Origin of the sequence: Enterobacter sp. BIDMC93 (assembly GCF_001037805.1) — a bacterium.
GTDB classification, from domain to species: Bacteria; Pseudomonadota; Gammaproteobacteria; order Enterobacterales; family Enterobacteriaceae; genus Enterobacter; species Enterobacter hormaechei_C.
In genome coordinates, this window is record NZ_KQ089962.1 from 4330156 (window position 1) to 4387826 (window position 57671).

Sequence of the window (57671 nt, forward strand, 5' to 3'; positions counted from 1 at the left end):
GCAAACTTTGGCATTTTCATAAACGCGCAGTTTGGCCGCACGGTACTGCTGCAAGCCGAACGGGTATCTGTCCATATGATCTTCGGTGACGTTTAGGATCGTCGCCGCCGCCGCATGCAGGCTTGAAGTGGTTTCCAGCTGGAAGCTGGAAAGCTCAAGGACGAACAGCTCACACCCTTTATCAAGCAGCATCAGAGCGGGCAGACCAATGTTACCGCCCACGCCGACATTTTTGCCCGCCGCCTTCGCCATTTCCCCCACCAGCGTGGTGACGGTGCTTTTACCGTTTGAACCGGTAATGGCGACGATCGGGGCCTGCGCCTCCCGGCAGAACAGTTCGATATCGCCGACAATCTCAACGCCTGCATCCGCGGCGGCGCTCAGGGAAGGATGCGCCAGTGCCATACCGGGACTGGCAACAATCAGATCGGCGGCCAGCAGCCACTCATCATTCAGACCACCCAGGTGGCGTTCTACCTGCTCCGGCAGCTTGTCCAGACCCGGCGGAGAGACGCGCGTATCCATCACGCGCGGCGTCACGCCACGTGCAAGGAAAAAGTCCACGCAGGAGAGGCCGGTGAGGCCTAACCCGATGATAACGACTTTTTTGCCCTGGTAATCTGCCATGATTAACGTACCTTCAGCGTTGCCAGGCCAATCAGCACCAGCATCAGCGAAATAATCCAGAAGCGCACAATGACGCGCGGCTCCGGCCAGCCTTTCAGTTCATAGTGGTGGTGAATCGGTGCCATACGGAAGATGCGCTGACCGCGCAGCTTGAAGGAACCGACCTGCAAAATCACCGACAGCGTCTCAACCACAAACACACCGCCCATGATTACCAGCAGGAACTCCTGACGCAGCAGCACGGCGATAATGCCCAGCGCACCGCCCAGCGCCAGTGAACCGACGTCGCCCATAAAGACCTGCGCCGGATAGGTGTTAAACCACAGGAAGCCCAGCCCCGCCCCGACAATCGCCGTACAGACGATCACCAGCTCACCCGCATGTCGCAGGTACGGGATGTGCAGGTAGTTTGCAAAGTTCATGTTACCGGTCGCCCACGCCACCAGCGCGAAACCGCCCGCAACAAACACGGTTGGCATGATGGCCAGGCCGTCCAGACCATCGGTCAGGTTGACGGCATTGCCGGTGCCGACGATCACAAAGTAAGCCAGCAGAATGTAGAACAGCCCCAGCTGCGGCATCACGTCTTTGAAGAACGGCACCACCAGCTCGGTGGCCGGGGTGTCTTTTCCTGCCAGGTAAAGCGCGAAGGCCACGCCCAGCGCAATCACCGACATCCAGAAATACTTCCAACGGGCGATCAACCCTTTAGTGTCTTTGCGCACGACTTTGCGGTAGTCATCAACAAAACCGATGATCCCGTAGCCAACCAGCACGGTCAGCACGCACCAGACATAGGGGTTAGACGGATAGGCCCACAGCAGAACGGACACCACAATCGCGGTTAGGATCATGATCCCGCCCATGGTCGGCGTACCGCGCTTGCTGAAGTGCGATTCCGGACCATCGTTGCGTACAACCTGGCCGAAAGAGAGTTTTTGCAGACGGGCAATCATGCGCGGGCCCATCCACAGCGAGATGAACAGCGCAGTCAGCAGGCTGACGATGGCGCGAAACGTCAGATAGGAAAAGACGTTAAAGCCTGAGTAATATTTGACCAAATGTTCGGCCAGCCAAACTAACATGTCCCGTTCTCCTGTAATGCGTGCACAACCTCTTCCATGGCGGCACTACGTGAACCTTTAACTAAAACAGTCACAATCTGTTTTTCTGTAATCAATGCCTTCAGGCGTTCGATCAGTGCAGATTTATCGGCAAAATGTTCGCCAACTTCACTGGCATCGGAAATGGCCTTGCTCAGCGTGCCTGCGCTCAATACGCGGTCAAGCCCGGCGGCTTTCGCCGCTTCACCCACCTGAACATGGCAGGCTTCGCTTTCATCACCCAGCTCGGCCATATCGCCCACAACCATCACGCGATAGCCCGGCATCTCAGACAAGACCTGCACGGCCGCCGTCATGGAGCCGACGTTAGCGTTGTAGGAGTCATCCAGCAGAAGTTTGTTTTCAGCCAGCTGGATCGGGAAAAGACGCCCCGGCACGGCTTTTAAATTTGCCAGACCTGCTTTGATCGCCGCGTGTGAGGCACCTACCGCCATTGAGAGCGCTGCCGCAGCAAGCGCATTGGCGATGTTATGACGACCGGGCAGGGGCAGCAGCACCTCGATGTCGCCCGTTGGGGTCGTGAGGGTGAACTCGGTGCCGTGTGACGTCACATGAATGTTGGTCGCCGAAAAATTACTGTTTGCCGCATTCGGTGAGAAGCGCCAGGTTTTGCGTGAACCAATGATGCTCTGCCAGTTCAGCCAGTCGTTGTTATCGGCGTTCATAATGGCGATGCCGTCATCCGGCAGTCCGGTATAAATTTCACCTTTCGCTTTCGCCACACCGGCCAGCGAACCAAAACCTTCAAGATGTGCCGCCGCCAGGTTATTCACCAGCGCCGCTTCCGGACGCGTCAGGCTCACGGTCCAGGCGATTTCGCCCTGATGGTTAGCCCCTAACTCAATCACCGCATATTCATGCTCGTGGGTCAGGCGCAGCAGCGTCATCGGTACACCGATGTCATTATTAAGGTTGCCCGCCGTATAAAGCGTGTTACCGCACTGGCTAAGGATCGCCGCCGTCATCTCTTTAACGGAGGTTTTACCCGACGAGCCCGTCAGCGCCACGACGCGTGTTGGCACCTGCTGGCGAACCCATGCCGCCAGCTCGCCAAACGCCAGGCGCGTATCTTTCACCACAATCTGCGGCAAATCGATATCGAGCTTACGGCTGACCAGCAGCGCGCCCGCGCCGTTATCTTTAGCCTGTTGCGCAAAATCGTGGGCGTCAAAACGCTCGCCCTTCAGCGCCACAAACAGGCAGCCCGCCGTCACCTTACGGGTGTCGGTGGTCACAGCCTCAATGGTTAGATCCTGACCATGCAGCATCCCCTGCAATACCGCAGCGGCCTGGCTTAACGTAATGCTAATCATGCCACCACTCCCAGCAGACGCGCTGCCGTCACGCGGTCGGAGTAATCCAGACGACGATTGCCGACGATCTGATAATCTTCATGACCTTTACCGGCCAGCAGAACCACATCGTTCTCCTGCGCCTGCATAATGGCGTTGGTCACGGCCTCCGCACGGCCTTCCACCACGCGCGCACGACCCGCATCCAGCATGCCCGCCAGAATGTCATTGATAATGACCCGCGGCTCTTCGGTACGCGGGTTGTCATCGGTTACCACGGGAATATCCGCGAACTGCTCAGCTATGGCGCCCATCAGCGGACGTTTGCCCTTGTCGCGATCGCCACCGCAGCCAAACACGCACCAGAGCTTGCCTGCGCAGTGCAGACGCGCCGCTTCCAGCGCTTTTTCCAGCGCATCCGGCGTGTGTGCGTAATCCACGACCACCGTCGGCTTGCCCGGCGCGCTGAACACTTCCATGCGGCCACAGACCGGTTGCAAACGCTCAGACGTTTTCAGCAGATCCGCCATCGGGTAGCCCAGCGCCAGCAACGTCGCCAGCGCCAGCAGCAGGTTACTGACGTTAAAGGCCCCCATCAGGCGGCTTTCAATTTCACCTTCGCCCCAGGTGGAAGCGAAGCGGATCGTCGCCCCACTATCGTGGTAGTTCACCTCGACCGCCTTCAGCCAGCGGCCGCGGCAGTTCGGATTAATGCGATCTTCCATCGACACCGCCACCGCATCCGGCAGTTTTTCCAGCCAGCGGCGACCGACTTCGTCGTCGGCGTTAATGATCGCCTGCCCGTGGTGGTGAGTGGAATAAAGCAGCCATTTCGCCGCTTCGTAGTGCTCCATATCACCATGATAATCAAGGTGATCGCGGCTCAGGTTAGTAAAGACAGAGGCAGCAAATTTCAGGGCCGCCACGCGATGTTGTACCAGACCATGGGAAGAGACTTCCATCGCAGCGAAGGTCGCCCCCTGCTCAGCGAGGCCCGCCAGCACACGCTGCACGTCAACCGCCGAGCCTGTAGTGTTTTCCGTCGGGCTTACTTTGCCCAGAAGACCGTTCCCCACCGTGCCCATGACGGCACCGGTTTCGCCCAGCAGCTGCGCCCACTGCGCCATCAGCTGAGTGGTGGTGGTTTTTCCGTTGGTTCCTGTCACGCCAACCAGCTTTAACTGGTCGGAAGGTTCGTTGTAAAAACGTCCTGCCAGCGCGGAGAGACGCTCATTCAGCTGGCTGAGATAGATGACCGGCACGCCGTGCATTTCACGGATCTCACCGTCTGTTGCCTCATCTTTGGCCTCAGCAATAATGGCAGCAACACCTTGCGCAATCGCCTGCGGGATATAACGACGCCCGTCCGCCTGATGACCCACTACTGCCACAAAAAGATCGCCAGAAGCCGCTACGCGGCTGTCCAGTACCATCTCTCGCAGTGCTCGCGCAGGTAGCATAGGCACCCACGGAGCAAGAAGGTCGCGCAAATTACGATCTGCCACCTGTTCCCTCGCCTTGATTAATTACAAATTCACTTTTTTCGCCCGTCGCCAGCGCATCCGGTTCAATGTTCATGGTGCGCAACACGCCGCCCATAATAGCCCCGAACACAGGCGCGGAGACGGCGCCGCCGTAGTATTTACCCGCCTGCGGATCGTTGATGACGACCACCAGCGCAAAACGCGGATTGCTTGCAGGCGCTACGCCTGCGGTATAGGCAATGTATTTGTTGATATAGCGGCCGTCCGGCCCCACTTTTTTCGCTGTACCGGTTTTAATGGCGATACGATAGCCCTTAATTGCGGCCTTCACGCCGCCACCGCCAGGTAACGCGACGCTTTCCATCATATGCACGACGGTACGAACGATAGATTCCGGGAAAACACGTTCCCCCGGAACCGGTGGATCAACTTTGGTGATCGACAGCGGACGATAAATGCCATAGCTGCCAATCGTTGCGTAGACTCGCGCTAACTGTAAGGGAGTTACCATTAGCCCGTAGCCGAAAGAGAAGGTGGCCCTCTCTATGTCAGACCACCGTTGTTTTTGAGGATATAAGCCACTGCGTTCTCCGACCAACCCCAAATTGGTCGCCTTTCCCAGCCCAAAACGTGAGTAAGTATCTACTAACGCTGAGGACGGCATCGCTAACGCCAGTTTTGACACACCGACGTTACTCGACTTCTGTAAGACCCCGGTGAGGGTCAGTTCGCTGTAACGTGCCACGTCTTTGATTTCGTGACCGTTAATTCGATAAGGAATCGTATTCAGAACGGTATTTTCGTTGACGATGCCTCGCTGTAGAGCCGTCATCACCACCATAGGTTTTACGGTCGAACCGGGTTCAAACACATCGGTGATGGAGCGGTTACGCATTGCATCTTTTGCTGTACCGGCAAAATTATTCGGGTTGTATGAGGGGCTACTGGCCATCGCCAGCACTTCACCTGTCGCCACATCCACCAGCACGGCGCTGCCCGATTCCGCCTTGTTAAACGCGACGGCGTTGTTCAGCTCACGATAGACCAGCGCCTGCAAGCGTTCATCAATACTCAGGGCCAGGTTGTGCGCGGCCTGGCTGTCTGTCGAGGAAATGTCTTCAATGACGCGACCATAGCGGTCTTTACGCACGATTCGCTCGCCAGGCTGGCCGGTAAGCCACTTGTCGAAGCTTTTTTCAACGCCCTCAATCCCCTGGCTATCCACGTTGGTAAAGCCAATCAGGTGCGCGGTGACTTCGCCCGAAGGATAGTAACGGCGGGATTCTTCCCGCAGATGAATGCCCGGCAGCTTCAGTTTCTTAATGTAGTCAGCCATGTCAGGGTTCACCTGACGGGCAAGATAGATAAAGCGCCCTTTCGGGTTGGCGTTAACGCGCGACGCCAGCTGATCCAGCGGCATTTTCAACGCGTCTGACAGCGCCTTCCAGCGGTTATCAAGGGTGATCCCGCCTGCATCGTGTAACTCTTTCGGATCGGCCCAGATCGCCTTCACCGGCACGCTCACCGCCAGCGGACGGCCGGAACGATCGGTGATCATCCCACGAGAGGTAGAAACTTCCTGCACGCGCAGAGAACGCATATCACCCTGACGTACCAGCATGTCAGGCGCGATGATTTGTAGCCACGCCACGCGTCCCAGCAGGAAACCCAGCGCCAGTAAAATGCAGCCGCAAAGCAACGCAAAACGCCAACTGACAAAGTTGGCCTGTTCTTCCTGGCGTTTTGGTTTTAGCGTTTTTGCCGCTGCTTTCATGCGTCGCGTTTTCCCTTATTTTTGTACTACGATATTTTCCTGCGAAGGATCAACATGCTGTAATTGCAGTTTTTCCGTTGCGATCCGTTCAACCCGGCTGTGATCGCCGAGCGCGTTTTCTTCAAGGATCAGATTTCGCCATTCAATATCCAGCGCATCGCGTTCCAGTACCATCTGTTCGCGCTGCGCAGTTAATAAACGGGTATGGTGAGCGGTGGTGACCACCATGACTGCCGTCACAATGATGCAAATGAACAAGCAGAGTGGCAGCTTCCCAAACCGCAAAAGATCGTCGCCGATCACGCCAGGCAAGGCATGGCGCTCGTTGCTTCCTAACGATCCCTTAACTTTGCTTAGGGTCTCTGTCACTCTGCTGATCATGCGTTCGTCCTCTCTGCAATACGCAGCACTGAACTACGGGCACGTGGATTCTCTGCCACCTCTTCTTCGCCCGGCATCAACTTGCCTAATGCTCGCAACTGACGGCCTCCCAGCTTTCTGAGTTGTTCTTCCGTCATCGGCAACCCAGCTGGAACCTGCGGACCGCGGCTCTGTTCACGCATAAAGCGTTTTACGATGCGATCTTCCAGCGAATGGAAGCTGATGATGGATAACCGCCCACCCGGGGCCAGCACGTCGAGCGAGCTTTTTAGCGCCAGCTCTATTTCCTCCAGTTCACTGTTTACCCAAATACGAACCGCCTGGAAGGTACGGGTCGCAGGATGTTTGTGCTTATCCTTCACCGGCGTTGCCGCCGCGATGACTTCTGCCAGCTCTTTGGTGCGGGTCATTGGCTCAACGCGGTTGCGCTCCACGATGGCGCGGGCAATACGTTTGCCAAAGCGTTCTTCACCGAAGGTTTTGATTACCCAGGCGATATCCGCTTCGTCAGCAGTTTGTAACCATTCAGCGGCAGACTGGCCGCGAGTGGGATCCATACGCATATCCAGCGGCCCATCACGCATAAAGGAGAAGCCGCGTTCTGCATCATCAAGCTGTGGTGAAGAGACGCCAAGATCGAGGAGAATCCCGTCGATCTTGCCGGTCAGGCCGCGCTCAGCGACATAATCCGCAAGCGCAGAGAAAGGTCCATGCACGATGGAAAAGCGAGGATCATCGATGGTTTGCGCAACGGCAATCGCCTGCGGATCGCGGTCAATTGCCAGCAGGCGTCCTTCCGCTCCAAGCTGGGAGAGGATCAAACGCGAGTGACCACCGCGACCAAAAGTGCCATCAATATAGATGCCGTCTGGACGAATATTCAGGCCGTTAACGGCCTCATCCAGCAGCACCGTTGTATGTTTATAATTTTCCATCATATTTATAGAGACAAGTCCCGCAGCCGTTCCGATAATGTTGCGGAATCAGACTGCTCAGCGTCGATATCTTCCTTGACCTGTTGATACCAGGTCGTTTCGTCCCACAGTTCAAACTTGTTGAACTGCCCGACCAGCATCACTTCTTTAGTCAGACCGGCATGTTGCCGCAACACAGGCGCAATCAATAATCGCCCGGCGCTATCCATCTGACATTCACTGGCATGTCCCAATAACAACCGCTGCACGCGGCGTTCTTGCGGGTTCATGCTCGACAGTCGCGACAGCTTTTGCTCAATGATTTCCCATTCAGGCAAAGGGTAAAGCAGCAGGCAGGGGGAGTTGATGTCAATGGTGCAAACCAGTTGACCCGAAGCGTTCTCAATCAGCTGGTCGCGGTATCGGGTTGGTACCGATAAACGCCCTTTGCTGTCGAGATTGACTAACGTTGCTCCACGGAACATGCCAGCCTCACCCCTCCTCACCACTTTAACCCACAAATTCCCACCTGAAGGAGTTTACGGAGCGAGGGAAAAGCTTGTCAAGCCAGGACTCTCTCTATACCGGCGCGAAAGCACCGTATTTACAGAGCAAGAGTGACCTGGCTAATAACTACACAACTGGCGAGGCAAAATTAACGTTATGAATATTTGTAAGAAAAAAACCGAATATGCACACGAGCGTTAAGACTCACTCAATATCATCGCAGGGAAATATAAAGTGTCAGTTTGCGACGCGGGCAGCATTTTAAGGCATATCGCCGGGGGATAACAGCACCAGATTAAGCGCAAGGCAATATGGATTCGTTCGTGTACATTGAGGGCTGAAGGGGACAGTAAAAAATGGCTGAATATTCATCGGCTGGCGGCTGTTTGTAACAAAACAATACAAAAGAATGCCCGTTAAAAATTATAATTGCGCTTTTTAACGCCAAAACGGATTCAGAAAAATAGCCGGCTACGAATCTTAGAGATAAATCCTAATTTTTATCCGGGAATTATTTCCCGCAATAAATGCGCCGCAAAAGGGGCTGTTTTACCGCCCCTGTGGAAATATTAATGGCGGCTCAAAATCCCGCGCCGATAGAGATTACGTTTGATACGCGTAAGCCCGGGTTTCGGTTTGCGAGGTTCATCCAGGCTTGCCAGAACAATCTCAAGCACGCGCTCGGCGACGTCGCGGTGACGCTGAGCCACGGCCAGCACCGGACATTGCAGGAAGTCGAGCAGTTCGTTATCGCCGAAGGTCGCAATCGCCAGATCGGATGGCAGCTTGCCATCGCGACGTAACGTCACGTCCATCACCCCCTGCAACAGGGCAAACGAGGTGGTAAACAACGCCTGCGGCATCGGGTGCGTTTCCAGCCATTTCTCGAACAGCTGAGCAGCCGCTTCGCGCTCATAGCTGTTGGCATACAGATAATGAACGTCACGCGGATCGTCTTTCCACGCCGTACGGAACCCTTGTTCACGCAGGAAGCTCACGGATAGTTCAGGCAAAGCGCCAAGATAGAGCACCGTTTCCGCCGGGAAGGTACGCAGCTCGGCAGCCAGCATTTCTGCATCGTCCTGATCGGCGCCTACGACGCTGGTGAAATGTTCACGATCCAAAGCACGATCCAGCGCCACAATCGGGAATGGATCGTTCGCCCAGCGCTGATAGAAAGGATGCTCGGGTGGTAAAGAGGTCGACACGATGATGGCGTCAACCTGACGTTGCAGCAGATGCTCAATGCAGCGCATCTCGTTGTCGGGCTGATCCTCGGAGCAGGCAATCAACAGCTGATAGCCCCGCTGACGAGCCTGACGTTCAAGATAGTTGGCGATGCGGGTATAGCTGGTGTTTTCCAGATCCGGGATCACCAGGCCAATCGAGCGGGTGCGTCCGGCACGTAAACCTGCGGCGACAGCATTCGGATGGTAATTATGCTCACGAACGACTGCCATCACTTTCTCAACGGTCTTATCGCTGACACGATACTGCTTTGCTTTACCGTTAATCACATAGCTGGCCGTGGTTCTCGACACGCCGGCGAGCCGGGCGATTTCATCCAGTTTCACAATTGCCCCTCAAAAAAAGAAAAAAGTCCATGGCCCTGTCAAGGTTATGGTTAAATATTTTAACATCTAAACGCAGAATAGCTTTCACGGCAACCGCTTTTGTCCGCGTTGTCGGCGGATTACGCAAAAAAAAGCCCGGCTTTGGCTACCGGGCTGAAAGAGGCGAACCTTTTGCGCAACTAACGCATGATTTTATCGCCGCGCGAGAGGCCAACAACGCCAGAGCGCGCAACTTCAACAATTTTTGCCACATCCCTGACGGAGGCCAGGAACGCATCCAGCTTATCGCTCGTTCCGGCAAGCTGCACAGTATATATAGAAGGCGTGACGTCAATGATCTGCCCACGGAAAATATCCGTGTTACGCTTGACCTCTTCACGGCCATAACCGCTGGCCTGAATTTTCACCAGCATCACTTCACGTTCGACGTAAGCCCCCTGCCCCAGCTCGCTGACGCGCAACACGTCCACCAGCTTGTGCAATTGCTTTTCGATCTGCTCAAGCACTTTCGCATCGCCGACAGTCTGGATCGTCATGCGGGAGAGCGTTGGATCATCGGTCGGCGCAACGGTCAGGCTTTCAATGTTGTATCCGCGCTGCGCAAAAAGCCCAATGACGCGTGATAGTGCGCCCGACTCATTTTCCAGTAATACAGATAATATCCGGCGCATATCAGGTTCTCTCCGTTTTGCTTAACCACATTTCATCCATACCACCGCCACGGATATGCATCGGATAAACGTGCTCTGTGCCGTCGACGATGACGTCCATGAAGACGAGGCGATTGTTTTTAACGTGCTCAAGCGCTTCGCCGAGCTTCGCTTCCAGCTCTGACGGATCGGTTACCCGCATGCCAATATGACCATAGGCTTCAGCCAGACGGACAAAGTCCGGAAGTGACTTCATATAAGACTGAGAGTGACGGCCGGAATAAATCATATCCTGCCACTGCTTCACCATACCGAGGTAACCGTTATTCAGGTTAAGCACCAGCACTGGCAACTCATATTGCAGCGCAGTAGAAAGCTCCTGAATATTCATCTGTATACTGCCATCACCCGTTACGCAGATAACCGTTTCGTTCGGCAACGCCAGCTTCACCCCCAGCGCGGCGGGCAGACCAAAGCCCATCGTGCCAAGCCCGCCTGAGTTGATCCAGCGACGCGGTTTATCAAACGGGTAATACAACGCAGCGAACATCTGATGCTGGCCTACGTCAGAAGTGACATACGCCTCGCCTTTGGTCAGATGCCAGATCGTCTCGATCACCGCCTGCGGCTTGATGTTCTCACTCTGCGTGTCGTATTTAAGGCACTGACGGCCGCGCCATTGTTCGATTTGTTGCCACCAGTCACGGATCTCATCCAGCGGTTGAGAGGCGGTCTCCTGCGCCAGCAGTTCCAACATTTGATCCAGCACCTGTCGTGCGTCCCCCACGATGGGCACATCCGCCGGCACCGTTTTAGAGATAGAAGTAGGATCGATATCAATGTGTAGCACCGTCGCATTCGGACAGTATTTCGCCAGGTTATTGGTGGTGCGATCGTCAAAACGTACGCCGACGGCAAAAATCACATCAGAATGGTGCATCGTCATATTGGCTTCATAGGTGCCATGCATACCCAGCATGCCCAGCGCCTGACGGTGGGTAGCCGGGAATGCCCCCAGCCCCATCAGCGATGACGCGACAGGAAGGTTCAGCTTCTCAATCAGTTCGCGTAGTTGCGTTTCACAGGCTGCATTGACGGCGCCGCCCCCCACATAGACTACGGGCTTTTTCGCAGCCAGCAGCGTTTGCAGCGCACGCTTAATCTGGCCTTTGTGTCCTTGCGTCGTCGGATTATACGAACGCATGCTCACCGACTCAGGCCACAGGTAAGGCAGTTTATTCGCGGGATTGAGAATATCTTTTGGCAGATCGACAACCACTGGCCCAGGACGACCGCTGGCGGCCAGCCAGAAGGCTTTTTTCAGCACGCCCGGGATATCTTCCGTTTGCTTAACCAGAAAGCTGTGCTTCACCACGGGGCGTGAGATCCCCACCATGTCGCATTCCTGAAACGCATCATAGCCAATCAGTGACGTCGCCACCTGTCCGGAGAGAATGACCAGTGGAATAGAGTCCATATACGCAGTCGCAATGCCGGTGATGGCATTGGTCGCTCCCGGCCCCGAAGTGACCAGCACTACACCCACTTCGCCCGTGGCGCGGGCCAGGCCGTCAGCCATATGCACAGCAGCCTGTTCATGACGAACCAGAACATGATCAATACCGCCTACCGTGTGCAGCGCGTCATAAATATCGAGAACCGCGCCTCCGGGATAGCCGAACACTTGTTTCACGCCCTGATCGATAAGCGATCGGACGACCATTTCCGCGCCAGACAACATCTCCATGCTTTGCCTCCAGGCTTTTGTTATAGACGGTCAACAGAATTCATTTCCGCGCCGTCTTCTGACAGGATAAACCCATCTTATAATGTGCAGAGTGAGGGATACCTTAACCGCTCGTTATGAGGCAGGCAATTAGCAAACGGAATGCGGGAATGGGCAATAAAAGCAGAAAAAATAGCTGTCAGACACGAATATGGTGAATTCGTCTGGTATGAGGGGAGACGCTAATAATTCATCTCTTAAAAAGAGGATGGATCAGGAAATCATCTATTTTTAAGCCGCCCTGAGCGTCTGAAAAAATGCGCACAGAACAAAATATTGCCTGCATAAAAAATCACAGAATAAACCGCATGGCACCATGCGGTTTATTCACCCTGACTTATCGACGACAAATATTGATCAGCAACTCTTCCATCCACTGGTGCCCTTTATCCCGCCCCGCCGCTTCATGCCAGGAAAGATAACAGGTACGGCTATTCAGCTTGAGCGGCAGAGGTAAAATTTGCAGGCTCAGCGAATCGGAGAACTCTTCAGCAAGCCAGCGCGGTGCAATAGCGACTAGCTGCGTCTGAGAAACGACATTTAAAACGCTGACCATCGCCATCCCCTGATAGGCCACGCTGGCTTGTTTATCGGCAGTGTCATACCACGGCTGACTGAACGAAGCATATCTGTCCAGAGCAACAACGGCATGCTGCTCGCTGTAAACATCGCTTTCACGCAGCGGCGAATTCATGCGTGGATGTTTTTTGCTGGCGACTAACACCATTTCATCTTTAAACAACGGAACACAGGCAAACTCTGGACGGCGAAACTCTTCGTAGCCCAGAACGAACTCCGTTTCCTGATAACGAAGCTGGTGCTCAGTGTTTTGATTTAAAGATGATTTAAAAACAAGATGAATATTAGGAGCAATCTGTTCAACTTTATTATATATAACAGACGTCAAATAATTGTCTAACGGACTGCAAACACAGAGATGGAAAACCCGCTCACTGCTTAAAGGTTCAAACCCTGAGCCGGGAAGCTCATTTTGAACCAGCTGTAGCGCCTGACGAATCGAACCGAATAGCTGGAATGCACGCGCCGTGGGCTGGATACCTCTTCCATACCGGACGAATAACTCGTCGTTAAACATCACCTTAAGTCTGGCTACGGCATTACTCACGGCAGGTTGAGACATTCCCAGAGATTGCGCTGCTCGCGTAATATTCTGCTCCTGCATAACTGCATCAAATACAGTTAACAGGTTGAGATCCACTGTGCGTAACTGAGGCTTAACCCCATCATAAGGCTGTGGTTGGTTAATATTATTTTCTGGCATTTCTGACTCCACTGTCACGCTAAATTCCCTTTGCCAAAGTACAGTAATAACTTCGAAAAATATGATTTACCATGCATATACAACAAGCGAAAGGAAATTATTTAAAATTCAGAATATATAAAGAACCCTCATTCAAGAGATGGCATTAAGCATTCCCTGAATGAAGAGCTAAAAATCGTTCAAATGATATCTAAAACTTTAATGCAGGCATGAAACCATAAAGCTGGCAAATACACAATCACCGCCTTAGTTAATAATAACTTAAGTATTATTAAACTATGAAGAGCATACACCACGATTTCATTAACAAAATGATATCAATATTGATAACTTTCCCGCCCATGATTCATTCATAGAACTTATAACTCAATGAAATAAAACACATTCCATTTCACAGCACATCGGTAAAAATACTGTGTTCAATTGCTACCAATTATATTCAAATTATTCCAGAGATGAATCTCAAGTCCAATAATAGACAATTAAATCGGTTAACAGCGTAAAAACCAGCACAATTAGCTAATGTGTTTATCCTGCGCTGAGTGGCCGTTTTGCCTGAGAGGGGTTGACATGAGTCGGCGTATCCAGTACCACTAAAAGCATATCGCATTCATCTGGAGCACGATTCATGATTCGCACCCTTCGTTTCACCGGTCTACTACTACTAAACGCATCCACTGTGCGCGGTAGACTGGCGGGCGAAATTCAGCGTTGAATCGTCTTCAGTAAAACAAAAAACCCGCGCCACTGCGCGGGTTTTTTTATGCTCGTAGCAAGGCGCCCTAAGACTGACAAGGACCTAACCCATGAGCCAGCAAGTCGTTATTTTCGATACTACTTTACGTGACGGTGAACAGGCATTACAGGCGAGCCTGAGTGTTAAAGAAAAACTGCAAATTGCGCTGGCCCTCGAACGCATGGGTGTAGACGTAATGGAAGTCGGGTTTCCCGTCTCCTCGCCGGGTGATTTCGAGTCAGTACAGACCATCGCCCGCACCATCAAAAACAGCCGCGTGTGCGGTCTGGCTCGCTGCGTTGAGAAAGATATTGATGTGGCCGCGGAATCCCTGAAAGTTGCAGAAGCCTTCCGTATCCATACATTCATTGCCACCTCCCCCATGCACATTGCAACCAAGTTGCGCAGCACGCTGGATGAAGTGATCGAACGTGCGGTGTATATGGTTAAACGCGCGCGTAACTACACTGATGACGTCGAATTCTCCTGTGAAGATGCAGGCCGCACGCCGATTGACGATTTGGCCCGTGTAGTGGAAGCCGCGATTAATGCCGGAGCCAGAACCATCAACATCCCGGATACCGTCGGCTACACCATGCCGTTTGAGTTCTCTAACATCATCACCGGCCTGTACGACCGCGTACCTAATATTGATAAAGCCATCATCTCTGTTCACACCCACGATGATTTGGGTCTGGCTGTGGGCAATGCCATCGCTGCCGTCCACGCCGGCGCGCGTCAGGTAGAAGGGGCAATGAACGGCATTGGTGAACGCGCCGGCAACTGCTCGCTGGAAGAAGTGATCATGGCGATCAAGGTGCGCAAAGACATTATGAACGTACACACTCGCATCAATCACAACGAAATCTGGCGCACCAGCCAGACCGTGAGCCAGATTTGCAATATGCCGATCCCGGCGAACAAGGCGATTGTTGGTACTGGCGCGTTCGCTCACTCCTCCGGTATTCACCAGGATGGCGTGCTGAAGAACCGTGAAAACTACGAAATCATGACTCCGGAATCCATCGGTCTGAACCAGGTTCAGCTGAACCTGACCTCACGCTCTGGCCGCGCGGCGGTGAAACACCGTATGGAAGAGATGGGGTATCAGGACAGCGATTACAACATGGATCAGCTGTACGACGCATTCCTGAAACTGGCTGACAAGAAAGGCCAGGTCTTCGATTACGACCTGGAAGCGCTGGCATTCATCAACAAACAGCAGGAAGAGCCAGAACACTTCCGTCTGGACTACTTCACCGTTCAGTCAGGCTCAAGTGATATCGCTACCGCCTCCGTCAAGCTGGCCTGCGGCGATGAAATTAAAGCGGAAGCCGCCAACGGTAACGGCCCTGTGGATGCCATTTACCAGGCGATTAACCGCGTCACTGAGTACGACGTAGAGCTGGTGAAATACGACCTGACGGCAAAAGGGCACGGTAAAGACGCCCTGGGCCAGGTTGATATCGTCGTCAACTATAACGGTCGCCGCTTCCACGGTGTGGGTCTGGCGACAGATATCGTTGAATCCTCCGCGAAAGCGATGGTGCATGTCCTGAACAACATCTGGCGCGCAGCCGAAGTCGAAAAAGAGTTGCAACGCAAAGCTCAGAATAAAGAGAACAACAAGGAAACCGTGTGATGTCGAAGAATTACCATATTGCTGTGTTGCCGGGTGACGGTATTGGCCCGGAAGTGATGACACAGGCGCTGAAAGTACTGGAAGCCGTACGTTCGCGTTTTGCGATGAAAATTACCACCAGCCACTACGACGTGGGCGGTATTGCCATTGATAACCACGGTACTCCCCTGCCGAAAGGGACTGTAGAAGGCTGCGAGAATGCCGATGCCGTTCTGTTTGGCTCCGTGGGTGGCCCTAAGTGGGAACATTTGCCTCCAGCAGAGCAGCCAGAGCGCGGCGCGCTGCTGCCGCTGCGTAAACACTTCAAACTGTTCAGCAACCTGCGTCCGGCGAAGCTGTACCCGGGGCTGGAAGAGTTTTGCCCGCTGCGCGCGGATATTGCGGCCAACGGTTTCGACATCCTGTGCGTGCGTGAGCTGACCGGCGGGATCTACTTCGGTCAGCCAAAAGGCCGCGAAGGCAGCGGTCAGCATGAGAAAGCGTTTGATACCGAGGTCTATCACCGTTTTGAAATTGAACGTATCGCTCATATCGCGTTTGAGTCAGCGCGCAAACGCCGCCGTAAAGTGACCTCTATTGATAAAGCGAACGTGCTCCAGTCGTCTATTTTGTGGCGCGAAATCGTCAGTGAAGTTGCCAGGCAGTACCCGGACGTTGAGCTGTCACATATGTATATCGACAACGCAACGATGCAGCTGATCAAAGATCCGTCCCAGTTTGACGTGCTGCTGTGCTCCAACCTGTTCGGCGATATTCTCTCGGATGAGTGCGCGATGATCACCGGCTCCATGGGCATGCTGCCCTCGGCCAGCCTGAACGAAGAAGGCTTTGGCCTGTACGAACCGGCGGGCGGCTCCGCGCCGGATATCGCAGGTAAAAACATCGCCAACCCGATTGCGCAGATCCTCTCCCTGGCTCTGCTGCTGCGCTACAGCCTGGATGCAGGCGATGCAGCAACCGCAATTGAAAACGCCATTAACCGGGCGTTAGAAGAAGGCGTCCGTACCGGTGATTTAGCACGCGGCACGGCAGCAGTCAGTACCGATGAAATGGGCGACATCATTGCCCGCTATGTCGCTGAAGGGGTGTAATCATGGCTAAGACGTTATATGAGAAGTTGTTTGATGCGCACGTTGTTTACGAAGCACCAAACGAAACCCCACTGTTGTACATCGACCGTCATCTGGTACACGAAGTGACCTCTCCTCAGGCATTTGACGGCCTGCGCGCGCACAAGCGCCCGGTGCGTCAGCCGGGTAAAACCTTTGCCACGATGGATCACAACGTTTCCACCCAGACCAAAGACATCAATGCATCTGGCGAGATGGCACGTATCCAGATGCAGGAGCTGATTAAGAACTGTAACGAGTTTGGCGTGGAGCTGTACGATCTGAACCACCCCTATCAGGGTATCGTCCACGTAATGGGGCCTGAGCAGGGTATTACTCTGCCGGGCATGACCATCGTCTGCGGCGACTCCCACACCGCGACGCACGGCGCATTTGGCGCCCTGGCGTTCGGGATTGGGACCTCTGAAGTTGAACACGTTCTGGCGACGCAGACCCTGAAGCAGGGCCGCGCCAAAACCATGAAGATTGAAGTGAAGGGTAAAGCTGCGCCGGGTATCACCGCGAAAGATATCGTGCTGGCGATTATCGGCAAAACCGGCAGCGCAGGCGGCACCGGTCACGTCGTGGAATTCTGCGGCGACGCTATCCAGGCGCTGAGCATGGAAGGTCGTATGACCCTGTGCAACATGGCCATTGAGATGGGCGCCAAAGCAGGCCTGGTGGCCCCAGACGAAACCACCTTCAACTATGTGAAGGGGCGTCTGCATGCGCCGAAAGGTCAGAATTTTGACGACGCGGTAGCGTACTGGAAAACCCTGAAAACGGACGAGGGGGCAATTTTTGATACCGTTGTGACGTTACAGGCGGAAGAGATCGCCCCGCAGGTCACCTGGGGCACCAACCCGGGCCAGGTGATTTCCGTCAACGACAGCATTCCTGATCCGGCCTCCTTTGCCGATCCGGTCGAACGTGCCAGTGCGGAAAAAGCGCTGGCTTACATGGGGCTGAAACCCGGCGTACCGCTGACCGACGTGAGCATTGATAAAGTGTTCATCGGCTCCTGTACCAACTCCCGTATTGAAGATTTACGCGCAGCGGCAGAAATTGCTAAAGGCCGCAAAGTGGCGCCGGGCGTGCAGGCGCTGGTTGTGCCGGGCTCCGGGCCGGTGAAAGCCCAGGCGGAAGCGGAGGGTCTGGATAAGATCTTTATTGAAGCAGGCTTCGAGTGGCGCCTGCCGGGTTGCTCCATGTGTCTGGCCATGAACAACGACCGCCTGAATCCGGGCGAGCGCTGTGCCTCCACCAGCAACCGTAACTTTGAAGGCCGTCAGGGCCGCGGTGGGCGCACCCACCTGGTCAGCCCGGCAATGGCCGCCGCTGCGGCAGTCACCGGTCATTTCGCCGATATTCGCAGCCTGAAATAAGGAGACAATCATGGCAGAGAAATTTACCCAACATACGGGCCGGGTTGTCCCTCTGGACGCCGCTAACGTCGATACTGACGCGATCATTCCTAAGCAGTTTTTGCAGAAAGTGACGCGCACGGGTTTTGGTGCGCATCTGTTCAACGACTGGCGTTTCCTCGACGATAAAGGCGAAGTGCCGAACCCGGAATTCGTCCTGAACTTTCCGGAATACAAAGGGGCTTCCATTCTGCTGGCGCGGGAAAACTTTGGCTGCGGATCGTCGCGTGAACATGCGCCCTGGGCATTAACCGACTACGGCTTTAAGGTGGTTATCGCCCCGAGCTTCGCGGATATCTTCTACGGCAACAGCTTCAACAACCAGCTGCTGCCGGTGACGCTGAGTGACGAACAGGTCGATGAACTGTTTGCGCTGGTGCAGGCGAATCCGGGGATTTCGTTTGAGGTGGATCTGGAAGCGGAAGTGGTGAAAGCCGGGGATAAGATCTACAGCTTCAGCATTGATGCGTTCCGCCGCCACTGCATGCTGAACGGTCTGGATAGCATTGGCCTGACGCTGCAACACGAAGAGGCTATCTCCGCTTACGAGAAAAAACAGCCTGCGTTTATGGGTTAAAGGCAATGGCCCGCAGGGCGCGGGCCATTGATAAGGGTGCGTTGAGGCTCAACCACTCTGGAGTGGCGGGGAAAACTCCCCGCCAATACTGCTAACGTTTTGCTTCGTAAGCCAACACTGCCGCCAGCTCTGTTTTCTCCTGTCTGAAGTGCAGCTCACACAGCGAGTCGCGCACCATCCAGGTGAAGAGCAACAGCGTCGTACAGATCAGAAACAAACCTAACAGCAGAGTACGTTTTGGCATTCCAGCCTCCTTATTGCTTTTCGGCAATGAAGAGACTAACCTCGCAATGTTGGTTGTGAAGTTGGTCTCCCCATCAGTTTTTTGATGTGGGACTCTCCACTGTTTGCCTCTTGCGAAAGCCTGAGGCAAACAGCCTCAAGCACCCGTCACGCACTCTATGCGCCTGTCAGAAAATCGTTTCATTTCGTGAAGCCGCCTTCCAGAATCAAACGTCTTTTACCCGGCACGTCAGCATCAGCGTGACGAGCGAAATCGCTGCGATCACCCAGTACACGGATGCATGCCCATAGCTTTGCGACAGCGCCCCCTGAATCACCCCTGCCAGAATCACGCCGGTAGAGATACTGTTGGTAAACAGCGTGGTCGCGGAGCCTGCGCGCCCCGGCATTAAATCCTGGAACCAGAGCATGCCTATCCCGGCAACGATTCCGATAAACACCGCGTTAAACAGCTGTAACGCCAGCAAGGCTTCACGCGAATGGAACAGGATCAGCCCCGCGTAGAACAGTACCCCGACCGCCACGGCGACGACCATCATCCGACGCTTTCCGAAACGTTTGACGTAGTAACCCGCCAGAATCATCGCCGGGATCTCCAGCCCGGCAGCGGTGCCCATCAGAATACCCGCGAGCTTGTCGGGCAGTCCCAGATCGCTGCTGATCCACAGCGGCATATCAATAATGTACATGGTGTTGCAGGTCCACATCAGCGTGGAGGCGATAAACAACATGCGGACGTTTTTATCCTGCCAGCCGCTCACCTGCGTGATGGGCTTGTCCGTCACCTGCTCTACGCGCGCCACCGATGGCAGCGCAAAGGCTATCAGCGCCAGGCTGATGACAAAAATCCCCGCCGCGATGGAAAACATGGTGGTGAAGCCGTAGTTCAGCGCCAGCATAAACGCCAGCGGCGGACCGATGACCCACGCGAGAGAGAGCTGCGCACGCATCACCGAGCTGAACATCACCACTTCCCTCGCCGAGCTGTCGGCGTACTCCCGGGCCAGGGCGAACAGTTGCGGCATGGCGGTGTTCGCCAGAGAGGCCAGCAGCACGCCGCAGGTAATGAGCGTCAGGTAATGGCGGTTGAAGGCAAACAGCAGCGCGTTGCCCACGGCCATGGCGCAACAAAAGAGGATCAGCTTGCGGCGATCGCCCTGGCTGTCGGATCGTTTCGCCAGCCACAGGCTGACGAGGATCCCGGCAATGGCGTTGACGGTGTAGAACAGACCCACCCAAAACGGCTGCGCCCCCACCTCGCGGCTGAGAAACAGGCTCAACGTCGGCGCCTGTAGCGCGCCGGCCACGCCCATCATGAAGGCCACCAGCATAAAAGCGGCGTACACGCCATTCAGGCGTCGCCCCATCGTCATCAACCAGAGCATGCGCAAGTCCTTATGAAAGCGAATCGAAATTGGGTGAAATAGTAAACGAAAAAAGCCAGCAAAAAACATTTTGCTGGCGGGTGATTAGCACCAATACTCAGTCACACATGATCGAGGCGAGTTAGCGAGAAGAGGTCGGTTTCGTAACGTCCCACTGCATCAGATCTTCCAGTATTCTCAGCCGCTGCTCTGCGCACTGGCGGGCCAGCCAGGACACTCCCTTTGTCGCTGAAAAATAGTGCTGATAAAACTGACGTGCGGTAGACCTCTTCATAATTTACCTCCTCGCTTCATCGAAAAGGATTATTGGCTTAATATAGGGATTAATAAATTGCTGATTTTTTGTCAGGAGTTCCCCTTTTATGCCTTCCGGTCGTCTGCAACAACAATTTATCCGCCTCTGGCAGTGCTGCGAGGGGCAATCGCAGGAGACCACGCTGAACGAGCTGGCCGAGCTCCTCAACTGCTCCCGGCGTCATATGCGCACGCTCCTTAATACCATGCAGCAGCAGGGCTGGCTAAACTGGGAGGCCGAAGCCGGACGCGGCAAGCGTTCGCGCCTGACTTTCCTTTATACCGGCCTGGCGTTACAGCAACAGCGAGCGGAGGATCTGCTGGAGCAGGACCGCATCGATCAGCTGGTCCAGCTGGTGGGCGACAAAGCCGCCGTGCGCCAGATGCTGGTCTCGCATCTGGGACGCAGCTTTCGTCAGGGACGCCACATTCTGCGGGTACTTTACTACCGCCCAATGAAAAATCTGTTGCCCGGTACGGCGTTACGTCGCTCTGAAACCCACATGGCCCGGCAGATATTCAGCGGTCTGACGCGGATAAATGAGGAAAACGGGGAACTGGAAGCGGATATTGCCCATCACTGGCAACAGGTGTCTCCGCTGCACTGGCGCTTCTTTCTACGCCCCGGCATTCATTTCCACCATGGACGCGAGCTGGAGATGCGCGACGTTATCGCCTCTTTAGAGCGCGCCCGCACGCTGCCGCTCTATTCGCATATCGCACGGATCCACTCCCCAACGGCCTGGACGCTGGATATTGAGCTTTCGCAGCCGGACAAATGGCTTCCGTGGCTTCTGGGCTACGTGCCATCAATGATCCTGCCTGCCGAGTGGCGATCCCTGAACAATTTTTCCAGCCAGCCGATTGGTACGGGCCCCTACTCCGTTTCACGGAACAACAGTAATCAACTGAAGATCCGCGCCTTTGATGATTACTTTGGCTATAGGGCGTTGATCGACGAAGTGAACGTCTGGGTGTTACCGGATCTCAACGAAGAGCTGAGCGCAGGCCTGACCCTGGAAGGGCCAACAGCCGGTGAAAAGGCGTTCGAAAGCCGCCTGGAGGAGGGCTGCTACTACCTGCTCTTTGATGGCCGCAGCCATCGCGGGGCAAACCACGACGTCCGCAGGTGGATAAGCCATATTCTGGCGCCCGCTAACCTGATTTATCACGCAGAGGAGCAATACCAGACCTGGTGGTTCCCGGCCTATGGCCTGCTCCCACGCTGGCACCATGCGCAGCCCGTCCGCAGTGAAAAGCCTGCCGGACTGGAGACCATCACCCTCAGCTACTATCGCGATCACATTGAGCATCGTTTTCTGGCGAGGATCATGAGCACGCTGCTGGCAGCCGAAGGCGTGACGCTGGCGATACAGGAAGTCGATTATGATGAATGGCATCGCGGAGACGTCATCAGCGATATCTGGCTCAACAGCGCAAACTTTACGCTGCCGCTTGATTTCTCGCTCTTTTCTCACCTGTACGAAGTGCCCCTGATTCAGCACTGTATCAACCGGGACTGGCAGCAGGACGCCGCGCGGTGGCGCGCGGGAGAAATGGATCTGGCCGCCTGGTGTCAGGAATTACTGACCGGGCAGACGATCGTACCGCTGATTCACCACTGGCTGCTGATCCAGGGGCAGCGCAGCATGCGCGGCCTGCGGATGAATACCCTCGGCTGGTTTGATTTTAAATCCGCCTGGTTTGCGCCGCCGGAGCCATAACGCTTTCGTAATATTCACCAAATCATTACAATAGCGCCGTTCTCAACGGGGTGCTGCATCACTGATGTGCGCTGAGATAATACCCGTCGAACCTGATCCGGATAACGCCGGCGAAGGGATTTGAGGCTGTCTCTCAAAATCCTTTGCCACTCAACCCTGAGGTGCAAAGTGTTAAAAAACGTTCTTCCTCTGCTGGCGCTGTTTGCGCTGCCTGTTTTTGCTAAGCCCGTTCTGACGGTCTACACCTACGACTCCTTCTCCGCCGACTGGGGCCCCGGCCCGGTGGTTAAAAAAGCCTTTGAAGCCGACTGCAACTGCGAGCTGAAATTCGTGGCGCTGGAAGATGGCGTCTCGCTGCTCAACCGTCTGCGCATGGAAGGCAAAAACAGCAAAGCCGACGTGGTGCTCGGGCTGGATAACAACCTGCTGGAAGCCGCCACCCAAACCAGACTGTTCGCCAAAAGCGGTGTGGCGTCAGATGCCGTCAACGTACCGGGCGGCTGGAAAAACGACACCTTCGTTCCCTTTGATTACGGCTACTTTGCGTTTGTCTACGATAAAAACAAGCTGAAGAATCCGCCCAAAAGCCTGAAAGAGCTGGTCGAAAGTGACCAGAAATGGCGCGTAATTTATGAAGATCCGCGTACCAGCACGCCGGGTCTGGGGCTGCTATTGTGGATGCAGAAAGTCTACGGGGATAAAACGCCGGAAGCGTGGCAGAAGCTGGCCGCGAAAACCGTTACCGTCACCAAAGGCTGGAGCGAAGCCTACGGCCTGTTCCTGAAAGGCGAAAGCGATCTGGTGCTGAGCTACACTACCTCTCCGGCCTACCACATTATCGCCGAGAAAAAGGATAACTACGCCGCCGCGAACTTTGCTGAAGGGCATTATTTGCAGGTGGAAGTGGCCGCCCGCACCGCCGCGAGCAAACAGCCGGAGCTTGCCGAAAAATTCCTGAAATTTATGGTCTCCCCGGCATTCCAGAATGCTATTCCGACAGGAAACTGGATGTACCCGGTCACTGACGTTGCGCTGCCGGCAGGCTTTGAGCAGCTAAACAAGCCGCAAACCTCACTGGAATTTACGTCGCAGCAGGTTGCCGCCCAGCGCGCCGCATGGATTAGTGAATGGCAACGCGCCGTCAGCCGCTGATCCCCGGCTGGTTAGTTCCCGGGCTGCTCGCCGCCATACTGATGGTGGTCGTCAGCCTGGGTGCATTCCTTGCGCTGTGGTTTAACGCGCCAGAGAGCGATCTGCTCGCCCTCTGGCACGACAGCTATCTCTGGCACGTCATCCGTTTCTCCTTCTGGCAGGCGTTTCTCTCCGCGCTGCTGTCGACGATCCCGGCCATTTTCCTTGCACGCGCCCTCTATCGCAGACGTTTCCCCGGCAGGCTTGCCCTGCTGCGGCTGTGCGCGATGACGCTGATCCTGCCCGTGCTGGTGGCGGTGTTCGGTATTCTGAGCGTCTACGGTCGGCAGGGCTGGCTGGCATCCCTCTTCAACCTGCTTGGTCTGGAATGGACCTTCTCCCCTTACGGCCTGAAAGGCATTCTGCTGGCGCATATTTTTTTCAATATGCCGATGGCGACGCGCCTCTTTTTACAGGCGCTGGAAAACATTCCCGGGGAGCAGCGTCAGATTGCCGCCCAGCTTGGCATGCGCGGCTGGTCGTTCTTCCGCTTTGTCGAATGGCCGTGGCTGCGACGCCAGATTGCCCCGGTGGCCGCGCTAATCTTTATGCTCTGCTTCGCCAGCTTCGCGACCGTGCTTTCTCTCGGCGGCGGGCCGCAGGCCACCACCATTGAGCTGGCGATCTATCAGGCCTTAAGTTACGACTACGATCCGGGCCGCGCCGCGCTGCTGGCGATGGTGCAGATGGTCTGCTGCCTGGCGCTGGTGTTACTCAGCCAGCGGCTGAGTAAAGCGATCCCCACAGGCAGCAATCACTTGACAGGCTGGCGCGATCCGCAGGACAGCCTGCACAGCCGCGTCGCGGATTTTATGCTGATCGCGCTGGCCCTCCTGCTTCTGCTGCCCCCGCTGCTAGCCGTTATCGTTGATGGCCTGAATCGCAATGTGTTGTCGGTACTGCAACAGCCTGTCCTGTGGCAGGCGACGTGGACCTCATTGCGCATCGCGCTGGCAGCCGGGCTGCTGTGCGTGATCCTGACCATGATGCTGCTCTGGAGCAGCCGCGAGCTGTACGCGCGTCATGCCCGTAAAGCCGGACACGCGCTGGAACTGACGGGTATGCTGATCCTGGCGATGCCGGGTATTGTGCTGGCGACCGGATTCTTTTTACTGTTCAACAGCACCATCGGCCTGCCGGAAAGCGCCGACGGCATCGTCATTTTTACCAACGCGCTGATGGCTATCCCTTACGCGCTCAAGGTGCTGGAAAACCCGATGCGCGACGTCAACAGCCGCTACAGTTTGCTGTGTCAGTCGCTGGGCATGCAGGGCTGGCAGCGTCTGAAGGTGGTCGAACTGCGCGCGCTAAAGCGTCCGCTGGCTCAGGCGCTGGCGTTTGCCTGCGTGCTGTCGATTGGCGATTTTGGCGTTGTGGCCCTCTTTGGCAACGAGGATTTCCGCACGCTGCCGTTCTGGCTTTATCAGCAAATTGGCTCCTATCGTAGCCAGGACGGCGCCGTCACGGCACTTTTACTGCTGGTGCTGTGCTTTGCGTTATTTACCGTTATCGAAAAACTTCCGGGGCGTGATGTTAAAACTGACTGATGTAACCTGGCTTTATGAGCACCTGCCAATGCGTTTTACCCTCTCCGTTCGTCAGGGAGAGCGAATCGCAGTGCTTGGCCCCAGCGGGGCCGGAAAAAGTACCCTGCTCAATCTGATTGCCGGTTTTTTGCAGCCTGCCAGCGGGTCGATCGTCATTGATAATGGCGAATATACCTACGCTCCGCCGGCTAAGCGCCCGGTGTCGATGCTGTTCCAGGAAAACAATCTGTTCAATCATCTTACGGTGTGGCAGAACATCGCGCTGGGTATGGATCCGGGGTTAAAGCTCAGTGTTGCGCAGCGTCAGACGCTGGAGGCGATCGCCGAACAAATGGGCCTGGCTGCGTTTATCAACAGACTACCGGGTGAGCTTTCCGGCGGCCAGCGCCAGCGCGTGGCGCTGGCACGCTGTCTGGTGCGCAAGCAGCCGCTGCTGCTGCTCGACGAACCCTTTTCGGCGCTCGACCCGGCCCTGCGTCAGGAGATGCTCTCGCTGGTTGAGGAGGTTTGCGAGCGCGAGCAACTGACGATGCTGATGGTTTCGCATAGCATCGAAGATGCCGCACGCATCGCGCCGCGATCGGTAGTGATCGCGGAGGGACGTATTTTGTGGGATGGAACAACCGACGCCTTAATGAGCGGGAAAGAAAGCGCGTCAGGATTACTGGGTATAAGACCGTAGGCCGGGCAAACGCAGTGCCGCCCGGCGTTTAACGGCTCACCACCTTCAACAGGATCTCACCGTACACCGGCATCAGCGGGTGGCGAATCAGCGCCACCAGCGCCACGACAGCCACTCCCAGCGTCAGCGGGGCCAGCCAGAGCAGGCGCGTGCGCGGAAGATAGCGCGTCAGGCGATCAACACTGGCTTTCGCGCTGCGCCACAGGCGCCAGCAGAGCCAGACCGCCAGCCACAGCAGGACCGCCGTTCCCAGCAGCAGCCACTTGAACTCGCCGCTTTGCATACCGTCAGGAATATCGATGGCCGCACCCGCCAGAATCCCCGGCAGAAAGTAGAACGGCGGCCAGAAGACGCAGCCGATGATGTTCGGCACCACAAACTTCGCGACGGGCAGATCCAGCATCCCGGCCACCATCGGCACCAGCGGGCGCGTTGGGCCAACGAAGCGCCCCACGAGGATGGTGAACATGCTGTGCTGGTGCAGCGCGTGCTCGGTTTTATCCAGCAGCGCTTTGTTTTTTTTCATGAACGACCAGCGGTGCAGCGGCTTCTTAAAGCGCCAGCCCAGCCAGAAGGAGATCCAGTCCCCCAGCAAACAACCGATGATACCGGCCATCCACGCCTGCCAGAAATTGACCTCGCCGCTGCCGATAAGCGCCCCAAGCCCCGCCATCATCACGGTGCCGGGCAGGATCAGCCCGACCAGTGCCAGCGACTCCAGAAACGCCACCAGCGCCACGGCGATGAGCGAATACATAACGGACTGGGTAATAAAATGTTCCAGCAATGCCTGCATAACTATTCCGGTCAGAAAACGAATCAGCGATTCTGCTTAGCGCCCTGCACCGCGTCAAGGCATCAATTGTCTGAATAGTTTACAAGATGCGCCTGAAGTTCACCTGAATGTTTACCGATTATTCACATCCCGCACGGAATTCGCTCGGGCTGGCACCGGTGCACTTCTTAAACACGCGAGAGAAATAGAGCTGATCTTCAAAGCCGACGTTACGCCCGACGGTGGCGATAGGCATTCGGGTGGTGCTGAGCAGCAGTTTCGCCTGGCTGATGCGCTGATCCTCACGCCAGCTGAGTACGCTCACGCCAAGCTGCTGGCGGAACAGATGAGAGAGCCGTGACGGCGACAGACACACATGCTGGGCGACGCTGGCAATATCAAACTGGCTGTCGGCAAGGTGGTCGCTGATGTACTGGCAGGCGTCGCGGACGCGGTTGTCCAGCGGCGGATTAAGCGACTCGTTGATGGCCTCCATGCGGCGCAGCAGCACCTGTTCAAGCAGGTTGATGGCCAGCAGTTCGGCGTAGCGCCCTCCCGCCTGCCCTGCCTCAATAATCTGTGCGAACAGCTCACGGAACTGCGCCAGATGCGCCTCATCCGGGCGATATAAACCGGTATGGGCGAAAATGGCCGGCCACGAGAGCCACTCCTGCCAGTAGGCACGCGGACGGAAATAGACCCACTGGTGATACCACTCTTTGGCATCCGGATGGCGCCCGTAGTGGTGGATCTCCCCCGGCGGGAACAGCAGCATATCACCGGGGCGGCAGATAAACTGCTGATCCCCGTTTTTGACGACCCCTTCTCCGCGTACGGTCAGGTTCAGGATATATCCCTTCATGCCAAGAGGGCGATCGACGTAAAAATCGAGATATCCCTCGGCCTCAATTGGCGTCAGCCCCGCCACCAGATGGGCGTTAAATGAGTAGCCCGGCAGTAAGGGATCGTTTTGCGGTTCGGCCATAGATTCAGTTCTCCCAAGGGTCCTGAAGGAAACCAATTGTCCATATCGATAAAAGCAGTATAAAAATGGCCCGCGAAAAGATCCAAAAAGCATCACGCCTCTTTTACGTCCGCCATGTTTCAGCCTTTTCCCCTGATTTGTCCGCCAGTACGGGCAGATAAGCAGTAACAAAAGTGTCTATAAGTGCGGCAGAAATGTCCACATAGAATATTTGCACGGCGTCACACTTTGCGTGGCTACAGCAATTTAGTCCATAAGATTAGCGGATCCTGCCTGACGATTTTTGTCCCCAGTCTCTAATGTTCTTCCATACCTGTTTTTTGGATGGAGCAACACCATGGCAATTGCAATTGGCCTCGATTTTGGCAGCGACTCAGTTCGCGCGCTGGCAGTGGACTGTACGACTGGCCTGGAGATAGCAACCAGCGTTGAGTGGTATCCGCGCTGGCAAGAGGGGCGCTACTGCGATGCGCCGAACAACCAGTTCCGCCACCACCCGCGTGATTACATTGAATCAATGGAAGCGGCGATCAAAACCGTGCTGGCGGAGTTGACGGACGCCCAGCGGGCCGATGTCGTGGGGATTGGCGTTGACAGCACCGGCTCAACGCCTGCTCCTGTCGATGCCGAAGGCCGCGTACTGGCGCTGCGACCGGAGTTTGCCGACAACCCGAACGCCATGTTTGTGCTGTGGAAAGACCATACCGCCGTGGAAGAGGCGGAAGCCATCACCCGCTTATGCCATCAGCCGGGCAAAACTGACTACTCCCGCTACATCGGCGGGATTTACTCCAGCGAGTGGTTCTGGGCCAAGATCCTGCACGTTACCCGCGCGGACGCGTCGGTCGCACAGGCAGCGGCATCATGGATTGAGCTATGCGACTGGGTTCCCGCCCTGCTCTCCGGCACCACTCGCCCGCAGGATATCCGCCGGGGCCGTTGCAGCGCCGGGCATAAATCGCTGTGGCATGAAAGCTGGGGGGGTCTGCCTCCGGCAGCGTTCTTCGATGAACTCGACCCGATCATCAACAAAAACCTGACATACCCGCTGTTTACCGACACCTTCACCGCCGATATTCCGGTCGGCACGCTCTGCGAAGAGTGGGCGAAACGCCTCGGTCTGCCGCAAAACGTGACCATTTCCGGCGGCGCGTTCGACTGCCATATGGGTGCGGTGGGCGCGGGTGCGCAGCCCAACACGCTGGTGAAAGTTATCGGCACCTCCACCTGTGACATTCTGACGGCAGATAAAGCCAGCGTCGGCGACCGCGCGGTGAAAGGCATTTGCGGTCAGGTTGACGGCAGCGTGGTACCCGATTTTATCGGCCTCGAAGCGGGTCAGTCCGCCTTCGGCGATATCTACGCCTGGTTTGGCCGTGTGCTCGGCTGGCCGCTGGATCAGCTGGCAGCCGCGCATCCTGAACTGAAAACACAGATTACCGCGAGCAAAAAACAGCTCCTGCCGCAGCTCACCGAAGCCTGGGCAAAAAATCCGTCTCTCGACCACCTGCCGGTGGTGCTGGACTGGTTCAACGGCCGTCGTACGCCGTTTGCCAACCAGCGTCTGAAAGGAGTGATTACCGATCTCAACCTCGCGACCGACGCGCCCGCGCTGTTTGGCGGCCTGATCGCCGCCACCGCATTCGGCGCGCGCGCCATTATGGAGTGCTTCACCGGGCAGGGCATTGACGTAAACAACGTGATGGCGCTGGGGGGCATCGCCCGTAAAAACCCGGTGATTATGCAGGCCTGCTGCGACGTGCTGAACCGGCCGCTGCAAATTGTGGCCTCCGATCAGTGCTGTGCGCTGGGCGCCGCGATTTTCGCTGCCGTGGCCGCAGGCGTCCATGCGGATATCCCGACCGCGCAACAGCATATGGCGAGCGCCGTCGAAAGTACGCTCCAGCCGCAGACTCAGCAGGCACAACGCTTTGAACAGCTTTATCAGCGCTACCAGCAATGGGCAAAAAGCGCCGAACTTCACTATCTCCCTGTCGCCGCCCCGGCCAAAAGCACCGCGGACACTACGGCAACCCTGACACATTAAGGACACGATAATGACCATTTTTAATAATTATGAAGTGTGGTTTGTGATTGGCAGCCAGCATTTGTACGGACCGGAAGCGTTGCAGCAGGTGACGAAACACGCGGAGCACGTTGTGAATGCGCTGAACGCGGAAGCCAAACTGCCGTGCAAACTGGTGCTGAAGCCGCTGGGTACCACCCCGGACGAAATCACCAACATTTGCCGCGATGCCAATTACGATGACAAATGCGCTGGCCTGGTGGTGTGGCTGCACACCTTCTCGCCAGCCAAAATGTGGATCAACGGCCTGGCTATCCTCAACAAACCGCTGCTGCAATTCCACACGCAGTTCAACGCCTCCCTGCCGTGGGACAGCATCGACATGGACTTCATGAACCTGAACCAGACCGCGCACGGCGGCCGCGAGTTCGGCTTCATCGGCGCGCGCATGCGTCAACAGCATGCCGTGGTGACCGGGCACTGGCAGGACGGTCAGGCACAAAAACGTATTGGCTCCTGGATGCGTCAGGCGGTATCTAAGCAGGATACCCGCCACCTGAAAGTGGTGCGTTTCGGCGACAACATGCGCGAAGTGGCGGTCACCGACGGTGATAAAGTGGCCGCGCAGATTAAATTTGGCTTCTCCGTCAACACCTGGGCGGTGGGCGACCTGGTGCAGGTGGTGAATGACATCAGCGATGGCGACGTTAACGCGCTGGTGGACGAGTACGAAAGCAGCTATCGCCTGACGCCTGCGGCACAGGTCAACGGTGACAAGCGCCAGAACGTGCTGGATGCCGCACGTATTGAGCTGGGCATGAAGCGTTTTCTGGAACAGGGCGGCTTCCATGCCTTCACCACCACCTTTGAAGATCTCCACGGCCTGAAACAGCTCCCGGGTCTGGCGGTACAACGTCTGATGCAGCAGGGCTACGGCTTTGCGGGCGAAGGCGACTGGAAAACTGCCGCTCTGCTTCGCATCATGAAGGTGATGTCGACCGGTCTACAGGGCGGCACCTCTTTTATGGAGGACTACACCTACCACTTCGAGAACGGCAACGATCTGGTGCTCGGCTCGCACATGCTGGAAGTGTGTCCATCCATCGCGGTTGAAGAGAAACCGATCCTCGACGTGCAGTACCTCGGCATTGGCGGCAAAGCGGATCCGGCCCGTCTGATCTTCAACACCCGTACCGGCCCGGCCATTAACGCCAGCCTGATTGACCTCGGCGATCGTTTCCGCCTGCTGGTGAACTGCGTCGATGCGGTTGAAACCCCGCATTCTCTGCCGAAGCTGCCGGTCGCCAACGCTTTGTGGAAAGCGCAGCCTGACCTGCCAACCGCCTCGGAAGCCTGGATCCTGGCCGGCGGCGCGCACCACACCGTATTCAGCCACGCGCTTGACCTGAACGATATGCGTCAGTTTGCCGAGCTGCACGACATCGAACTGACCGTGATTGATAACGACACCCGTCTGCCAGACTTTAAAGACGCGCTGCGCTGGAACGAAGTCTATTACGGTTCAAAACGCTAAGTACGGAGTGCCCGGTGGCACTTCGTTTACCGGGCCTACGGTTCTGTAGGCCGGATAAGCGCAGCGCCATCCGGCAGGAGACGACAATGTTAGAAGATCTCAAACGTCAGGTACTCGAAGCCAACCTGGCGCTGCCAAAACATAACCTCGTGACCCTGACATGGGGCAACGTCAGCGCCGTTGACCGGGAAAAAGGGGTGTTCGTGATCAAGCCTTCCGGCGTGGATTACACGGTAATGACCGCAGAAGACATGGTGGTGGTCAGCATCGAAACGGGTGAAGTGGTTGAAGGCAATAAAAAGCCCTCCTCCGATACGCCCACTCATCGCCTGCTGTATCAGGCCTTCCCGACCATCGGCGGGATTGTGCATACCCATTCGCGTCACGCGACCATCTGGGCGCAGGCGGGCCAGCCTATTCCGGCCACCGGCACCACCCACGCGGACTACTTCTACGGCACCATTCCCTGCACGCGTCTGATGACCGATGCGGAGATCAACGGTGAGTACGAATGGGAAACGGGGAACGTGATTGTCGAAACCTTCGAAAAACAGGGAATCGACGCGGCGCAAATGCCCGGCGTGCTGGTGCACTCCCACGGCCCGTTTGCCTGGGGTAAAAACGCGGAGGACGCGGTGCACAACGCGATCGTGCTGGAGGAAGTCGCCTATATGGGGATCTTCTGCCGCCAGCTGGCACCGCAGCTGCCGGATATGCAGCAAACCCTGCTGGATAAGCATTACCTGCGTAAGCACGGTGCGAAAGCCTACTACGGGCAGTAAACCCTTGCCCGGTGACGCTGCGCTTACCGGGCCTGCGGAACCTGTAGGCCGGATAAGCGCAGCGCCATCCGGCGGAACAGATACTGTATAAAACTCCAGCAAACACCCCTCAACCAGGCTATAATCAGGCCTGGTTTGTTTTATGGGATAACGCCGTGACGCAGGCGCAAGAAGGCTTTTTACTGACCAGACACTGGCGGGATACCCCTCAGGGTACTGAGGTTGAATTCTGGCTGGCAACGGACAACGGCCCACGAAACGTTACGCTCCCGCCGCAGGAGTCCGTGGCCTTTATTCCTGAAGCTCACGTCGAGAAAGTGAAACAACTGCTACGCGGCGAAAACAACTGGCGCCTTACGCCGCTTCAGCTGAAAGATTTCCACCGCCAGCCGGTTTACGGCCTCTACTGCCGCGCCCATCGCCAGTTAATGCGCTATGAAAAGCTGCTTCGTGAAGCAGGCGTGACGCTTTACGAGGCCGACATTCGCCCGCCTGAACGCTTTCTGATGGAGCGGTTTATCACCGCCCCCGTCTGGGTAGATGGCGCCGCGCAAAACGGCAGGATCGTTAACGCGCGCCTGAAGCCTAATCCGCACTATCGCCCGCCGCTAAAGTGGGTGTCGCTGGATACTGAAACCACCCGCCACGGCGAACTGTACTGCATTGGCCTGGAAGGCTGTGGGCAGCGGGTTGTCTATATGCTCGGGCCGCCGAACGGCGATGCGTCCGCGCTGGATTTTAATCTGGAGTACGTCAACAGCCGCCCGCAACTGCTGGAGAAGCTTAACCAGTGGTTTGCCGAGCACGATCCGGATGTTCTGATCGGCTGGAACGTAGTGCAGTTTGACCTGCGCGTGCTGCAAAAACATGCCGAGCGTTACCGTATCCCGCTGATTCTGGGGCGCGGCAACAGTGAGCTGGAGTGGCGTGAGCACGGTTTTAAGAACGGTGTTTTCTTCGCGCAGGCTAACGGTCGCCTGATTATCGACGGCATCGAGGCGCTGAAATCCGCCTTCTGGAACTTCTCTTCCTTCTCGCTGGAAGCGGTCGCCCAGGAACTGCTCGGCGAAGGTAAATCCATCGACAATCCCTGGGACCGAATGGACGAGATCGACCGGCGCTTTAATGAAGATAAGCCGGCGCTCGCTACCTATAACCTGAAAGATTGCGAGCTGGTGACGCAGATCTTCCACAAAACCGAGATCATGCCGTTCCTGCTGGAGCGCGCGACGGTGAACGGTCTCGCGGTCGACAGGCACGGCGGCTCGGTAGCGGCCTTCAGCCACCTCTATTTTCCGCGAATGCACCGGGCAGGGTACGTTGCCCCCAACCTCGGGGACGTGCCGCCGCAGGCCAGTCCCGGCGGGTACGTGATGGACTCCCGGCCAGGATTGTATGACTCGGTGCTGGTGCTGGATTACAAAAGCCTCTACCCGTCGATTATCCGCACCTTCCTGATCGATCCCGTCGGGTTGGTTGAGGGCATGGCGCAGCCAGACGATGCGCACAGCACCGAAGGTTTTCTTGGAGCACGCTTCTCGCGCGAAAAACACTGCCTGCCCGAAATTGTGGGAAACATCTGGCACGGCCGCGACGAGGCGAAGCGCCACGGCAACAAGCCGCTCTCACAGGCGCTGAAAATCATTATGAACGCCTTTTACGGCGTGCTGGGTACCAGCGCCTGCCGCTTCTTTGATCCCCGTCTGGCGTCTTCCATCACCATGCGCGGGCACGACATTATGCGCCAGACCAAAGCGCTGATTGAATCTCGGGGCTATGACGTGATTTATGGCGATACCGACTCCACCTTTGTCTGGCTGAAAGCGGCCCATTCAGAAGACGACGCCGCGCGAATCGGCAAAGAACTGGTCGCCTACGTGAACGACTGGTGGCGCGAAAATTTGCAAAAAGAGCGGTTAACCAGCGCGTTAGAGCTGGAGTTTGAAACCCATTTTGCCCGCTTTTTAATGCCGACCATTCGCGGAACCGACCAGGGCAGCAAGAAGCGCTACGCCGGGCTGATTCAGGAAGGTGACACGCAGCGGATGGTCTTTAAAGGGCTGGAGACGGTGCGCACCGACTGGACGCCACTGGCGCAGCAATTCCAGCAGACGCTCTACCTGCGGGTGTTTCGCAACGAGCCCTATCAGGACTACGTGCGCGACACCATCGCCAGCCTGATGGCCGGTGAGCTGGATGACCAGCTGGTGTATCGCAAGCGCCTGCGCCGCCCGCTGGCCGAATATCAACGTAACGTTCCTCCCCACGTACGCGCCGCGCGGCTGGCGGATGAAGAGAATGTTCGCCGGGGCCGTGCGCCGCAGTATCAGAACCGGGGTACGATCAAATACGTCTGGACAACTAACGGCCCGGAACCCGTTGATTACCAGCAGTCTCCGCTCGATTACGATCACTACCTGACCCGCCAGCTTCAGCCGGTTGCGGAGGGAATTTTACCGTTCATCAATGACGACTTTGCTACACTAGTGACAGGACAACTTGGGCTATTTTGACGCGTGACGAAACCGTTGCCATCCAGTACCATAGCGCCCTTTCCATTCCCGGACCCATTTTTCGATGACCGTCTTTTTTGACGGGGTCGAACTATTGCCTGCAATTAAAGATTAGAGCCGAACAACTATGCCTTTTACACTTGGTCAACGCTGGATCAGCGATACAGAAAGCGAACTTGGATTAGGAACCGTCGTTGCCGTCGATGCGCGCATGGTTACCCTCCTTTTCCCTGCTACCGGTGAAAACCGCCTGTACGCTCGCAATGACTCCCCTGTTACCCGCGTAATGTTCAATCCGGGCGACACCGTGACCAGCCACGAAGGCTGGCAGCTGAAGGTTGAAGACGTAAAAGAAGAGAATGGACTGCTCGCCTACATTGGAACGCGTCTTGATACCGACGAGACGAATGTTATCCTGCGTGAAGTGCTGCTCGACAGCAAACTGGTTTTCAGCAAGCCGCAGGACCGTCTGTTTGCCGGGCAAATCGACCGAATGGATCGCTTCTCCCTGCGCTACCGCGCGCGTAAGTTCCAGAGTGAACAGTACCGCATGCCGTGGAGCGGCCTGCGCGGCCAGCGTACCAGCCTTATTCCCCATCAGCTGAATATCGCCCATGACGTGGGCCGTCGCCATGCGCCTCGCGTGCTGCTGGCTGACGAAGTGGGCCTGGGTAAAACCATCGAAGCAGGCATGATCCTGCACCAGCAGCTGCTCTCTGGCGCTGCCGAGCGCGTGCTGATTGTGGTGCCGGAAACGCTGCAACACCAGTGGCTGGTCGAGATGCTGCGCCGCTTTAACCTGCGCTTCTCCCTGTTCGACGACGAGCGCTATGCCGAAGCCCAGCACGACGCGGACAACCCGTTTGAAACCGAACAGCTGGTGATCTGCTCCCTGGACTTCGTACGCCGCAGCAAGCAGCGCCTGGAGCACCTGTGCGACGCAGAATGGGATCTGATGGTCGTCGACGAAGCGCACCACCTCGTCTGGAGCGAAGATGCGCCAAGCCGTGAATACATGGCGATTGAGCAGCTTGCCGAGCGCGTACCGGGCGTTCTGCTTCTGACCGCCACCCCGGAGCAGCTGGGTCTTGAGAGCCACTTCGCCCGTCTGCGCCTGCTCGATCCGAACCGATTCCACGATTTTGAGCAGTTTGTTGAAGAGCAGAAAAACTACCGTCCGGTGGCGGACGCCGTTGCGCTGCTGCTGGCCGGTAATCGTCTCTCTAATGATGAACTTAACACCCTCAGCGATCTGATCGGCGAGCAGGATATTGAGCCGCTGCTTCAGGCCGCGAACAGCGACAGCGATAATGCGGGATCTGCGCGTAAAGAGCTGATCGACATGCTGATGGACCGTCACGGCACCAGCCGCGTGCTGTTCCGCAACACCCGTAACGGCGTGAAAGGCTTCCCGAAACGCGAGCTGCACACCATCAAACTGCCGCTGCCGACCCAGTACCAGACGGCGATTAAAGTCTCCGGCATTATGGGCACCCGTAAATCAGCGGAAGATCGCGCGCGCGATATGCTCTACCCGGAGCAAATTTATCAGGAATTTGAAGGCGACACTGGCACCTGGTGGAACTTCGATCCGCGCGTGGAGTGGTTAATGGGTTATCTGACCGCGCACCGTTCCCGGAAGGTGCTGGTGATCTGCGCCAAGGCAGCCACCGCCCTGCAACTTGAACAAGTGCTGCGCGAGCGCGAAGGTATTCGCGCCGCCGTGTTCCATGAAGGCATGTCTATTATCGAGCGCGACCGCGCTGCGGCGTGGTTTAGTGAAGAGGACAGCGGCGCGCAGGTTCTGCTGTGCTCCGAAATCGGTTCTGAAGGCCGTAACTTCCAGTTCACCAGCAATCTTGTGATGTTCGATCTGCCGTTTAACCCGGATCTGCTGGAGCAGCGAATCGGCCGTCTGGATCGTATCGGTCAGGCGCACGATATTCAGATCCACGTTCCGTATCTGGAGAAAACCGCCCAATCCGTTCTGGTTCGCTGGTACCACGAAGGCCTGGATGCGTTTGAACATACCTGCCCGACGGGCCGCACCATTTATGACCAGGTGCATAGCGATCTGATCGGTTACCTCGCGGCGCCGGAAAACACCGAGGGCTTTGATGAGCTGATCAAATCCTGTCGAGAGAAGCACGACGCGTTGAAAGCTCAGCTGGAGCAGGGTCGCGATCGCCTGCTGGAGATCCACTCCAACGGCGGTGAAAAAGCGCAGCAGCTGGCCGAAAGTATCGAAGAACAGGACGATGACACCAGCCTGATCAGCTTCTCCATGAACCTGTTCGACATCGTCGGCATTAACCAGGACGATCGCGGCGAGAACATGATCGTGCTGACCCCGTCCGATCATATGCTGGTGCCGGATTTCCCGGGCCTGCCGGAAGACGGCTGCACCATCACCTTTGAGCGTGATGTGGCGCTTTCCCGCGAAGATGCACAGTTCATCACCTGGGAGCACCCGCTGATCCGCAACGGTCTGGATCTGATCCTCTCCGGCGATACCGGCAGCAGCACCATCTCCCTGTTGAAGAACAAAGCCTTGCCTGTGGGCACGCTGCTGGTGGAGCTGATCTACGTTGTGGAAGCGCAGGCGCCGAAACAGCTTCAGCTTAACCGCTTCCTGCCGCCAACCCCGGTGCGTCTGCTGCTGGATAAAAACGGTACGAACCTGGCCGGCCAGGTGGAGTTTGAAAGCTTCAACCGTCAGCTGAGCGCGGTGAACCGCCATACCGGCAGTAAGCTGGTGAATGCGGTGCAGCAGGACGTGCATGCCATTCTGCAACTGGGTGAAGCCCAGGCCGAAAAAGCGGCCAGAGTGCTGATCGATGCGGCGCGTAGCGAAGCCGATGAGAAGCTTTCTGCCGAGCTGTCGCGTCTGGAAGCGTTGAAAGCAGTGAACCCTAACATTCGTGACGATGAGCTGGCCGCCATTGAGAGCAACCGCCAGCAGGTGCTGGAAAGCCTGAATCAGGCGGGATGGCGTCTCGACGCCCTGCGTCTTATCGTTGTGACGCATCAGTAAGCGGAGCGCAAGATGGTAATGGAGCCCTACAATCCCCCGATGGATCCGTGGCTGGTCATTCTGTATCAGGACGAGCATATTATGGTGGTTAACAAGCCGAGCGGCTTGTTATCCGTGCCGGGGCGTCTGGAAGAGCATAAAGACAGCGTGATGACGCGTATCCAGCGTGATTATCCCCAGGCCGAGTCTGTCCATCGTCTGGATATGGCGACCAGCGGCGTGATTGTGGTGGCTCTGAATAAAGCGGCAGAACGCGAGCTGAAGCGTCAGTTCCGCGAGCGCGAGCCGAAGAAACAGTATGTCGCGCGCGTCTGGGGCCATCCGGCACAGGCGGAAGGGCTGGTGGATTTACCGCTGATTTGCGACTGGCCGAACCGGCCAAAGCAGAAGGTGTGTTACGAAACCGGCAAGGCCGCGCAAACCGAGTATGAAGTGCTGGAGTACGCGCCGGATAACATCGCGCGCGTCCTGCTGAAGCCGATTACCGGGCGCTCCCACCAGCTGCGTGTGCATATGCTTGCGATGGGTCACCCCATTCTGGGGGACAGATTCTATGCGCCGCCGGAAGCGCTGGCGTTAGCGCCGCGCCTGCAACTGCATGCGCAGACGCTCACCATCACCCACCCTGCTTTCGGCAACGCCATGACGTTCAAAGCCCCGGTGGACTTCTGAAAAAATGGCCCGACACTGTCGGGCCATTTTTTTATTTAAAACCTTTCTGCTCTTTAATTAGCTCGTAGGCTTTCTGGATTTCCTGCGCTTTCTGTTTCGCCATCTCCATCATCTCTGGCGGCAGGCCTTTCGCCACCAGCTTATCCGGATGGTGCTCGCTCATCAGCTTACGATAGGCGCGTTTGATGGTCGTAACATCGTCAGACGGCTTCACGCCGAGGACGTTACAGGCATCTTCAAGCGTAGGGCCACGCTGCGCCTGCTGCCAGCCGCCGCCGGACGATTGCTGCTGATAACCGCCGCCAAAGTGCGCGCCGCCCTGCATCATGCGCAGGAACTGATCGAACTGCATGCGGGAAATGCCCAACTCTTCAGCAATCACATACAGGACGTCCCGTTCATTCGGATGCAGAGAGCCATCCGCGAAGGCGGCCTGGATTTGAATTTCCAGAAACATCCGAATTAAATCAAAACGCCCGAAACAGATGCTACGGAACTGCCGCATTTTTTCACGCAGCGGGTAGTGATCTGATTTACCAATCCGAAACGCATTCTGCGCCGCGATGCGGGATTCGCCGTGCAGATTCATGCGATCCATAAAGACGCTGGCCACCTGAATATCGGCTTCCGTTACGCGTCCTTTTGATTTGGTTAAGTGCCCCATCACCTCGAAGGTGGTGGAGAAAAAGAGTGACTGGCGCTCGCGCTGGTTGGCAAACCAGGCCATTTTGCGGCTGCGTGCTTTATCAAACATATGGCCGATAATGAGGCCAAGAACAACACCCCAGAATCCGGCACCCATAATAATTGCGAACGCAACGCCGATTATTTTACCCCAATACTGCATATACTCCCCGAATGCTCATGTTCCTGGCCGACGCAACGCCATCATTACAGTGGTCGCGCCACGGTCAATTGAGGGACATCGCCTATAATTTGCATTATCATACTCGTCATTCGATAGCGAGCCTAACACTCTGGCGCGCAAACGGGCAGGATTAACGCTGGTACTGCGCTGATGAGTAAGATAGTCTCTGAGCGTTTGTAAGCCGTAGCCACTGATGACGGAACAATAAAATACAACGTATGAAAAAACGTATCCCCACCCTTCTGGCCACAATGATTGGCACCGCCCTGTATAGCCAACAGGGGCTCGCAGCCGATCTCGCCTCGCAGTGTATGCTTGGCGTCCCAAGTTACAATCGCCCACTGGTGAAAGGCGATACGAATGACTTACCCGTCACCATTAATGCCGACAGCGCAAAAGGTAATTATCCTGACAATGCGACCTTTACGGGCAATGTCGATATTAACCAGGGAAACAGTCGCCTGCTTGCTGACGAAGTGCAATTGCACCAGAAGCAACCGGAAGGTGCTCAGGCGCCTGTCCGTACGGTGGATGCGCTGGGTAATGTGCACTATGACGACAATCAGGTCATCCTGAAAGGTCCGAAAGCCTGGTCGAATCTGAATACCAAAGACACCAACGTCTGGGAAGGTGATTACCAGATGGTCGGTCGTCAGGGGCGCGGTACCGCGGACCTGATGAAGCAGCGCGGCGAAAACCGCTACACCATTCTCGAAAACGGCACGTTTACCTCCTGTTTGCCAGGGTCAAATACCTGGAGCGTTGTGGGCAGTGAAGTGATCCACGACCGTGAAGAACAGGTTGCAGAGATCTGGAACGCCCGTTTTAAACTCGGCCCGGTGCCCATTTTCTATAGCCCTTACCTGCAACTGCCTGTGGGTGACAAACGTCGTTCAGGTTTCCTGATCCCGAACGCCAAGTACAGCACGTCGAACTACTTTGAGTTCTACCTGCCGTACTACTGGAACATTGCGCCCAACATGGACGCCACGATCACGCCGCACTATATCCATAAGCGCGGTAACATCATGTGGGAGAACGAATTCCGCTATCTGACCAAGGCGGGCGCGGGTCTGATGGAATTTGATTATCTGCCATCAGATAAGGTGTTCCAGGACGAGCATCCGAGCGAAGGTGATAAGCACCGCTGGATGTACTACTGGAAGCACGCCGGGGTATTGGATCAGGTGTGGCGTTTCAACATCGACTACACCAAAGTCAGCGATCCGTATTACTTCAACGACTTTGATTCTAAATACGGCTCCAGTACCGACGGTTACGCCACGCAGAAATTCAGCGTGGGCTACGCCATTGAGAACTTTGACGCGACGGTGTCGACCAAACAGTTCCAGGTATTTGATACACAATCGCGTAGTACCTATGGTGCCGAGCCGCAGCTGGACGTGAACTGGTACCAGAACGATGTGGGTCCTTTCGACACGCGCGTTTATGCTCAGGCGGTCCATTTCGTCAACACCAACTCGGATATGCCGGAATCAACGCGTCTGCATATCGAGCCGACGATCAATCTGCCGTGGTCAAACGACTGGGCGAGCCTGAATACCGAAGCTAAGCTGATGGCCACCCACTACCAGCAGAAAAATCTGGACTGGTATAACAAACGCTATGGCACCGATCTTGAAGAGTCGGTAAACCGTACGCTTCCGCAATTCAAAATGGACGGGAAGCTGATCTTCGAACGTGATATGGGCCTTCTCGCCGATGGATACACCCAGACGCTTGAGCCGCGTATGCAGTATCTGTACGTGCCTTATCGCGATCAGAGCAAAATTCAAAACTACGACTCTTCCTTCCTGCAATCAGACTACAGCGGCCTGTTCCGTGACCGTACCTACGGCGGGCTTGACCGTATTGCGTCTGCTAACCAGTTAACGACTGGCGTCACAACGCGCGTATATGATGATGCTGCCGTTGAACGTTTTAACGTTTCTGTTGGTCAAATCTACTATTTCACCGAGTCTCGTACCGGTGATGACGACATTAACTGGGAGAAAGACAACAAAACGGGCTCACTGGTATGGGCGGGCGACACCTACTGGCGCATGACGGATCGTTGGGGTCTGCGCGGTGGTGTTCAGTACGATACACGACTGGACAATATCGCGACGGGCAGCGCAGCCATCGAATACCGTCGTGATGAAGACCGCATGTTGCAGTTGACGTACCGTTACGCCAGCCCGGAGTATATCCAGGCGACGCTGCCAAACTATGCGAATACAGACCAATACAAAGACGGTATTTCACAGGTGGGTACCGCCGCGAGCTGGCCGATCGCCGATCGTTGGTCAGTCGTCGGGGCCTACTACTATGACACGAATGCCCAAAAACCTGCTGACCAGATGCTGGGTCTGCAATACAACTCCTGCTGTTACGCAATACGTGTCGGTTACGAACGCAAACTTAACGGCTGGGATACGCAAAACAGTCAGGGCAAATATGATAACGTGATCGGCTTTAATATCGAGTTGCGCGGCCTGAGTTCTAACTACGGTCTGGGCACGCAGCAGATGCTGCGCTCGAACATTCTGCCGTATCGTAGTTCATTGTAATGTGCTTGATTTACAACGTAATCCGCTTTGCGGTTAATTGAAATGGAAAAAGTATGAAGAACTGGAAAACGCTGCTACTCGGTGTCGCTATGGTTGCGAATACCAGCTTCGCGGCCCCACAGGTTGTCGATAAAGTCGCGGCTGTGGTTAACAACGGCGTCGTGCTTGAAAGTGACGTTGACGGTTTGATGAAATCTGTAAAGCTCAACTCGGGCGAAGCAGGTCAACAGCTTCCGGATGACGCTACGCTGCGCCACCAGATCCTGGAGCGTCTGATCATGGATCAGATTGTTCTTCAGATGGGCCAGAAAATGGGCGTGACGATCTCTGACGAGCAGCTCGATCAGGCGATCGCCAACATTGCAAAGCAGAACAACATTACCCCGGATCAGATGCGTAGCCGCCTGGCCTATGACGGCATCAGCTATGCCACCTACCGTAATCAGATCCGTAAAGAGATGCTGATTTCAGAAGTGCGTAACAATGAAGTCCGTCGCCGCGTCACCATCCTGCCTCAGGAAGTGGATGCCCTGGCAAAACAGGTAGGGAATCAGAATGATGCCAGCACTGAGCTTAACCTGAGCCACATCCTGATCCCACTGCCGGAAAACCCAACCTCCGATCAGGCGGCTGAGGCGGAAAGCCAGGCGCGCGCTATCGTTGAGCAGGCGCGTAATGGCGATGACTTCGGCAAGCTGGCGATCACCTATTCCGCTGACCAGCAGGCGCTGAAAGGCGGCCAGATGGGCTGGGGCCGTATTCAGGAGCTGCCATCCCTGTTTGCCCAGGCGCTGAGCACGGCGAAGAAAGGCGACATCGTCGGTCCAATCCGTTCCGGTGTGGGCTTCCACATTCTGAAAGTGAATGACCTGCGCGGCCAGAGCCAGAACATTTCGGTTACCGAAGTACATGCGCGTCATATCCTGCTTAAGCCGTCTCCGATCATGACTGACGATCAGGCTCGTGCGAAGCTGGAACAGATCGCCGCAGACATCAAGAGCGGTAAAACCACCTTCGATAAAGCGGCAAAAGAGTTCTCTCAGGATCCTGGCTCTGCAAACCAGGGCGGTGACCTGGGTTGGGCGGCAGCGGATATTTACGATCCGGCTTTCCGCGATGCGTTAATGAAGCTGAATAAAGGCCAGATGAGCGCGCCGGTGCACTCCTCCTTCGGCTGGCATCTGATCCAGCTGATGGACACGCGCAACGTGGATAAAACCGACGCGGCGCAGAAAGACCGTGCGTATCGCATGCTGTTTAACCGTAAGTTCTCTGAAGAAGCCGCAACCTGGATGCAGGAACAACGCGCCAGCGCTTACGTGAAAGTGTTGAGCAACTGATGAAACCGCATCGTGTTGTGATCACCCCCGGCGAACCCGCCGGGATTGGGCCTGACCTTGTGGTTCAGCTCGCCCAGCGCAGCTGGCCGGTAGAGTTGGTTGTCTGCGCAGATGCAACACTGTTACAAGACCGGGCAGCCTTGCTCGGTCTGCCTTTAACGCTCCTCCCTTACGTTGAAGGCCAACAGCCCGCACCGCAGCAGGCGGGTACTCTCACCCTGCTTTCTGTTCCGCTCCGTGCGCCTGTTGTCCCCGGTGAGTTACACACTGAAAACGGCCACTACGTCGTCGAGACGCTGGCGCGCGCCTGTGACGGTTGCCTTCAGGGCGAATTTGCCGCCCTGATCACCGGTCCGGTGCATAAAGGCGTGATCAATGACGCGGGCATTCCGTTTACCGGGCATACCGAATTTTTCGAAGAGCGTGCGCACAGCCCGAAAGTGGTGATGATGCTGGCAACCGAAGCAATGCGCGTTGCGCTGGTAACAACGCACCTGCCGATCAAAGCCATTCCGGATGCCATTACGCCTGAACTCCTGCGTGAGATCATCGGCATTTTGCATCACGATCTGCAAACCAAATTCGGCATTCCGCAGCCGCATGTGCTGGTTTGCGGCCTGAATCCGCACGCGGGTGAGGGCGGACATATGGGCACCGAAGAGATCGACATCATCATTCCGGTGCTTGAGGAGATGCGGGCGAAGGGGATGAACCTCAGCGGGCCTCTGCCTGCCGACACCCTTTTCCAGCCCAAATACCTGGATAATGCCGACGCCGTACTCGCGATGTACCACGATCAGGGTCTGCCCGTGCTAAAATACCAGGGCTTTGGCCGCGGGGTGAATATCACCCTCGGTTTACCCTTTATTCGAACGTCCGTTGACCACGGTACTGCGCTGGATCTGGCAGGCCAGGGAAAAGCGGATGTCGGCAGTTTTATTACGGCGCTTAATCTCGCCATCAAAATGATTGTTAATACTCAATGACTAATCGAGTCCATCAGGGCCACTTAGCCCGTAAACGCTTCGGGCAAAACTTCCTCAACGATCAGTTTGTGATCGACAGTATCGTTTCTGCCATTAATCCGCAGAAAGGTCAGGCCATGGTCGAAATCGGCCCGGGTCTTGCCGCGCTGACCGAGCCGGTAGGCGAACGCCTCGACGAACTGACCGTTATCGAACTCGACCGCGATCTGGCCGCGCGTCTGCAAACGCACCCGTTCCTCGGGCCGAAGCTGACGATTTATCAGCAGGATGCGATGACCATGAACTTTGGCGAACTGTCAGAAAAAATGGGACAGCCGCTGCGCGTGTTCGGTAACCTGCCGTACAACATCTCCACCCCGCTGATGTTCCATCTGTTTAGCTATACTGATGCCATTGCCGACATGCACTTCATGTTGCAAAAAGAGGTCGTTAACCGTCTGGTTGCAGGGCCGAACAGTAAAGCGTATGGTCGTTTAAGCGTGATGGCGCAATATTACTGCAACGTGATCCCGGTATTAGAAGTACCGCCTTCCGCATTCACGCCACCGCCAAAGGTAGATTCTGCGGTTGTGCGCCTGGTGCCACATAAAACGATGCCGTACCCGGTCAAAGACCTGCGCGTGCTGAGCCGTATCACGACAGAAGCCTTTAACCAGCGCCGTAAAACGATTCGTAACAGCCTTGGCAATCTGTTTACCGTTGACGTATTAGCTGAGTTGGGCATCGACCCGGCAATGCGTGCGGAAAATATTTCCGTAGAGCAGTACTGCAAGCTGGCTAATTACATCAGCGACAATGCGCCGCCGAAGGAGAGCTAAGCCATGATTGATTCGCCCCGCGTCTGTGTTCAGGTTCAAAGCGTCTACATTGAGTCCCACTCCACACCGGATGAAGAACGTTTTGTCTTTGCTTATACCGTAACCATTCGCAATCTGGGGCGGATGCCTGTGCAACTGCTCGGGCGCTACTGGCTTATCACCAACGGCAATGGCCGTGAAATTGAAGTCCAGGGCGAAGGCGTGGTCGGTGAACAACCCCATATCGCCCCTGGCGAAGAGTATCAGTACACCAGCGGCGCGGTAATTGAAACGCCGCTGGGTACCATGCAAGGCCATTATGAAATGGTCGATGCCGACGGCAATGCTTTCCGCATTGCTATTCCCGTATTCCGTCTCGCCGTACCTACACTTATTCATTAATCTAATGTCTACATATCTGATTGGCGACGTTCACGGTTGCTACGATGAACTGATCGCATTATTAAAACAGGTCGACTTCACCCCCGGGCAGGACACGCTCTGGCTGACGGGCGACTTAGTGGCGCGCGGTCCCGGTTCCCTGGACGTCCTCCGCTATGTCAAATCGCTGGGTGACAGCGTGCGCATGGTGCTGGGCAACCACGATCTGCATCTGCTGGCCGTATACGCCGGGATCAGCCGTAATAAGCCGAAAGATCGCATTACCCCCCTGCTGGAAGCACCGGATGCCGATGAGTTGCTCAACTGGCTGCGTCGCCAGCCACTGCTACAGATTGACGAAGAGAAAAAACTGGTGATGGCGCATGCCGGCATCACGCCTCAGTGGGATCTTGAGACGGCAAAAACCTGCGCGCGCGACGCCGAAGCGGTGCTGGCGAGCGACTCCTACCCGTTCTTCCTTGATGCGATGTACGGCGACATGCCAAATAACTGGAGTGATGACCTCAGCGGCCTGGCACGACTGCGTTTTATCACCAATGCTTTTACGCGGATGCGCTACTGCTTCCCGAACGGGCAACTGGATATGTATTGCAAAGATACGCCTGAAAATGCCCCTGCGCCGCTTAAGCCATGGTTTGCGATTCCGGGCCCCGTGACAAACGAATACAGTGTGGTATTTGGACACTGGGCATCGCTGGAAGGAAAAGGCACCCCGGAAAATATCTATGCGCTGGATACCGGATGCTGCTGGGGCGGGGATTTAACCTGCTTACGCTGGGAAGATAAAACTTACTTTGTGCAGCCATCCAACCGACAGCTGGACTTAGGCGAGGGTGAGGCAGTCGCCTCCTGAAGATGTTTATCCTCTCCCTTCGGGGAGAGGATAAAACCGTTAACGACGTTCCAGAATTTCGAAGCAGTAGCTGTGTGAGTTCTGCGCATCCGCATCGTGAAACTCACTGAATACGGACTCCCACTCGTCCGGATCGTAATCCGGGAAATGGGTATCCCCTTCCACTTCCGCATCAATGTGCGTCAGATACAGTTTCTGCGCTTTAGGCAGGAACTGCTCATACACACGCCCCCCGCCGATCACCATGATCTCTTCGGCATCGCCGCAGGCGGCAATGGCTTCATCAACGGACTTAACCCACTGAACGCGATCGTCAGTGCCCGGCTGGCTACTGATCACAATATTCTTACGACCCGGCAGTGGACGACCAATCGACTCCCAGGTCAGGCGGCCCATCACTACCGGCTTGTTTAACGTAGTACGTTTAAACCATGCGAGATCGGCAGGCAGGTTCCACGGCATGGCGTTTTCCATGCCGATAACGCGGTCTACCGCCAGCGCTGCAATCAGACTGATCATTGAAAATTTCCCGGATGCAAAAAATTGCCGCCACTATACGGAAAGCTTAATCTTTCGTCGACTGGCGGCAGGGTAAAGAATTAGAAATTTTTTAATATTGCTGGCAACTCCACTTCACGCAGAGGGTTTACTCTCCGGTTCATCCGCAGGATCACCAGTATGCTTGCCCTCTTCCGTTCCTTGCCAGCCGTGGCGCTGAACCAGCGACAGATGATTACGATCCTCGTTGATGATCTCCGTCAGCATGGTGCTGGTGCGTTTAAACACCGCAGCGCGTTCGGTTGCCGTACTGCTCGCCATCGCCACCATCTCTTCCACCATCTCATGATTAAAACGGCGGAACAGATCGGCACGCTCACGTGCCTCATACGCGCCAAGCCCCAGGCTTTCCAGCGCCATGCGGCCAGATTTGAGCGCCCCTTCGAAGGTTTCACGTTCAGGGGCTGCCACACCCGCCTGACGCAGCTGGATGTAGTGATCCACATCGCGCGCACGGGAGATAATGGTCAGATGCGGAAAATGCTCTTTAACCAGCTCAACCATCTGCATACTGGTCTCTGGATCGTCAATGGCATTAATCAACACCTCGGCTTTCGCCGCCCCGGCGGATTCCAGCAGATCAACTCGCGTCGCATCACCGTAAAACACTTTCATATCGAATTTACGCAGCGTATCGACATGGTCAGGATCGTGATCGAGGATAACCATTTTGACTCCGCTGGAGAGCAGTAAACGGCCAGTAATCTGCCCGAAGCGGCCAAATCCGGCGATGATCACCCGCGGCTGCTCCTCGTCGATCTCATCGGCTTCTCGCTCCTGTTCGCTTCCCGTTTTTTCCAGACGCGTCAGCAGCACCAGCAGGATCGGCGTTGCGGCCATCGACAGCGCAACCGCCAGCGTCAGCGCTTTTGCCCATTCCGGATCAAGTACATTTGCCATCTGCGCTGCGCCAAAGACAACGAAAGCAAACTCACTCCCCTGCCCCAGCAGCACGGCAAACCAGCGGCGTTGCGGTTTTGGCACATTTAACGGGCGGGCAATCAGCCACAGCATCGCCATTTTAATGACCAGGAAACCCACCAGCAGAATGATGATGCGCAGCGGATGGGTTACCAGCGTCCCGAAGTCGATAGACATCCCGACGCCGATGAAAAACAGCCCCAGCAGCAATCCTTTAAACGGCTCGATATCGCTTTCCAGCGCGTGACGGTATTCGGAGCTTGCCAGTAAGACCCCCGCGAGGAAGGCGCCCATTGCCATCGACAGCCCGGCCTCTTCCAGCAGCAATCCAAAACCAAACACCAGGAATAACGCAACGGCGCTGAATACTTCGCGCAGGCCAGAGCGAGCAACAAAGCGCAGCAGCGGACGCGTTACGTAGCGACCAAGCAGAACAACCAGCGCCAGCGCACCGGCAACCTTCAGCGCTGATAAGGCAAATGCCCCCAGCGTCGTTGATGCGCCGCTGGTTGCCAGCAGCGGGATCATCGCCACCAGCGGGATGGCGGCAATATCCTGGAACAACAGTACGGAGAAGGTGCTGCGCCCCATTTGCGACACCGTCAGATTACGCTCGTTCATTGCCTGCATGGCAATCGCCGTCGAGGAGAGCGCCAGCGTCATGCCGATCAGCTCTGCGACTTTCCACTCCATCCCCAGCAGAATGCAGAACCCGCCCAACAGCAGACCGCAGGCCAGCATTTGCAGGGCGCCTCCGCCAAACACCGAGGCGCGCAGTTTCCACAGCCGCTGCGGATCCAGCTCCAGACCAATCACAAACAGCATCAGCACCACGCCGATCTCCGCAAAATGCAGGATCGACTCGGCATCCGTCACCAGCCGAAAGCCCCAGGGGCCAATCACACACCCGGCAATCAGATAGCCGAGCACCGAGCCCAGCCCCAGACGAACCGCCACGGGCACAATTAATGCCGCCGCGCCGAGGTAAATCAGCGCCTGTATCAGCGTATGGCTATCCATTGTGCGTCTCCTGCCACTCAAGTAAACGTTGTTTGTAGTGACGAGCCTGCGCCTGCAAGGTTTCATCGTCGCAGACAAAGGTACAGTGCATCGCAAAAGGCGGAAGCCAGTTCAGACCGCAGTAAAGGGCAGTAGCCTGGAGCGGCTGCGCCAGCACGTCAAATCCGGGGAAGGCGCCAATCTCAAAGTGGCTTTCCCCCCCGCCGGTGGTAACAGCCCACATCAGGCTTTTGCCCTGAAGCGCGTTGCCGTTGTGTCCATATGCCCAACCGTGGGAGAAAACTTTGTCGATCCACAATTTCAGCAGCGGAGGCGTGCTGTACCACTGCATCGGATGCTGCCAGACGATCAGATCGGCACGGGAGAGCGCCTCCTGTTCGGCAGCGACATCGATATTGAAATCAGGGTAGAGTTGATAGAGGGAACGTATCTCTACGTTTTCAAGCGTCCTTGCCTGCTCAAGCATCCGCTTATTCGCATGCGAGTGCTGCGGATAGGGGTGCGCATAAATTATCAGAATCATGTATATGCCCGTCTTTTACTTTTCTTGTAGCAATGAGTGTAGACAGTTACCACCCCGACTTAAAGGAGTCATCTTACGCTTCAAAGTAAATCGCAAGTATTGGCAATCATCACCAGCTTAACAGCGATTACGGCGCTAAAGAAAGAAAACGACGCGTACGACAAATTCATGCCGCAAAATAATAGTAACAACTCATATTGCCAACAGATATTTTTAGAGGACCTTAAGTCATTCTTTAATAAAACAGTCTGTACATAACCCATTGAAAAAATAATAATTTTACGCTCTTTGTTTTGAGCTCATTATTTAGGCGATCGATATACGTTTCACACACGTGTCGAATATTCCTTCTCACTCAAATGGATGTGTACATGAGCAACAAACCCTCCCAATTAAATAATACAACCAAAACTCTGGGAAAGATATTTCCTGCCTTGTTGATATGCACCCCTGCGGTTGCGTTTTCTGCAACGATTGACCAATCAACTTCTGTTCCTCAAGATTTCTCAGCCGATGCTGAATATGTTATTAATAAAGACGTGACGATATCTTCCGCAGATAGTGAAGCGGCGGTATCTATCACTGGGTTTACTATCAATAATATCACTAACGAAGGGAATATTTCCGGTAGGGAAACTGGCCTGGATATAAATACTGCCGCGCAACGTGTTGTGGTGAATAACGAGGAAGGTGCCGCCATCACATCGAAATCGGCTACAGCTATTAGTATTGAATCAATGCAAGGTGAAATTAGCAACCGTGGGAATATAACCGCTTTTGAGGATGGTATATTCGTTAGTGAAAACTCATCGGCTGTAAGTATTTCAAATAGCACAACCGGAGTTATTAAAGGTAAAACTGGCCTGAACGCACTTGCAGGCGTTGCCATTAATAATGCGGGTACGATCACTGGCACAGCGAATGATGGAATCGCTCTGAGCGAGGGTAACACTAAGGTCATAAATACTGGTAACGTGCAGGGTGCGCAATACGGTTTTAATGTAACGAATAATGCAAAAGTAGATATCACGAATAGCGGAACGATTAGTGGTGATACAGCCGCTGTTATGTTTGCCAGCAATAAAAATAACACCCTGGTGCTTGATACGGGTTCCACTCTTATCGGTGACGTTATTTCCACCAATTCCACGGGAAACACTCTCACCCTGATCGGCACCGGTACGGAAGACAGTAACTTTGTGGGTCTGAACGAAGGCGACGGTTTTGCCAGTATAAAAATGATGGGCGAAAATTGGGCGCTGTCGGGCGATCTCGATATTATTGGCTCTGGCGATTCCTTGCTGATAGACACGGGCGCGTTAACCCTGTCAGGCGCGGTATCGAATACCGGTAATACTCGGGTGGCCAAAGATGCTTCGTTGCAACTGGGCGATGGCGAAAAAACCGCGACCCTCAGCGGTGGGCTCACCAACAACGGTACCGTCATTTTTAACCAGGGAAGCGATTTCACTTTCGCCACCGACATGACCGGTAGCGGTAACGTCGAAAAAGTTGATTCCAACACCCTGACCCTGACGGGCAAAAATAGCTATACAGGGGATACGGTTCTGCACGGCGGCACCACGCTGGTCTCCACCGGCGCAACGCTCGGCGTCAAGGGCAGTAACGCCACCGTTACCGTTGAAAATGGCGCGACCTTTGCCACCGCAGGCGAAGTGAACAACAACATCGCGGTTCTTAGCGGCGGTACGCTGGCGGCATGGAATGCAGTCCAGGGTAACTCCACGCTCAGCGCTTCCGGCGTCGATACCATCAACGGCAACGTGACTAATGGCGGCACGCTGTTACTCAGTGCGGCTAATAATAGCGTTGGCAATAATTTTACGATTAATGGCGACTACACCGGCTCTGACGGTAGCCAGATCGTGATGAACAGCACCCTGGGTGAAGATAATTCACCAACTGATCACCTCACTATTACGGGCAGCAGCTTCGGTCAGTCCGGCATCAGCATCACCAACATTGGCGGCGCAGGCGCGCAAACCATTAACGGTATGGAAATTGTCAGCATCGGCGGCAGTTCCGAAGCCCAACTGACGCTGGCAAAACCGGTCGTCGCAGGCGCCTGGGAATATAACCTCTACCAGCACAGTGACGGCAACTGGTATCTGGAATCAAAGGCGACGCCTTCTGATGAGCCTTCCGACGACACCGATGACGGTGGCAATACTGATGATGGCGATAACACCGATGATGGTGGCAACACCGACAATGGCGGCAACACCGATAACGGTGGCAACACCGACAACGGCGGCAACACCGACAACGGCGGCAACACCGACAACGGCGGTAACACCGATAACGGCGGCAACACCGATAACGGCGGCAACACCGACAACGGCGGCAACACCGATAACGGCGGCAGCACCGATAACGGCGGCAACACCGATAACGGCGGCAACACTGACAACGGCGGTAACAATGCTCCGGAAGTCATGGCACCTGAAGTGGGTGCTTACTTAGGTAACTACCTTGCCGCACAGAGCATGTTCCTGCATAAGCGTGACGATCGCGACCAGATCACCTTCCGCAATGAAGACGACCTGAACACCTGGATGTACGTTAAGGGTCGCTATCACGAGAACGATGCGGGTGGCGATAAAGTCAGCTACGACACCACCACCACCGTACTGCAAGTCGGCAGCGATTTCATGAGCAAGCCAATTGATAACGGCATCCTGCGTGCTGGCGGGATGTTCGGTGCAGGCCAGGCGAAGACCCACTCTGATGCAAAGCACAACGTACGTGACGCACAGGGTAAGGTTGATGGCTTCAATGTTGGGCTGTACGCCACCTGGCAGGAAGATCAGAAATTACGTCTGGGCAGCTACGTTGATACCTGGGCCGCTTACAGCTGGTACAACAACAACGTCACCAGCAATCGCAACGATGAAGACTACGATAGTGAAGGTTTCGCCGCGTCTGTTGAAGTCGGCCACGCGTGGATAATCCAGTCTGAAAATGAACGCACCTGGAAGATCGAGCCGCAGGCGCAGGTGATCTACAGCTATCTCGATCAGGAAAATCATACCGATCGCGACGGCGTACGCGTCACTACCCTTGACAATGACAGCGTCTTTGGTCGTCTCGGCATTAAAGCAAGCTACTTCCAGCAGAAGGACGTCAAGGCCTGGCAGCCGTACGTTGCGGTTAACTGGTTGAAAGGTGCAGGTCAAAACGATCTGGCATTCAACGACGAGACCGTCAGCAACGATACGCCGGAAGATCGTGGTCAGTTAGAGTTGGGCTTAACCGGCAACCTGAACGAAACCACGACGATCTCCCTGCGTGCCAGCGGCGAGTGGGGTGAAAACAGCTATGCCGCCTACGGCGGTCATATTTTGTTAAACCATCGCTGGTAATCGATCATCCTGAAGCAAAAAAGCAGTGGCATGTGCCACTGCTTTTTTTTAGTTATCCAGCTCGCCCATTGATTTAACCTGGTCACGGTTAATCTGTTCAGTTTGACCGGTTTCGGCGTTTTTGTACGATACCAGACCGGTATCGTCATCCACCTGCGGTTTCCCGTCAGTAACAATCGTTTTGCCATCGGTGGTTTTTACGGCCTGATTGGACGAACAGCCCGCCACGGTGAACATTGCGGTGGCAGCCAGAACGGAAGCGATCAGTAGTTTATTTTGCATGGTGTATTCCCCTGCTCTCAGTTGAATTTTCGTTATCGACCTAACTATTTTAGGCTAACTGACTGAAAGCGGATGAAAAACCAGAAGGTTCTTAAGATGGGAAAATTGCCCGGTAACCGGATGGCACCGGGCAATGTGTGTTACTTGCTAATCTGAGCGTGCATTTCCTGCACCGAAATCACCTTCTCGGTGGCATCCGCATTCAGCGCCATGGCCGTCGCGAAACCGCCGTTCAGGGTGGTGTCGTAATGCACTTTGTACTGGAGCGCGCTGCGGCGAATCAGTTTGGAGTCTTCAATCGCCTGGCGACCTGCGGTGGTGTTAATGATGTAGGTGTACTCGCCATTCTTAATGCGGTCCTGAATGTGCGGACGACCTTCATGCACTTTGTTCACCAGACGCGGGTTGATACCCGCTTCACCCAACACAATCGCCGTACCGTGAGTGGCGTCCAGCTCGAAGCCCTGTTTCAGCAGCTTGGCAGCCAGGTCAACCACGCGCTCTTTATCGCCTTCGCGAACGGAGAGCAGCGCACGGCCAGATTTTCTCATGGTGGAGCTACTGCCCAGCTGCGCTTTCGCAAACGCTTCTGCGAAGGTACGGCCAACGCCCATCACTTCCCCGGTAGAGCGCATCTCTGGCCCTAACAGCGGGTCAACGCCCGGGAATTTGTTGAACGGCAGTACCACCTCTTTCACCGAGTAGTACGGCGGGATAATTTCTTTCGTGACGCCCTGCTGAGCCAGCGTCTGGCCAGCCATCACGCGCGCCGCCACTTTCGCCAGCGGAATACCGGTCGCTTTGGAGACGAACGGTACGGTACGCGCCGCACGCGGGTTGACTTCAATCAGATAGACTTCGTTGTCTTTTACCGCGAACTGAACGTTCATCAGGCCGCGAACCTGGAGCTCGAAGGCTAGCTTCTGCACCTGCTGGCGCATCACGTCCTGAATCTCCTGGCTCAGGGTGTACGCTGGCAGAGAACAGGCGGAGTCACCGGAGTGCACGCCCGCCTGCTCGATGTGCTCCATGATGCCGCCAATCAGCACCCTTTCGCCGTCGCAGATGGCATCCACGTCGACTTCAACCGCGTCGTCGAGGAAGCGGTCGAGCAGCACAGGCGCATCGTTGGAAACGCTCACCGCCGTCTGGAAGTAGCGACGCAGGTCCGCTTCGTCGTAGACGATTTCCATCGCGCGGCCGCCCAGTACGTAGGATGGACGCACCACCAGCGGGTAGCCGATCTCTTTCGCTTTCTCAACGGCCATTTCAATTGCGGTCACGGTGGCGTTCGCCGGCTGTTTCAGTTTGAGACGGTCAACCGCCTGCTGGAAACGCTCGCGGTCTTCCGCACGGTCAATCGCATCCGGGCTGGTGCCGATAACCGGCACACCTGCTGCTTCCAGCGCGCGCGCCAGCTTCAGCGGAGTCTGGCCGCCATACTGCACGATCACGCCTTTTGGCTTCTCGATGCGCACGATTTCCAGCACGTCTTCCAGGGTGACCGGCTCGAAGTAGAGGCGGTCGGAAGTGTCGTAGTCGGTCGAGACGGTTTCCGGGTTACAGTTGACCATAATGGTCTCGTAACCGTCTTCGCGCAGCGCCAGTGAGGCGTGTACGCAGCAGTAGTCAAACTCGATGCCCTGGCCGATACGGTTTGGACCGCCGCCCAGCACCATAATCTTGTCGCGGTCGACGGACGGGTTCGCTTCGCACTCCTCTTCATAGGTGGAGTACATATATGCGGTATCGGTCGAGAATTCAGCCGCACAGGTGTCCACGCGCTTGTAGACCGGGTGCAGGTCGTACTGGTCGCGCAGCTTGCGGATTTCCGCTTCACGCACGCCCGCCAGCTTAGCCAGACGCGCATCGGCGAAGCCTTTACGCTTCAGCATGCGCAGGAAGTCTGCGTCCAGGCCGTTGATGCCCAGCTCCGCCACTTTCTCTTCCAGACGCACCAGCTCTTCAATCTGCACCAGGAACCAGCGGTCAATGTTAGTCAGGTTAAATACGCCGTCGACGGACAGGCCCGCGCGGAAGGCATCGGCAATGTACCAGATACGCTCTGCGCCCGCGTCTTTCAGCTCGCGGCGGATTTTGGTCAGTGCTTCCGGGTCGTCCAGGCTGACTTTCGGGTCAAAGCCGGTCGCGCCCACTTCCAGGCCGCGCAGCGCTTTTTGCAGGGATTCCTGCTGCGTGCGGCCAATCGCCATGACTTCACCAACGGATTTCATCTGGGTAGTCAGACGGTCGTTGGCGCCAGCGAATTTCTCGAAGTTAAAGCGTGGAATTTTAGTCACAACGTAGTCGATGGACGGTTCGAAGGACGCTGGCGTGCGGCCACCGGTGATATCGTTCATCAGCTCGTCAAGGGTGTAACCCACTGCCAGTTTCGCCGCCACTTTCGCAATCGGGAAACCGGTGGCTTTGGAGGCCAGCGCGGAGGAACGGGACACGCGCGGGTTCATTTCGATAACAATCAGACGGCCGGTTTTCGGGTTCACCGAGAACTGCACGTTAGAGCCGCCGGTTTCCACGCCGATTTCACGCAGTACCGCCATCGAGGCGTTACGCATGATTTGGTACTCTTTGTCGGTCAGCGTCTGAGCTGGCGCAACGGTGATGGAGTCACCGGTGTGGATCCCCATCGCGTCGAAGTTTTCGATGGAGCAGACGATGATGCAGTTGTCGTTTTTATCACGCACCACTTCCATCTCGTACTCTTTCCAGCCAATCAGCGATTCATCAATCAGCAGCTCTTTGGTTGGGGAGAGATCCAGGCCGCGCTCGCAAATTTCTTCAAACTCTTCGCGGTTGTAGGCAATACCGCCGCCGGTGCCGCCCATGGTGAAGGAAGGACGGATGATGCACGGATAACCCACTTCAGCCGCAACGGCCAGCGCTTCTTCCATATTGTGCGCGATACCGGAACGTGCGGTATCAAGGCCAATTTTTTTCATTGCCACGTCGAAGCGGCGACGGTCTTCTGCTTTATCAATCGCGTCGGCGGTCGCACCGATCATGGTCACGCCGAACTCTTCCAGCACGCCCTGACGCTCCAGCTCCAGCGCACAGTTCAGCGCCGTCTGGCCGCCCATGGTCGGCAGCACCGCGTCCGGACGCTCTTTCTCGATAATTTTGCGTACCACTTCCCAGTGAATCGGCTCGATGTAGGTCGCATCCGCCATTTCCGGGTCGGTCATGATGGTGGCCGGGTTAGAGTTTACCAGGATGACACGGTAACCCTCTTCACGCAGGGCTTTACACGCCTGCGCGCCGGAGTAGTCGAATTCGCAGGCCTGGCCGATGACAATCGGGCCAGCGCCAAGGATCAGGATGCTTTTTATGTCTGTACGTTTTGGCATGGTCTTCTCAGCTCCTGATTATTTAGCGGTCTTACGGTATTGCTCGATAAGTTCGATGAAGTGATCGAACAGCGGCGCGGCATCGTGAGGGCCCGGGCTGGCTTCAGGGTGGCCCTGGAAGCTGAACGCAGGCTTATCGGTGCGATGGGTACCCTGCAAGGTACCATCGAACAGTGACTTATGCGTCACGCGCAGGTTAGACGGCATCGTCGCTTCATCCACAGCGAAGCCGTGGTTCTGCGCGGTGATCATCACCGTGTTGTTGTCGATATCTTTCACCGGGTGGTTACCACCGTGGTGGCCAAACTTCATCTTGACGGTGTTCGCTCCGCTCGCCAGCGCCAGCAGCTGATGGCCGAGACAGATGCCGAATACCGGGATGTCGGTTTCAAGGAAGGACTTGATGGCGTCGATAGCGTAGTCGCACGGCGCCGGGTCGCCAGGACCGTTAGAGAGGAAGATGCCGTCCGGGTTCATCTTCAGAACATCTTCCGCAGACGTTTGTGCCGGGACGACCGTCAGGCGGCAGCCACGGTCAACCAGCATACGCAGGATGTTGCGCTTGGCGCCAAAATCATAGGCCACCACGTGGAACGGCAGCTCGCTTTCCGGTTTCGCTTCCGGCAGGTCGCCTTCCAGCGTCCAGCTTCCCTGCGTCCAGCTGTAGGCTTCAGCGGTGGTCACTTCTTTCGCCAGGTCCATACCGTTCAGTCCCGGGAAGGCTTTCGCTTTTTCCAGCGCCAGCGTCGCATCGAGGTTATCCCCTGCGATGATACAACCGTTTTGTGCACCCTTCTCGCGCAGCAGACGCGTCAGCTTACGGGTATCGATATCGGCAATCGCCACAATGTTGTGGCGCTTCAGGTAAGAAGAGAGGTCTTCGGTGTTGCGGAAGTTGCTGGCAATCAGCGGCAGGTCGCGAATGACCAGGCCTTGCGCATGTACCTGAGAGGATTCTTCGTCAGCCGCATTGGTGCCGACATTGCCGATATGAGGATAAGTAAGAGTAACGATTTGGCGAGAATAGGAAGGATCAGTGAGGATTTCTTGATAACCGGTCATTGAAGTATTGAAAACGACTTCCCCAACCGCCGAACCCGTTGCCCCTATGGCCCGACCGATAAACTGGGTTCCGTCTTCCAGAACCAATAGCGCTGACTTAATCAAAACACCCTCCAGAGAATATTCACTCACTTTATTTGCATATTAATTCATAACCATGTCATGGATCAATGCAAATGTGTTGCCAGCGGATTTTTGGCAAACGGCGGCATTCTGGGGATTTGCCATGTAAAAGTCAACTTAAAACGGGAGTTTTGTATATTCTTTTGCAAGCCTGGAGGTCTGAACTCAGATTAAGCGGCAAAAAGATCAACTAAATCACTGTGGAAACCGCTTGCGTATGCAGTTTAATAGAAAGAAACGTCTTGCAGGAATAAAAAGTGGACCAAATGGTCAAAATTTACAGTTCAGCAACAGAAATTATCGAGAAAACACTTACTTTAAATCAGTTAGACACAATAAACACCCCAA

General features: G+C 55.7%; 46 protein-coding genes and 1 riboswitch (1 of these 47 running past the window's edge). Of the genes, 22 read left to right on the top strand and 24 right to left on the bottom strand.

What is annotated here, in order from left to right; all coding sequences use genetic code 11:
* The 12 genes from murD to leuO form a co-directional block, all read right to left on the bottom strand.
* Positions 1–627, bottom strand: the 5' end (the start) of a protein-coding gene (murD, locus tag SK58_RS20250) for a UDP-N-acetylmuramoyl-L-alanine--D-glutamate ligase (protein ID WP_032647246.1). Its footprint begins 690 nt before the window's first position; only the first 627 of its 1317 coding nucleotides appear in the window; the start codon lies at positions 625–627; the stop codon falls past the left edge of the window.
* Positions 628–629: 2 nt separating this feature from the next.
* Complete coding sequence (mraY, locus tag SK58_RS20255) at positions 630–1712, bottom strand: phospho-N-acetylmuramoyl-pentapeptide-transferase (protein WP_003856353.1); 1083 nt, start codon at positions 1710–1712, stop codon at positions 630–632.
* Positions 1706–3064, bottom strand: a complete 1359-nt coding sequence (gene murF / locus SK58_RS20260; protein WP_032647243.1) for a UDP-N-acetylmuramoyl-tripeptide--D-alanyl-D-alanine ligase — start codon at positions 3062–3064, stop codon at positions 1706–1708. The genes mraY and murF overlap by 7 nt, the downstream gene beginning before the upstream one ends.
* Positions 3061–4548 (bottom strand): UDP-N-acetylmuramoyl-L-alanyl-D-glutamate--2,6-diaminopimelate ligase, encoded by a 1488-nt coding sequence (gene murE / locus SK58_RS20265; RefSeq protein WP_040117211.1) that lies wholly within the window; start codon positions 4546–4548, stop codon positions 3061–3063. The genes murF and murE overlap by 4 nt, the downstream gene beginning before the upstream one ends.
* Positions 4535–6301 carry a peptidoglycan glycosyltransferase FtsI gene (gene ftsI, locus SK58_RS20270; RefSeq protein ID WP_003856361.1) on the bottom strand — a complete coding sequence of 589 codons (1767 nt, stop codon included), beginning with the start codon at positions 6299–6301 and terminating at the stop codon, positions 4535–4537. The genes murE and ftsI overlap by 14 nt, the downstream gene beginning before the upstream one ends.
* 15 nt (positions 6302–6316) lie before the next feature.
* Positions 6317–6682: a cell division protein FtsL gene (ftsL, locus tag SK58_RS20275; protein ID WP_003856363.1), complete on the bottom strand. Its 366-nt coding sequence runs from the start codon at positions 6680–6682 to the stop codon at positions 6317–6319.
* Positions 6679–7620 carry a 16S rRNA (cytosine(1402)-N(4))-methyltransferase RsmH gene (gene rsmH, locus SK58_RS20280; protein WP_003856366.1) on the bottom strand — a complete coding sequence of 314 codons (942 nt, stop codon included), beginning with the start codon at positions 7618–7620 and terminating at the stop codon, positions 6679–6681. Before rsmH ends, ftsL begins: the two co-directional genes overlap by 4 nt.
* 2 nt (positions 7621–7622) lie before the next feature.
* Complete coding sequence (gene mraZ, locus SK58_RS20285; protein ID WP_006810119.1) at positions 7623–8081, bottom strand: division/cell wall cluster transcriptional repressor MraZ; 459 nt, start codon at positions 8079–8081, stop codon at positions 7623–7625.
* A gap of 591 nt (positions 8082–8672) precedes the next feature.
* On the bottom strand, positions 8673–9677 hold the full coding sequence (gene cra / locus SK58_RS20290; RefSeq protein ID WP_003856369.1) for a catabolite repressor/activator: 1005 nt from the start codon (positions 9675–9677) through the stop codon (positions 8673–8675).
* Between the two features lie 179 nt (positions 9678–9856).
* Positions 9857–10348: an acetolactate synthase small subunit gene (gene ilvN / locus SK58_RS20295; RefSeq protein ID WP_003856371.1), complete on the bottom strand. Its 492-nt coding sequence runs from the start codon at positions 10346–10348 to the stop codon at positions 9857–9859.
* Position 10349: 1 nt separating this feature from the next.
* Complete coding sequence (gene ilvI / locus SK58_RS20300) at positions 10350–12074, bottom strand: acetolactate synthase 3 large subunit (protein ID WP_015572665.1); 1725 nt, start codon at positions 12072–12074, stop codon at positions 10350–10352.
* Positions 12075–12450: 376 nt separating this feature from the next.
* A complete protein-coding gene (leuO, locus tag SK58_RS20305; RefSeq protein WP_017383788.1) occupies positions 12451–13395 on the bottom strand; it encodes a transcriptional regulator LeuO in 945 nt (314 codons plus the stop codon).
* 628 nt (positions 13396–14023) lie between these two features.
* Here leuO and leuL point away from each other — a divergent pair.
* From leuL to leuD, 5 genes are all read left to right on the top strand, one after another.
* On the top strand, positions 14024–14110 hold the full coding sequence (leuL, locus tag SK58_RS23290) for a leu operon leader peptide (RefSeq protein ID WP_057979999.1): 87 nt from the start codon (positions 14024–14026) through the stop codon (positions 14108–14110).
* Positions 14111–14201: 91 nt separating this feature from the next.
* Positions 14202–15773, top strand: coding sequence for a 2-isopropylmalate synthase (leuA, locus tag SK58_RS20310; protein WP_017383789.1), 1572 nt, complete (start codon positions 14202–14204; stop codon positions 15771–15773).
* Positions 15773–16864, top strand: a complete 1092-nt coding sequence (leuB, locus tag SK58_RS20315) for a 3-isopropylmalate dehydrogenase (RefSeq protein WP_017694521.1) — start codon at positions 15773–15775, stop codon at positions 16862–16864. The genes leuA and leuB overlap by 1 nt, the downstream gene beginning before the upstream one ends.
* Positions 16865–16866: 2 nt before the next feature.
* Positions 16867–18267 carry a 3-isopropylmalate dehydratase large subunit gene (gene leuC, locus SK58_RS20320; protein ID WP_003856382.1) on the top strand — a complete coding sequence of 467 codons (1401 nt, stop codon included), beginning with the start codon at positions 16867–16869 and terminating at the stop codon, positions 18265–18267.
* Positions 18268–18277: 10 nt separating this feature from the next.
* On the top strand, positions 18278–18883 hold the full coding sequence (gene leuD, locus SK58_RS20325; protein ID WP_015572662.1) for a 3-isopropylmalate dehydratase small subunit: 606 nt from the start codon (positions 18278–18280) through the stop codon (positions 18881–18883).
* Positions 18884–18974: 91 nt separating this feature from the next.
* On the opposite strand, the gene SK58_RS20330 is transcribed toward leuD, so the two are convergent.
* The 3 genes from SK58_RS20330 to sgrT all read right to left on the bottom strand — a co-directional run bounded on the left by SK58_RS20330 (position 18975) and on the right by sgrT (position 20785).
* The gene (locus SK58_RS20330; RefSeq protein WP_032647235.1) at positions 18975–19127 is read right to left on the bottom strand and encodes a Hok/Gef family protein; all 153 of its coding nucleotides are present in this window, start codon (positions 19125–19127) and stop codon (positions 18975–18977) included.
* 205 nt (positions 19128–19332) lie between these two features.
* Positions 19333–20511, bottom strand: coding sequence for a sugar efflux transporter (locus tag SK58_RS20335; RefSeq protein ID WP_048220368.1), 1179 nt, complete (start codon positions 20509–20511; stop codon positions 19333–19335).
* A 121-nt stretch (positions 20512–20632) separates the two neighbouring features.
* Positions 20633–20785 carry a glucose uptake inhibitor SgrT gene (sgrT, locus tag SK58_RS20340; RefSeq protein WP_003856388.1) on the bottom strand — a complete coding sequence of 51 codons (153 nt, stop codon included), beginning with the start codon at positions 20783–20785 and terminating at the stop codon, positions 20633–20635.
* Positions 20786–20873: 88 nt separating this feature from the next.
* Here sgrT and sgrR point away from each other — a divergent pair, with 88 nt between their 5' ends.
* The 4 genes from sgrR to thiQ all read left to right on the top strand — a co-directional run bounded on the left by sgrR (position 20874) and on the right by thiQ (position 25949).
* The gene (gene sgrR / locus SK58_RS20345) at positions 20874–22529 is read left to right on the top strand and encodes an HTH-type transcriptional regulator SgrR (protein ID WP_047733165.1); all 1656 of its coding nucleotides are present in this window, start codon (positions 20874–20876) and stop codon (positions 22527–22529) included.
* A 36-nt stretch (positions 22530–22565) separates the two neighbouring features.
* A riboswitch (TPP riboswitch) is annotated at positions 22566–22666 on the top strand.
* 31 nt (positions 22667–22697) lie between these two features.
* Complete coding sequence (gene thiB, locus SK58_RS20350) at positions 22698–23681, top strand: thiamine ABC transporter substrate binding subunit (RefSeq protein WP_047726188.1); 984 nt, start codon at positions 22698–22700, stop codon at positions 23679–23681.
* A complete protein-coding gene (thiP, locus tag SK58_RS20355; RefSeq protein ID WP_032670574.1) occupies positions 23657–25267 on the top strand; it encodes a thiamine/thiamine pyrophosphate ABC transporter permease ThiP in 1611 nt (536 codons plus the stop codon). Before thiB ends, thiP begins: the two co-directional genes overlap by 25 nt.
* On the top strand, positions 25251–25949 hold the full coding sequence (thiQ, locus tag SK58_RS20360; RefSeq protein WP_017694525.1) for a thiamine ABC transporter ATP-binding protein ThiQ: 699 nt from the start codon (positions 25251–25253) through the stop codon (positions 25947–25949). The genes thiP and thiQ overlap by 17 nt, the downstream gene beginning before the upstream one ends.
* Positions 25950–25977: 28 nt before the next feature.
* Here the strand turns inward: thiQ and SK58_RS20365 are convergent, their stop codons facing one another.
* Both SK58_RS20365 and araC read right to left on the bottom strand, forming a co-directional pair.
* Positions 25978–26745, bottom strand: a complete 768-nt coding sequence (locus SK58_RS20365; protein ID WP_017383796.1) for a DedA family protein — start codon at positions 26743–26745, stop codon at positions 25978–25980.
* A gap of 118 nt (positions 26746–26863) precedes the next feature.
* Positions 26864–27709 (bottom strand): arabinose operon transcriptional regulator AraC, encoded by an 846-nt coding sequence (araC, locus tag SK58_RS20370; RefSeq protein ID WP_003856402.1) that lies wholly within the window; start codon positions 27707–27709, stop codon positions 26864–26866.
* Positions 27710–28046: 337 nt separating this feature from the next.
* Here araC and araB point away from each other — a divergent pair, with 337 nt between their 5' ends.
* The 6 genes from araB to rluA all read left to right on the top strand — a co-directional run bounded on the left by araB (position 28047) and on the right by rluA (position 38270).
* Complete coding sequence (gene araB, locus SK58_RS20375; protein ID WP_045911006.1) at positions 28047–29756, top strand: ribulokinase; 1710 nt, start codon at positions 28047–28049, stop codon at positions 29754–29756.
* A 10-nt stretch (positions 29757–29766) separates the two neighbouring features.
* Positions 29767–31269, top strand: coding sequence for an L-arabinose isomerase (araA, locus tag SK58_RS20380; protein ID WP_048220369.1), 1503 nt, complete (start codon positions 29767–29769; stop codon positions 31267–31269).
* Positions 31270–31355: 86 nt separating this feature from the next.
* On the top strand, positions 31356–32051 hold the full coding sequence (gene araD / locus SK58_RS20385) for an L-ribulose-5-phosphate 4-epimerase (RefSeq protein ID WP_015572655.1): 696 nt from the start codon (positions 31356–31358) through the stop codon (positions 32049–32051).
* A gap of 155 nt (positions 32052–32206) precedes the next feature.
* On the top strand, positions 32207–34564 hold the full coding sequence (polB, locus tag SK58_RS20390) for a DNA polymerase II (RefSeq protein ID WP_048220370.1): 2358 nt from the start codon (positions 32207–32209) through the stop codon (positions 34562–34564).
* Positions 34565–34691: 127 nt separating this feature from the next.
* The gene (gene rapA / locus SK58_RS20395; RefSeq protein WP_048220371.1) at positions 34692–37598 is read left to right on the top strand and encodes an RNA polymerase-associated protein RapA; all 2907 of its coding nucleotides are present in this window, start codon (positions 34692–34694) and stop codon (positions 37596–37598) included.
* Between the two features lie 12 nt (positions 37599–37610).
* Complete coding sequence (rluA, locus tag SK58_RS20400) at positions 37611–38270, top strand: bifunctional tRNA pseudouridine(32) synthase/23S rRNA pseudouridine(746) synthase RluA (RefSeq protein WP_048220372.1); 660 nt, start codon at positions 37611–37613, stop codon at positions 38268–38270.
* 31 nt (positions 38271–38301) lie between these two features.
* Here the strand turns inward: rluA and djlA are convergent, their stop codons facing one another.
* On the bottom strand, positions 38302–39117 hold the full coding sequence (djlA, locus tag SK58_RS20405) for a co-chaperone DjlA (RefSeq protein WP_015572652.1): 816 nt from the start codon (positions 39115–39117) through the stop codon (positions 38302–38304).
* A 239-nt stretch (positions 39118–39356) separates the two neighbouring features.
* Here djlA and lptD point away from each other — a divergent pair, with 239 nt between their 5' ends.
* Genes lptD through apaH form a run of 6 tightly spaced genes read left to right on the top strand, consistent with a single transcriptional unit; the run spans position 39357 to position 46086 of the window.
* Positions 39357–41708, top strand: coding sequence for an LPS assembly protein LptD (gene lptD / locus SK58_RS20410; RefSeq protein ID WP_017383802.1), 2352 nt, complete (start codon positions 39357–39359; stop codon positions 41706–41708).
* A gap of 53 nt (positions 41709–41761) precedes the next feature.
* On the top strand, positions 41762–43048 hold the full coding sequence (gene surA, locus SK58_RS20415; RefSeq protein WP_017383803.1) for a peptidylprolyl isomerase SurA: 1287 nt from the start codon (positions 41762–41764) through the stop codon (positions 43046–43048).
* The gene (gene pdxA, locus SK58_RS20420) at positions 43048–44034 is read left to right on the top strand and encodes a 4-hydroxythreonine-4-phosphate dehydrogenase PdxA (protein WP_048220373.1); all 987 of its coding nucleotides are present in this window, start codon (positions 43048–43050) and stop codon (positions 44032–44034) included. The genes surA and pdxA overlap by 1 nt, the downstream gene beginning before the upstream one ends.
* Positions 44031–44852: a 16S rRNA (adenine(1518)-N(6)/adenine(1519)-N(6))-dimethyltransferase RsmA gene (gene rsmA / locus SK58_RS20425; protein WP_003856423.1), complete on the top strand. Its 822-nt coding sequence runs from the start codon at positions 44031–44033 to the stop codon at positions 44850–44852. The genes pdxA and rsmA overlap by 4 nt, the downstream gene beginning before the upstream one ends.
* Before the next feature lie 3 nt (positions 44853–44855).
* Positions 44856–45233 (top strand): Co2+/Mg2+ efflux protein ApaG, encoded by a 378-nt coding sequence (gene apaG / locus SK58_RS20430; protein WP_048220374.1) that lies wholly within the window; start codon positions 44856–44858, stop codon positions 45231–45233.
* 4 nt (positions 45234–45237) lie between these two features.
* The gene (apaH, locus tag SK58_RS20435) at positions 45238–46086 is read left to right on the top strand and encodes a bis(5'-nucleosyl)-tetraphosphatase (symmetrical) ApaH (protein ID WP_015572649.1); all 849 of its coding nucleotides are present in this window, start codon (positions 45238–45240) and stop codon (positions 46084–46086) included.
* A gap of 39 nt (positions 46087–46125) precedes the next feature.
* On the opposite strand, the gene folA is transcribed toward apaH, so the two are convergent.
* The 3 genes from folA to kefF form a co-directional block, all read right to left on the bottom strand.
* Entirely contained in the window at positions 46126–46605 is a 480-nt protein-coding gene (gene folA / locus SK58_RS20440; RefSeq protein WP_003856431.1) for a type 3 dihydrofolate reductase, read from the bottom strand.
* A gap of 114 nt (positions 46606–46719) precedes the next feature.
* Positions 46720–48585, bottom strand: a complete 1866-nt coding sequence (kefC, locus tag SK58_RS20445) for a glutathione-regulated potassium-efflux system protein KefC (protein ID WP_015572648.1) — start codon at positions 48583–48585, stop codon at positions 46720–46722.
* Complete coding sequence (gene kefF, locus SK58_RS20450; RefSeq protein ID WP_017383806.1) at positions 48578–49108, bottom strand: glutathione-regulated potassium-efflux system oxidoreductase KefF; 531 nt, start codon at positions 49106–49108, stop codon at positions 48578–48580. Before kefF ends, kefC begins: the two co-directional genes overlap by 8 nt.
* A gap of 371 nt (positions 49109–49479) precedes the next feature.
* Here kefF and SK58_RS20455 point away from each other — a divergent pair, with 371 nt between their 5' ends.
* On the top strand, positions 49480–52491 hold the full coding sequence (locus SK58_RS20455; RefSeq protein WP_181011582.1) for an autotransporter family protein: 3012 nt from the start codon (positions 49480–49482) through the stop codon (positions 52489–52491).
* A 48-nt stretch (positions 52492–52539) separates the two neighbouring features.
* On the opposite strand, the gene SK58_RS20460 is transcribed toward SK58_RS20455, so the two are convergent.
* From SK58_RS20460 to carA, 3 genes are all read right to left on the bottom strand, one after another.
* On the bottom strand, positions 52540–52773 hold the full coding sequence (locus SK58_RS20460; protein ID WP_003856439.1) for a YgdI/YgdR family lipoprotein: 234 nt from the start codon (positions 52771–52773) through the stop codon (positions 52540–52542).
* Between the two features lie 140 nt (positions 52774–52913).
* Entirely contained in the window at positions 52914–56138 is a 3225-nt protein-coding gene (gene carB, locus SK58_RS20465) for a carbamoyl-phosphate synthase large subunit (RefSeq protein ID WP_017694535.1), read from the bottom strand.
* An 18-nt stretch (positions 56139–56156) separates the two neighbouring features.
* Positions 56157–57305 carry a glutamine-hydrolyzing carbamoyl-phosphate synthase small subunit gene (carA, locus tag SK58_RS20470; RefSeq protein ID WP_048220376.1) on the bottom strand — a complete coding sequence of 383 codons (1149 nt, stop codon included), beginning with the start codon at positions 57303–57305 and terminating at the stop codon, positions 56157–56159.
* Between the last annotated feature and the right edge of the window lie 366 nt (positions 57306–57671).

Coding starts and splice junctions, on each gene's coding strand:
- mraY (WP_003856353.1), bottom strand. CDS start 1,712: ATGTTAGTTTGGCTGGCCGAACATTTGGTCAAATATTACTCAGGCTTT.
- murF (WP_032647243.1), bottom strand. CDS start 3,064: ATGATTAGCATTACGTTAAGCCAGGCCGCTGCGGTATTGCAGGGGATG.
- ftsI (WP_003856361.1), bottom strand. CDS start 6,301: ATGAAAGCAGCGGCAAAAACGCTAAAACCAAAACGCCAGGAAGAACAG.
- ftsL (WP_003856363.1), bottom strand. CDS start 6,682: ATGATCAGCAGAGTGACAGAGACCCTAAGCAAAGTTAAGGGATCGTTA.
- rsmH (WP_003856366.1), bottom strand. CDS start 7,620: ATGATGGAAAATTATAAACATACAACGGTGCTGCTGGATGAGGCCGTT.
- mraZ (WP_006810119.1), bottom strand. CDS start 8,081: ATGTTCCGTGGAGCAACGTTAGTCAATCTCGACAGCAAAGGGCGTTTA.
- ilvN (WP_003856371.1), bottom strand. CDS start 10,348: ATGCGCCGGATATTATCTGTATTACTGGAAAATGAGTCGGGCGCACTA.
- ilvI (WP_015572665.1), bottom strand. CDS start 12,074: ATGGAGATGTTGTCTGGCGCGGAAATGGTCGTCCGATCGCTTATCGAT.
- leuO (WP_017383788.1), bottom strand. CDS start 13,395: ATGCCAGAAAATAATATTAACCAACCACAGCCTTATGATGGGGTTAAG.
- leuL (WP_057979999.1), top strand. CDS start 14,024: ATGATTCGCACCCTTCGTTTCACCGGTCTACTACTACTAAACGCATCC.
- leuA (WP_017383789.1), top strand. CDS start 14,202: ATGAGCCAGCAAGTCGTTATTTTCGATACTACTTTACGTGACGGTGAA.
- leuB (WP_017694521.1), top strand. CDS start 15,773: ATGTCGAAGAATTACCATATTGCTGTGTTGCCGGGTGACGGTATTGGC.
- leuC (WP_003856382.1), top strand. CDS start 16,867: ATGGCTAAGACGTTATATGAGAAGTTGTTTGATGCGCACGTTGTTTAC.
- leuD (WP_015572662.1), top strand. CDS start 18,278: ATGGCAGAGAAATTTACCCAACATACGGGCCGGGTTGTCCCTCTGGAC.
- SK58_RS20330 (WP_032647235.1), bottom strand. CDS start 19,127: ATGCCAAAACGTACTCTGCTGTTAGGTTTGTTTCTGATCTGTACGACG.
- SK58_RS20335 (WP_048220368.1), bottom strand. CDS start 20,511: ATGCTCTGGTTGATGACGATGGGGCGACGCCTGAATGGCGTGTACGCC.
- sgrT (WP_003856388.1), bottom strand. CDS start 20,785: ATGAAGAGGTCTACCGCACGTCAGTTTTATCAGCACTATTTTTCAGCG.
- sgrR (WP_047733165.1), top strand. CDS start 20,874: ATGCCTTCCGGTCGTCTGCAACAACAATTTATCCGCCTCTGGCAGTGC.
- thiP (WP_032670574.1), top strand. CDS start 23,657: ATGGCAACGCGCCGTCAGCCGCTGATCCCCGGCTGGTTAGTTCCCGGG.
- thiQ (WP_017694525.1), top strand. CDS start 25,251: ATGTTAAAACTGACTGATGTAACCTGGCTTTATGAGCACCTGCCAATG.
- SK58_RS20365 (WP_017383796.1), bottom strand. CDS start 26,745: ATGCAGGCATTGCTGGAACATTTTATTACCCAGTCCGTTATGTATTCG.
- araC (WP_003856402.1), bottom strand. CDS start 27,709: ATGGCCGAACCGCAAAACGATCCCTTACTGCCGGGCTACTCATTTAAC.
- araB (WP_045911006.1), top strand. CDS start 28,047: ATGGCAATTGCAATTGGCCTCGATTTTGGCAGCGACTCAGTTCGCGCG.
- araA (WP_048220369.1), top strand. CDS start 29,767: ATGACCATTTTTAATAATTATGAAGTGTGGTTTGTGATTGGCAGCCAG.
- araD (WP_015572655.1), top strand. CDS start 31,356: ATGTTAGAAGATCTCAAACGTCAGGTACTCGAAGCCAACCTGGCGCTG.
- rapA (WP_048220371.1), top strand. CDS start 34,692: ATGCCTTTTACACTTGGTCAACGCTGGATCAGCGATACAGAAAGCGAA.
- rluA (WP_048220372.1), top strand. CDS start 37,611: ATGGTAATGGAGCCCTACAATCCCCCGATGGATCCGTGGCTGGTCATT.
- djlA (WP_015572652.1), bottom strand. CDS start 39,117: ATGCAGTATTGGGGTAAAATAATCGGCGTTGCGTTCGCAATTATTATG.
- lptD (WP_017383802.1), top strand. CDS start 39,357: ATGAAAAAACGTATCCCCACCCTTCTGGCCACAATGATTGGCACCGCC.
- surA (WP_017383803.1), top strand. CDS start 41,762: ATGAAGAACTGGAAAACGCTGCTACTCGGTGTCGCTATGGTTGCGAAT.
- pdxA (WP_048220373.1), top strand. CDS start 43,048: ATGAAACCGCATCGTGTTGTGATCACCCCCGGCGAACCCGCCGGGATT.
- rsmA (WP_003856423.1), top strand. CDS start 44,031: ATGACTAATCGAGTCCATCAGGGCCACTTAGCCCGTAAACGCTTCGGG.
- apaG (WP_048220374.1), top strand. CDS start 44,856: ATGATTGATTCGCCCCGCGTCTGTGTTCAGGTTCAAAGCGTCTACATT.
- apaH (WP_015572649.1), top strand. CDS start 45,238: ATGTCTACATATCTGATTGGCGACGTTCACGGTTGCTACGATGAACTG.
- folA (WP_003856431.1), bottom strand. CDS start 46,605: ATGATCAGTCTGATTGCAGCGCTGGCGGTAGACCGCGTTATCGGCATG.
- kefC (WP_015572648.1), bottom strand. CDS start 48,585: ATGGATAGCCATACGCTGATACAGGCGCTGATTTACCTCGGCGCGGCG.
- kefF (WP_017383806.1), bottom strand. CDS start 49,108: ATGATTCTGATAATTTATGCGCACCCCTATCCGCAGCACTCGCATGCG.
- SK58_RS20455 (WP_181011582.1), top strand. CDS start 49,480: ATGAGCAACAAACCCTCCCAATTAAATAATACAACCAAAACTCTGGGA.
- SK58_RS20460 (WP_003856439.1), bottom strand. CDS start 52,773: ATGCAAAATAAACTACTGATCGCTTCCGTTCTGGCTGCCACCGCAATG.
- carB (WP_017694535.1), bottom strand. CDS start 56,138: ATGCCAAAACGTACAGACATAAAAAGCATCCTGATCCTTGGCGCTGGC.